Source organism: Streptomyces albiaxialis (assembly GCF_039530985.1).
Lineage (GTDB): Bacteria > Actinomycetota > Actinomycetes > Streptomycetales > Streptomycetaceae > Streptomyces > Streptomyces albiaxialis.
Map to the genome: position 1 here is coordinate 1,062,009 of NZ_BAAAPE010000001.1, position 43,362 is coordinate 1,105,370.

41 protein-coding genes (1 of these 41 cut by a window edge) are annotated in these 43,362 nt (G+C 72.1%); 18 read left to right on the forward strand and 23 right to left on the reverse strand.

Annotated features, from left to right (window positions below; genetic code table 11):
* The 6 genes from ABD343_RS04710 to hisC all read right to left on the reverse strand — a co-directional run.
* On the reverse strand, nt 1-579 hold the 5' portion of the coding sequence (locus tag ABD343_RS04710; RefSeq protein ID WP_344524218.1) for a class I SAM-dependent methyltransferase. 177 nt of this gene lie to the left of the window's left edge; the window shows 579 of its 756 coding nt (coding positions 1-579); the start codon lies at nt 577-579; its stop codon lies beyond the left edge, outside the window.
* A gap of 144 nt (nt 580-723) precedes the next feature.
* The gene (locus ABD343_RS04715; RefSeq protein WP_344524220.1) at nt 724-2,463 is read right to left on the reverse strand and encodes a GAF domain-containing sensor histidine kinase; all 1,740 of its coding nucleotides are present in this window, start codon (nt 2,461-2,463) and stop codon (nt 724-726) included.
* A gap of 79 nt (nt 2,464-2,542) precedes the next feature.
* Nucleotides 2,543-6,097: a thiol reductant ABC exporter subunit CydD gene (gene cydD / locus ABD343_RS04720; protein ID WP_344524222.1), complete on the reverse strand. Its 3,555-nt coding sequence runs from the start codon at nt 6,095-6,097 to the stop codon at nt 2,543-2,545.
* 10 nt (nt 6,098-6,107) lie between these two features.
* A complete protein-coding gene (gene cydB / locus ABD343_RS04725; protein WP_344524224.1) occupies nt 6,108-7,118 on the reverse strand; it encodes a cytochrome d ubiquinol oxidase subunit II in 1,011 nt (336 codons plus the stop codon).
* Between the two features lie 21 nt (nt 7,119-7,139).
* Nucleotides 7,140-8,660, reverse strand: coding sequence for a cytochrome ubiquinol oxidase subunit I (locus ABD343_RS04730; protein WP_344524226.1), 1,521 nt, complete (start codon nt 8,658-8,660; stop codon nt 7,140-7,142).
* A 213-nt stretch (nt 8,661-8,873) separates the two neighbouring features.
* A complete protein-coding gene (gene hisC / locus ABD343_RS04735) occupies nt 8,874-9,989 on the reverse strand; it encodes a histidinol-phosphate transaminase (RefSeq protein WP_344524228.1) in 1,116 nt (371 codons plus the stop codon).
* Nucleotides 9,990-10,327: 338 nt separating this feature from the next.
* Between hisC and ABD343_RS04740 the strand changes: the two genes are divergently transcribed.
* The 3 genes from ABD343_RS04740 (at nt 10,328) to ABD343_RS04750 (ending at nt 14,438) form a co-directional block, all read left to right on the forward strand.
* Nucleotides 10,328-11,458, forward strand: coding sequence for a LacI family DNA-binding transcriptional regulator (locus tag ABD343_RS04740; protein ID WP_344524230.1), 1,131 nt, complete (start codon nt 10,328-10,330; stop codon nt 11,456-11,458).
* A gap of 324 nt (nt 11,459-11,782) precedes the next feature.
* The gene (locus tag ABD343_RS04745; protein ID WP_344524232.1) at nt 11,783-13,270 is read left to right on the forward strand and encodes a metallophosphoesterase family protein; all 1,488 of its coding nucleotides are present in this window, start codon (nt 11,783-11,785) and stop codon (nt 13,268-13,270) included.
* A gap of 232 nt (nt 13,271-13,502) precedes the next feature.
* Nucleotides 13,503-14,438, forward strand: coding sequence for a serine/threonine-protein kinase (locus tag ABD343_RS04750; RefSeq protein ID WP_344524234.1), 936 nt, complete (start codon nt 13,503-13,505; stop codon nt 14,436-14,438).
* Between the two features lie 87 nt (nt 14,439-14,525).
* Here the strand turns inward: ABD343_RS04750 and ABD343_RS04755 are convergent, their stop codons facing one another.
* The 4 genes from ABD343_RS04755 to ABD343_RS04770 are packed head-to-tail and all read right to left on the reverse strand — an operon-like array spanning nt 14,526 to nt 17,496.
* Complete coding sequence (locus tag ABD343_RS04755) at nt 14,526-15,665, reverse strand: cystathionine gamma-lyase (protein WP_344524235.1); 1,140 nt, start codon at nt 15,663-15,665, stop codon at nt 14,526-14,528.
* A 29-nt stretch (nt 15,666-15,694) separates the two neighbouring features.
* Nucleotides 15,695-16,588, reverse strand: a complete 894-nt coding sequence (locus ABD343_RS04760) for a fructosamine kinase family protein (protein ID WP_344524236.1) — start codon at nt 16,586-16,588, stop codon at nt 15,695-15,697.
* Nucleotides 16,588-17,103, reverse strand: a complete 516-nt coding sequence (locus ABD343_RS04765) for a low molecular weight protein-tyrosine-phosphatase (protein WP_344524397.1) — start codon at nt 17,101-17,103, stop codon at nt 16,588-16,590. Before ABD343_RS04765 ends, ABD343_RS04760 begins: the two co-directional genes overlap by 1 nt.
* Before the next feature lie 15 nt (nt 17,104-17,118).
* Nucleotides 17,119-17,496 carry a phage holin family protein gene (locus ABD343_RS04770; RefSeq protein WP_344524238.1) on the reverse strand — a complete coding sequence of 126 codons (378 nt, stop codon included), beginning with the start codon at nt 17,494-17,496 and terminating at the stop codon, nt 17,119-17,121.
* A gap of 42 nt (nt 17,497-17,538) precedes the next feature.
* Between ABD343_RS04770 and ABD343_RS04775 the strand changes: the two genes are divergently transcribed.
* Together ABD343_RS04775 and ABD343_RS04780 are read left to right on the forward strand one after the other, a co-directional pair.
* Entirely contained in the window at nt 17,539-17,856 is a 318-nt protein-coding gene (locus ABD343_RS04775; protein ID WP_344524240.1) for a cupin domain-containing protein, read from the forward strand.
* Between the two features lie 153 nt (nt 17,857-18,009).
* Nucleotides 18,010-18,231 carry a DUF5326 family protein gene (locus tag ABD343_RS04780; RefSeq protein WP_344524242.1) on the forward strand — a complete coding sequence of 74 codons (222 nt, stop codon included), beginning with the start codon at nt 18,010-18,012 and terminating at the stop codon, nt 18,229-18,231.
* Here ABD343_RS04780 and ABD343_RS04785 read toward each other — a convergent pair.
* Nucleotides 18,194-19,690 carry a YibE/F family protein gene (locus ABD343_RS04785; protein ID WP_344524244.1) on the reverse strand — a complete coding sequence of 499 codons (1,497 nt, stop codon included), beginning with the start codon at nt 19,688-19,690 and terminating at the stop codon, nt 18,194-18,196. The two genes, ABD343_RS04780 and ABD343_RS04785, sit on opposite strands and share 38 nt — an antisense overlap.
* 199 nt (nt 19,691-19,889) lie before the next feature.
* Between ABD343_RS04785 and thiC the strand changes: the two genes are divergently transcribed.
* The 4 genes from thiC to ABD343_RS04805 all read left to right on the forward strand — a co-directional run bounded on the left by thiC (nt 19,890) and on the right by ABD343_RS04805 (nt 23,747).
* On the forward strand, nt 19,890-21,665 hold the full coding sequence (gene thiC / locus ABD343_RS04790) for a phosphomethylpyrimidine synthase ThiC (RefSeq protein ID WP_344524246.1): 1,776 nt from the start codon (nt 19,890-19,892) through the stop codon (nt 21,663-21,665).
* Between the two features lie 93 nt (nt 21,666-21,758).
* Nucleotides 21,759-22,022 carry a hypothetical protein gene (locus ABD343_RS04795; RefSeq protein ID WP_344524248.1) on the forward strand — a complete coding sequence of 88 codons (264 nt, stop codon included), beginning with the start codon at nt 21,759-21,761 and terminating at the stop codon, nt 22,020-22,022.
* 285 nt (nt 22,023-22,307) lie between these two features.
* Nucleotides 22,308-23,204, forward strand: coding sequence for a LysR family transcriptional regulator (locus tag ABD343_RS04800; RefSeq protein ID WP_344524250.1), 897 nt, complete (start codon nt 22,308-22,310; stop codon nt 23,202-23,204).
* A 57-nt stretch (nt 23,205-23,261) separates the two neighbouring features.
* A complete protein-coding gene (locus tag ABD343_RS04805) occupies nt 23,262-23,747 on the forward strand; it encodes an NUDIX domain-containing protein (protein WP_344524252.1) in 486 nt (161 codons plus the stop codon).
* Nucleotides 23,748-23,751: 4 nt separating this feature from the next.
* On the opposite strand, the gene ABD343_RS04810 is transcribed toward ABD343_RS04805, so the two are convergent.
* From ABD343_RS04810 to ABD343_RS04820, 3 genes are all read right to left on the reverse strand, one after another.
* Nucleotides 23,752-24,759 carry a pyridoxamine 5'-phosphate oxidase family protein gene (locus ABD343_RS04810; protein WP_344524254.1) on the reverse strand — a complete coding sequence of 336 codons (1,008 nt, stop codon included), beginning with the start codon at nt 24,757-24,759 and terminating at the stop codon, nt 23,752-23,754.
* Nucleotides 24,760-24,914: 155 nt separating this feature from the next.
* Nucleotides 24,915-26,039: a globin domain-containing protein gene (locus ABD343_RS04815; RefSeq protein ID WP_344524256.1), complete on the reverse strand. Its 1,125-nt coding sequence runs from the start codon at nt 26,037-26,039 to the stop codon at nt 24,915-24,917.
* A 162-nt stretch (nt 26,040-26,201) separates the two neighbouring features.
* On the reverse strand, nt 26,202-26,867 hold the full coding sequence (locus ABD343_RS04820; protein WP_344524258.1) for an HAD family hydrolase: 666 nt from the start codon (nt 26,865-26,867) through the stop codon (nt 26,202-26,204).
* Nucleotides 26,868-27,041: 174 nt separating this feature from the next.
* Here ABD343_RS04820 and ABD343_RS04825 point away from each other — a divergent pair, with 174 nt between their 5' ends.
* The 3 genes from ABD343_RS04825 to ABD343_RS04835 all read left to right on the forward strand — a co-directional run bounded on the left by ABD343_RS04825 (nt 27,042) and on the right by ABD343_RS04835 (nt 29,384).
* Nucleotides 27,042-27,608, forward strand: a complete 567-nt coding sequence (locus ABD343_RS04825; protein ID WP_344524260.1) for a DUF2269 domain-containing protein — start codon at nt 27,042-27,044, stop codon at nt 27,606-27,608.
* 77 nt (nt 27,609-27,685) lie between these two features.
* Nucleotides 27,686-28,138, forward strand: coding sequence for a GNAT family N-acetyltransferase (locus ABD343_RS04830; RefSeq protein WP_344524399.1), 453 nt, complete (start codon nt 27,686-27,688; stop codon nt 28,136-28,138).
* A gap of 193 nt (nt 28,139-28,331) precedes the next feature.
* A complete protein-coding gene (locus ABD343_RS04835; protein WP_344524262.1) occupies nt 28,332-29,384 on the forward strand; it encodes a restriction endonuclease in 1,053 nt (350 codons plus the stop codon).
* A gap of 15 nt (nt 29,385-29,399) precedes the next feature.
* Here ABD343_RS04835 and ABD343_RS04840 read toward each other — a convergent pair whose 3' ends face one another.
* The 3 genes from ABD343_RS04840 to ABD343_RS04850 all read right to left on the reverse strand — a co-directional run bounded on the left by ABD343_RS04840 (nt 29,400) and on the right by ABD343_RS04850 (nt 31,894).
* Nucleotides 29,400-30,203 carry a TetR/AcrR family transcriptional regulator gene (locus ABD343_RS04840; RefSeq protein WP_344524264.1) on the reverse strand — a complete coding sequence of 268 codons (804 nt, stop codon included), beginning with the start codon at nt 30,201-30,203 and terminating at the stop codon, nt 29,400-29,402.
* A gap of 333 nt (nt 30,204-30,536) precedes the next feature.
* Nucleotides 30,537-30,956 (reverse strand): YunG family protein, encoded by a 420-nt coding sequence (locus ABD343_RS04845; RefSeq protein WP_344524266.1) that lies wholly within the window; start codon nt 30,954-30,956, stop codon nt 30,537-30,539.
* A 44-nt stretch (nt 30,957-31,000) separates the two neighbouring features.
* A complete protein-coding gene (locus ABD343_RS04850) occupies nt 31,001-31,894 on the reverse strand; it encodes an NAD(P)H-binding protein (protein WP_344524267.1) in 894 nt (297 codons plus the stop codon).
* 87 nt (nt 31,895-31,981) lie between these two features.
* Here ABD343_RS04850 and ABD343_RS04855 point away from each other — a divergent pair, with 87 nt between their 5' ends.
* On the forward strand, nt 31,982-32,629 hold the full coding sequence (locus ABD343_RS04855) for a TetR/AcrR family transcriptional regulator (protein ID WP_344524269.1): 648 nt from the start codon (nt 31,982-31,984) through the stop codon (nt 32,627-32,629).
* 4 nt (nt 32,630-32,633) lie between these two features.
* On the opposite strand, the gene ABD343_RS04860 is transcribed toward ABD343_RS04855, so the two are convergent.
* Complete coding sequence (locus ABD343_RS04860; RefSeq protein ID WP_344524271.1) at nt 32,634-33,194, reverse strand: winged helix-turn-helix domain-containing protein; 561 nt, start codon at nt 33,192-33,194, stop codon at nt 32,634-32,636.
* 97 nt (nt 33,195-33,291) lie between these two features.
* On the opposite strand from ABD343_RS04860, the gene def reads away from it, so the two are divergent.
* The gene (def, locus tag ABD343_RS04865; RefSeq protein ID WP_344524273.1) at nt 33,292-33,930 is read left to right on the forward strand and encodes a peptide deformylase; all 639 of its coding nucleotides are present in this window, start codon (nt 33,292-33,294) and stop codon (nt 33,928-33,930) included.
* A gap of 12 nt (nt 33,931-33,942) precedes the next feature.
* Here def and dnaB read toward each other — a convergent pair whose 3' ends face one another.
* Nucleotides 33,943-36,669 carry a replicative DNA helicase gene (gene dnaB, locus ABD343_RS04870; RefSeq protein WP_344524275.1) on the reverse strand — a complete coding sequence of 909 codons (2,727 nt, stop codon included), beginning with the start codon at nt 36,667-36,669 and terminating at the stop codon, nt 33,943-33,945.
* Nucleotides 36,670-37,136: 467 nt separating this feature from the next.
* On the opposite strand from dnaB, the gene ABD343_RS04875 reads away from it, so the two are divergent.
* On the forward strand, nt 37,137-38,492 hold the full coding sequence (locus ABD343_RS04875) for an MATE family efflux transporter (RefSeq protein WP_344524277.1): 1,356 nt from the start codon (nt 37,137-37,139) through the stop codon (nt 38,490-38,492).
* A gap of 210 nt (nt 38,493-38,702) precedes the next feature.
* Here ABD343_RS04875 and rplI read toward each other — a convergent pair whose 3' ends face one another.
* From rplI to rpsF, 4 genes are all read right to left on the reverse strand, one after another.
* Complete coding sequence (rplI, locus tag ABD343_RS04880; RefSeq protein WP_344524279.1) at nt 38,703-39,149, reverse strand: 50S ribosomal protein L9; 447 nt, start codon at nt 39,147-39,149, stop codon at nt 38,703-38,705.
* An 18-nt stretch (nt 39,150-39,167) separates the two neighbouring features.
* Nucleotides 39,168-39,404: a 30S ribosomal protein S18 gene (gene rpsR / locus ABD343_RS04885; RefSeq protein WP_003978893.1), complete on the reverse strand. Its 237-nt coding sequence runs from the start codon at nt 39,402-39,404 to the stop codon at nt 39,168-39,170.
* Nucleotides 39,405-39,428: 24 nt separating this feature from the next.
* Nucleotides 39,429-40,016, reverse strand: coding sequence for a single-stranded DNA-binding protein (locus ABD343_RS04890; protein ID WP_344524281.1), 588 nt, complete (start codon nt 40,014-40,016; stop codon nt 39,429-39,431).
* A 101-nt stretch (nt 40,017-40,117) separates the two neighbouring features.
* Nucleotides 40,118-40,408, reverse strand: a complete 291-nt coding sequence (gene rpsF / locus ABD343_RS04895; RefSeq protein ID WP_185017594.1) for a 30S ribosomal protein S6 — start codon at nt 40,406-40,408, stop codon at nt 40,118-40,120.
* Nucleotides 40,409-40,645: 237 nt separating this feature from the next.
* On the opposite strand from rpsF, the gene ABD343_RS04900 reads away from it, so the two are divergent.
* The 3 genes from ABD343_RS04900 to ABD343_RS04910 all read left to right on the forward strand — a co-directional run bounded on the left by ABD343_RS04900 (nt 40,646) and on the right by ABD343_RS04910 (nt 43,251).
* Complete coding sequence (locus tag ABD343_RS04900) at nt 40,646-40,954, forward strand: hypothetical protein (RefSeq protein ID WP_344524284.1); 309 nt, start codon at nt 40,646-40,648, stop codon at nt 40,952-40,954.
* Between the two features lie 86 nt (nt 40,955-41,040).
* Nucleotides 41,041-42,171 (forward strand): lipid II:glycine glycyltransferase FemX, encoded by a 1,131-nt coding sequence (locus ABD343_RS04905; protein ID WP_344524286.1) that lies wholly within the window; start codon nt 41,041-41,043, stop codon nt 42,169-42,171.
* A 48-nt stretch (nt 42,172-42,219) separates the two neighbouring features.
* Nucleotides 42,220-43,251 carry an alanine racemase gene (locus ABD343_RS04910; protein WP_344524288.1) on the forward strand — a complete coding sequence of 344 codons (1,032 nt, stop codon included), beginning with the start codon at nt 42,220-42,222 and terminating at the stop codon, nt 43,249-43,251.
* The last annotated feature ends 111 nt before the right edge of the window (nt 43,252-43,362 follow it).

A 43,362-nucleotide genomic window follows, 5' to 3' on the forward strand; every position in this document is an offset into this window, starting at 1 on the left:
CTCCATCCGGAGCCGCTCGCTCCGTACGTCCACGACATCGAGCCCCGCCGCGCGGGCACCCGCGCTCTCCGCCTCGGGATCCCGGCCCTTACGCGCCTCCGGCTGGGGCCCGAGGAAGAACTCGACCAGCTCGAAGACGCTCGCGGGCCCGACGTGCTGCGCGAAATACGTCCCTCCGGGCGCCAGCACGCGGGCGATCTCCTCCCACCACACGGTCGCCGGCTGACGGCTGGTGACCAGGTCGAAGGCGCCGTCGGCGAACGGCAGCGGCGGCTCGTCGGGATCCGCCACGACCACCACGCCGCGCGGCCCCAGCAGCCGGGTCGCCCGCGCGATGTTCGGGGGCCAGGACTCGGTGGCCGCCATGGTGCGGGGGAGCTGCGCCGCGCCGTTCAGGACCTCGCCGCCACCCGTCTGGATGTCGAGCGCGGCCGACGCCTGAGCGAGGCGCTCGCTCATCCTCCGCTGATACCCCCAGGAGGGCCGCTCTTCCGTGGCCCGCCCCTCCAGCCAGGAGAAGTCCCATCCGTCGACGGACACGGCATCGGCTTCGCCGACCAGCTCTTCGAACGTACGCATCCCGTGATCGTCCCAGCGCCCTCGTCGCACCGCACGCCAATACTTTCCGGGTACGGGGTGCCCCGCCCTGTGCATTGCGGACTGCGCGACCGGCCACGACGCACCCGCGGTCCGCGACGCACAGCACGGGCACCCCGGACCCGGCTACAACGGTGCGGCCCAGTTGACGGTCGTACCGCCGCCCCCGGAAGCCAGGCCGGGGCCCCAGCCTGCCGTGCCGCCCAGGCTCTCCGCGCGCCGTCGCAGGTTGGCGAGGCCGCTGCGGCGGCCGTCCGCCGGGATGCCGACCCCGTCGTCGGCGACGGTGAGCCGGACCCCCGGCTCACCGTCCGGCAGGACGGCCGTCGCGTCGACCGTGATCTCGATACGGGACGCCTGGGCGTGCCGGAACGCGTTGGAGAGGGCCTCGCGCAACGCCGCGACCAGGTTCTTCGTCGTCCGCTCGGACACCCGCGCGTCGACGGCGCCGACGAAGTGGACCGAGGGCTGGAAGCCCAGCGGCACGGCGGCGAGCCCCGCCTCGCGCAGCACCCGCGTGCGCAGCCCCGCCTGGGCCTCGCCGGGATCCTGCTGGAGCGCGAAGATCGCGGTGCGGATCTCGGCGATCGTCGCGTCCAGCTCGTCGACGGCCTTGCTGATCCGCTGCCGCACCTCCGGCTTCTCCGCGGACCGCTGCGCGCCCTGCAGCGTCATGCCGGTGGCGAAGAGCCGCTGGATGACCAGGTCGTGCAGGTCGCGGGCGATGCGGTCCCGGTCCTCGTAGACCGCGAGACGCTCGCGGTCGTGCAGCGCGTCGGCCATCACCAGCGCCAGCGCGGCCTGCGCCGCGAACCGCGTGGCCAGGGACTTCTCGGCCTCCGTGAAGCGCGGCGCGCCCCGCCGGCGCGGCACGGCGAGCGTGCCCAGCACCCGGCCGCCGCTCTCCAGCGGCAGCATCATGCTCGGCCCGAAGCGCGCGGAGATCGGCGTGACCATGCGCGGGTCCTCCGCCGAGTCGTCGACGAAGACCGGGCTGCCGCCGAGGAGCTGGTCCAGGACGGGGCTCTCGGGCGGGATCACGGTGCCGACCAGGCCCCGGGTGTCGTCGGCCGCGGCGGCGACGATCTCCAGGCCGCGCCGTTCCCCGTGGTCGTCCGCCGGGTCGCCGGGGAGGGAGGTGGGGAGCAGGACGAGCCCGGCGGAGGCGCCCGCGAGCATCCGGGCCTGCTCGGCGACGACGGCGAGCGCGTCGTCCGTGTCACCGGCGAGCAGCGCGGTGGTGATCGCGGCGCTGCCGTCGATCCAGCGCTCCCGGATGCGCGCGGCCTCGCGCAGCCGCGCGTTGCCGATCGCGATGCCCGCCTCGGTGGCGAGGATCCGCAGGAGCTGCACGTCGTTCTCGGTGAAGCCGCCGGGGCCGCGCTTCTCGGTCAGATAGAGGTTCCCGAACAGCTCGTCGCCGACCTTGATCGGGATGCCCAGGAAGCTGTGCATCGGGGGGTGGTGGGCGGGGAAGCCCTCGAACCGGGGGTCGAGGGCGAGGTCCGGCAGCCGCAGCGGCTCGTCGGTGCGCAGCACGGCGGCGAGCAGCCCGTGCTTCCCGTCGGGCAGGTGCGGGATGCGGGCGATCTCCTCCTCGCTCATCCCGGAGGTGATGAAGTCCTTCAGCCCGGTGTCGTCCTCCTCGGCGAGGACGCCGATGGCCGCGTAGCGGCAGTCCACGACGCGCACCGCCGTCTCCACGATGTGGTCGAGCGTGCTGTGCAGGTCGGGCCCAGGGCCGGTGCCGATGGTGACCATGGCCTCCAGCAGCTTCGGCAGCCGCTCGGCCGAGTCCCGCGAGAGGGTCTCCAGGTCGGTGGTGGCCAGGCGGGCGGCCTCGGTGACGCGGAGCTTGGGGGGCATGGAGTGAGCGTAGAAGGTCCGGTTTCGTTCCGAAAGTCACCCCTCGTGCCCGGGCCTACGCCTACGCCTACGTCTACGCCTACGGGGCCACCAGCGCGGCCCCCCGCTCCCGGTCCAGCATCCGCTGGAACGGTCCTCCGGCGGCGGCCAGCTCGACGGCGGGCCCGCGTTCGACCGTACGGCCGCCGTCCAGCACGATCACCTCGTCCACGGCCTCCAGGCCCTGGAGCCGGTGCGTGATCAGCACGGTCGTACGGCCCTCGGTGACGTCGAGGAGGTCGGCGGTGAGCGCGTCGGCCGTCGGCAGGTCGAGGTGCTCGGCGGGCTCGTCCAGGACGAGCACGGGGAAGTCCGCGAGCAGCGCGCGGGCGAGCGCGAGCCGTTGCCGCTGCCCTCCGGACAGGCGCGCGCCGTGCTCGCCGACGAGCGTGTCCAGGCCCTCGGGGAGCGTGCGCACCCACTCCGCGAGCCGGGCCCTGTCCAGCGCGTCCCACAGCGCGTCCTCGCCCGCCTCGGGCCGGGCGAGCCGCAGGTTCTCGCGCAGCGAGCTGTCGAACAGGTGCGCGTCCTGGGCGCAGAGCCCGACGTGCCGCCGTACGTCGTCGCCGTCGGCCTCCGTCGCGGGCACCCCGCCCATCTCGTACGTACCGCCCGGCTGCGGGTCCAGGAACCGCAGCAGCGCGTGCGCGAGCGTCGTCTTGCCGGAGCCGGACACCCCGACGACCGCGACCCGCCGCCCCGGCGTCAGGTCGAGCCGGAACCGGTCCAGCGCGGGCGCCGCGTCCTCCGGCTGCTCGGGATAGCGCACGGTCAACTCCCGTACGGCCAGCGGGAACGCGCCCGGCACGGCGTGCGGACGCTCCGGCTCCCGCACCGGAACGGGCGCGTCCAGCACCTCGTGCACGCGCTCGGCCGAACGCCGGGCCCGCTGCCGGTGCTGCACCGCCTGCGGCAGCGGCGTCACCGCCTCGAACGCGGCGAGCGGCGTCAGGACGACCGTCGCCAGCCACAGCCCGTTCAGCGCGCCGCCCGTCGTGGCCACGGCCCCCGCCCACGCGGCGGCCGTCACCGTCAGCCCGGCCGCGAGGGTGCTCAGCCCGGCCGCGAGCCCGGTGCGCGCGGCGGAGCGCGCCGCGAGCCGCGTCAGCGTCCCGTCGGCCTCCGCGACCTCGCAGCGCCGCGCGTCCAGCGCCCCCGCCACGGCCAGCTCTCCGCTCGCGGCGCCGGTCAGCAGATCGACGGTACGGGTGGCGAGTTCGGCCCGCGCGGGCGCGAGCCGCCGCTCCGTACGCCGGGAGAGCGCGCCCGTCAGCGCGGGCACGCCGATCCCCGCCACCGCGAGCCCCGCCGCGAGCGCCGCGCCCGCGGCGGGCAGCAGCGCGCCGGTGAACGCGACGGCGACGACGCCGACCGTCGCGCCGACGGTCGCGGGCAGCAGCCAGCGCAGGAAGTAGTCCTGGAGCCCGTCGACATCGGCGACGAGCCTGGTGAGGAGATCGCCGCGCCGCGTACGCCGCAGCCCGGCGGGCGCGAGCCGCTCCAGCCGCCGGTAGACGCTGACGCGCAGACCGGCCAGGACGCGGAGGGCGGCGTCGTGCGACACGAGACGCTCCGCGTACCGGAAGACGGCCCTGCCGATCCCGAACGCCCGGGTCGCCGTCACGGCGACCATGAGATAGAGCACGGGCGGCTGTTGGGCCGCGCGGGAGATGAGCCAGCCGGACGTCGCCATCAGCCCCACCGCGCTGAGCAGCGCGAGCGCGCCGAGCACAAGAGCGAGCCCGAACCTTCCGCTCAGCCCCTTCGCGCTGGCGCGCAGCCGCGAGAGGTCCGACAAGGGGGTGCCCCGCTGATCCGGCGACGGAACGTGCCCCGAAGGGGCGCGGGGAACTGCGCGAGCAACCACAGCGGACTCGCTGACGGCAACGCTCGGGGGGCACGGGGGCGCTCCCCCGTTCTCGGGAAGGGGCGGGATTGGGGAATCGCTCGCCGCAGGCGCACCCGCACCCGCACCCGCACCCGGAGACGGCGCGAGCTCGACAACACGGTCAGCGGCATCGAGCAGCGCCGGCCGATGGGTCACCAGGACAACCGTGCGGCCCGCGCTCAGGCGGCGTACCGCCTCAAGAACCGCGCCCTCCGTCTCGCCGTCGAGCGCGGCGGTCGGCTCGTCCAGCAGAAGCAGGGGCCGGTCGGCGAGGAACGCGCGGGCCAGCGCGACGCGTTGCCGCTGCCCGGCGGAGAGCCCCGCGCCGCCCTCTCCGAGCGCGAGGGAGGGGGAGACGTCGCCCAGCGCGGCATCGCGCAACGCACGGCGCACCGCCTCCTCGTCCGCGTCGGGCCGCGCGAGGCGGACGTTCTCCGCGACCGTCCCGGCGAAGAGGTACGGGTGCTGCGGCACCCAGGCGATCTGCTCGTGCCAGGACGCGGGGGAGAGGGAGGCGAGCGGCGTGCCGCCGACCCGTATCCGGCCCTCGGCAGGCCGCGTGAAGCCGAGCAGCACCCGCAGCAGCGTCGTCTTTCCTGCCCCCGAGGGCCCCGTGAGGGCGACCGTCTCCCCGGGCCGGACCACGAGCGAGATGCGGGGCAGGGAGTCCGCGGAGCGCCCCTCGTGGCGGACGACGACCTCGTCCAGCTCGATCTCGGCGTCCCGCACGGCGGGGGCCGGGCGGTCGCCCGCCTCCGGCACCGGCGTCTCCAGGACGGCGAAGACCTCCTCGGCGGCCGAGAGCCCCTCGGCCGCCGCGTGGTACTGGGCGCCGACCTGCCGCAGCGGCAGATACGCCTCGGGCGCGAGGATCAGCACGAGCAGCCCGGTGTAGAGGTCCATGCCGCCGTGCACGAGCCGCATGCCGATGCTGACGGCGACGAGCGCGACGGAGATCGTCGCGAGCAGCTCCAGCGCGAAGGAGGAGAGGAAGGCGATGCGGAGCGTACGGAGCGTCGCGCGCCGGTAGTCGGCGGTGATGGCGCGGATGTTCTCGGCCTGGGCCTTGGCCCGGCCGAAGACCTTCAGCGTGGGGAGCCCGGCGACGACGTCGAGGAAGTGCCCGGAGAGGCGGGCCAGGAGCCGCCACTGACGGTCCATCTTCGACTTCGTGGCCCAGCCGATGAGGATCATGAAGAGCGGGATCAGCGGCAGCGTGCCGACGATGATCGCCGCCGAGACCCAGTCCTCGGTGACGATACGGGCCAGCACCGCCACCGGCACCACCGCCGCGAGCCCCAACTGGGGCAGGTAGCGGGCGAAGTAGTCGTCGAGCGCGTCCACGCCCCGGGTCGCGAGGGCCGTCAGCTCTCCGGTGCGCTGCGCGGAGAGGTAGCCGGGGCCGAGGGCCGTGGCGTGCCGGAGCAGACCGGTGCGCAGCTCGGACTTGACCGAGGCCCCGCACCGGTTCGCGGCGAGTTCGGTGAGCCAGGAGACGAGGGCGCGGGCCACCGACACGGCGGCGAGCAGCACCAGCGCCCGCCCCTCCAGCTCCTTGTCCCGGTAGGCGGAGACGACGATGTCGGCGATGAGCATCGCCTGCCCGATGACCAGCACCGCTCCGGCCAGTCCGAGGGCGACGGCGGCGGCGAGGAAGACGCGCACGGCACGGGCGTACCGGAGCAGGCGCGGGTCGACGGGCTTCATCAGCGACCTCCTAGTGGGCCGACGACGCGGACGCGATGTTCTTGGTGCCGATGCGCTTGCGGAACACCCAGTACGTCCAGCCCTGGTAGAGCAGGACGACGGGCGTGGCGATGCCCGCGCACCACGTCATGATCTTCAGCGTGTACGGGGTGGAGGACGCGCTGGTGACGGTCAGGCTCCAGTCCTCGTTCAGCGTCGAGGGCATGACGTCGGGGAAGAGGGCGAGGAAGAGCATCGCGACGGCGGCGACGATCGTCACGCCCGAGTACGCGAACGCCCATCCCTCGCGCCCCGCCAGGTTGAAGCCGAGCGCGGAGACGAGCGCGACCACGGCGACGACCAGCGCGACGAGGCTCTTGCCGTCACCGGTGTGGCTCTGCGTCCACAGCAGGAACACCAGCGCGAGCACGGCGGTCAGCACCCCGAGCCGGGTGGCCAGGTGGCGGGCCCGGGTGCGGATGTCGCCGAGGGTCTTGAGCGCGGTGAACACGGCGCCGTGGAAGGTGAAGAGCGAGAGGGTGACCAGCCCGCCGAGCAGGGCGTACGGGTTGAGCAGGTCGGGCACGTTCCCGACGTACTCCCCCGCCTTGTCGATCTTCACGCCGCGCACGATGTTGGCGAAGGCCACGCCCCACAGGAACGCGACGGTCAGCGAGGTGTAGAAGATCGCGTGCTCCCAGTTGGTCTGCCAGCGCTCGTCGTCGCGCTTGGCGCGGTACTCGAAGGCGACGCCGCGCACGATGAGGCAGACCAGGATGAGCAGCAGGGGCAGGTAGAAGCCCGAGAAGAGGGTGGCGTACCACTCGGGGAAGGCCGCGAAGGTCGCGCCGCCCGCGCTGAGCAGCCAGACCTCGTTGCCGTCCCAGACGGGCCCGATGGTGTTGATCAGGACGCGCTTCTCGGCGCGGTCGCGCGCGAGGAGCTTGGTGAGGACGCCGACCCCGAAGTCGAAGCCCTCCAGGAAGAAGTAGCCGATCCAGAGGACGGCGATGAGCACGAACCAGACGTCGTGAAGCTGCACGGTCTCTCTCCTCCCGACTTCTCAGTACGAGAAGGCCATGGGCCGGTCGGGATCGCGGTCGTTGCCGCCGATCTTGGTGGGCGGGTTGAGGTCGGACTCGGTCAGCTCCGGGGGCCCGGCCTTGACGTACTTCACGAGCAGCCGCACCTCGATGACGGCGAGGATCGCGTAGAGCGCCGTGAAGACGATCATCGAGGTGAGGACCTCGGCCTGGGAGACGCTGGGGGAGACGGCGGAGGCGGTGGGCAGCACACCGTAGACGACCCAGGGCTGACGGCCCGTCTCGGTGAAGATCCAGCCCCAGGAGTTCGCGATCAGCGGGAAGCCGAGGGTGAGCAGCGAGAGCCGCCAGTACCAGGTGGTGAGCGTGCCGCCCAGCTCCCGGCCCCGGGTGAGCGCGAGGCGGGGCACCTCGTCCTCGCGCGTCCGCAGGTGCTCGGCGAGCCAGAGCTTGCGGCGGGTGAGGTAGAGGCCGATGATCCCGAGCCCGAACGAGGCCATCCCGAAGCCGATCATCCAGCGGAACGACCAGTAGGCGAGCGGAATGTTGGGCCGGTAGTCGTCGAGCCCGACGGTGTCCTGGTACTTCTTCTTGAGCTGCTCGTTGGTGTCGTTGATGCCCGGGACTTCGTCGTGGAAGTTGTCGTGGGCGAGGAAGGACAGTATCCCGGGGATCTCGATGGCGACCTTGTTGTGGCCCTTGTCGACGTCGCCGTAGGCGAAGACGGAGAACGGGGCGGGGGCCTGCGTCTCCCAGAGCGCCTCGGCGGAGGCCATCTTCATGGGCTGCTGGTCGTACATGATCTTGCCGAGCCGGTCGCCGCTGAACGCGGTGAGGGCGCCGCCGATGACGAGCGTGACGAGCCCGACGCGCAGCGAGGTGCGCATCACGGCGACGTGCTTCTTGCGCAGCAGGTGGAACGCGGCGATGCCGACCATGAACGCGCCGCCGGTCAGGAACGCGGCGGTGATGGTGTGGGCGAACTGCGCGACCGCCGTGTTCTGGAACAGCACCCGCGCGAAATCGGTCAGCTCGGCGCGGCCCGACTCCTGGTTGATCTTGTACCCGACCGGGTGCTGCATCCAGGAGTTGGCCGCCAGGATGAAGTACGCGGACAGGACCGTCCCGATGGAGACCATCCAGATCGTGGCGAGGTGGAGCTTCTTCGGGAGCTTGTCCCAGCCGAAGATCCACAGCCCGATGAACGTGGACTCGAAGAAGAAGGCGATCAGCGCCTCGAACGCGAGCGGGGCACCGAAGACGTCGCCGACGAAGCGCGAGTAGTCGGACCAGTTCATACCGAACTGGAACTCCTGGACGATGCCGGTGACCACGCCCATCGCGATGTTGATCAGGAAGAGCTTGCCCCAGAACTTCGTCGCCTTGAGGTACTTCTCGTTGTTCGTCCTGACCCAGGCGGTCTGAAGCCCCGCGACCAGGGCGGAGAGGGAGATCGTCAGGGGGACGAAGAGGAAGTGGTAGACGGTCGTGATGCCGAATTGCCATCGCGCCAGGGTCTCCGGCGCCAGCGCAAGATCCACGTGGCTCTCTCCTTCGGTTCGCGCTGTCGAGCCTCTGTGCAGTCTGCCCGTTACCTGGCGTTATGACAGGGATCAACCAGACAAAACGAACGCGGTCGTGAATGCGTTCACATTCACAAGGATTATGGCGCACGGTCATTTCGGACATGCGAGCGGGGGTGCCCCTCGGGTGAGGGACACCCCCGTACGACGCCGGACCGGGCCCTACGAGCCCTACAGCTCCTTGCGGAACTCCGCCGCGACCCGCAGGAAGATGTCGTTCGCCTCGGTCTCGCCGATGGAGACCCGCGTCCCCTCACCGGCGAAGGGCCGGATCGTGACGCCCGCCTTCTCCGCCAGCTCCGCGAAGTCCGTGGTCCGCTCCCCGAGCCGCAGCCACACGAAGTTGGCCTGCGACTCCGGCACCGTCCAGCCCTGCGCCCGCAGCTCACGGGTGACCCGCGTCCGCTCCTCGACGAGCGCCGCGACCCGCTCCAGCAGCGCGTCCTCGCTGCGCAGCGAGGCCACCGCCGCGTCCTGCGCGATCTGGCTCACCCCGAACGGCACCGCCGTCTTCCGCAGGGCCGCCGCCACCGGCTCGTGCGCGACGGCGAAGCCGACCCGCAGCCCCGCGAGCCCGTACGCCTTGGAGAAGGTCCGCAGCACGCACACGTTGGGCCGGTCCCGGTACAGCTCCAGGCCGTCCACCACCCGCTCGTCCCGGACGAACTCCCGGTACGCCTCGTCCAGCACCACCAGCACGTCGCGCGGCACCCGGTCCAGGAAGCGCTCCAGGCCGTCGCGGGGGATGGCCACGCCCGTCGGGTTGTTCGGGTTGCAGACGAAGATGAGCCGGGTGCGGTCCGTCACCGCGTCGGCCATCGCGTCGAGGTCGTGCTCCTCGCCCTCCGTCAGCGGCACGCGCACGGAGGCGGCGCCGGAGATCTGGGTGACGATCGGGTACGCCTCGAAGGAGCGCCAGGCGTAGATCACCTCGTCCCCCGGGCCCGCCGTGGACTGCAGGAGCTGCTGCGCGATTCCGACCGACCCTGTGCCGGTGGCAAGATGCGACGCGGGCACGCCGAAGTGCTCGGACAGCTCGGCCAGGAGACCCGTGCAGGCCATGTCCGGGTAGCGGTTGAAGGACGCCGCCGCGTGGCTCGCGGACTCCAGGACGCCGGGCAGCGGCGGATACGGATTCTCGTTGGAGGACAGCTTGTAGGAGACGGGCCCGCCCGCCGCCGCCGGCCTGCCGGGCTTGTAGCTGGGGATGCCCTCCAGCGCCTGCCGCAGCCTGGGCGGGACGGGCGCCGCCCCGTCCGGGGTCTTCTGCTCGCTGTGCTCACTCACCGCTGGTCCTCCTCGCGCCGCTCGACGAATACTGCTCACCATAAGAGGATTCCCCCGCCCGGCGTACGGGGTCGTTCGCCGTCCATCGACGTACGCCCCCGCGCTGGTGGCGAGCGCGGTGGCGCGCATCGCTCGTGAAGGTGAGTTGAGACCTCTTCGCAACCTCGCGCATTCCCCGGGAGCAACCGCTCTCACGCGGGGCGCCCGCGCAGGTCAGGGGCGGGAAGACCGGTCATTCCATGGTCGCTTCGACCTGTCGTTCATGCAGAATCGTGCCTGCTCCGGGTTGTCAAGAGGCGCCCTCGCGGCGGCCCGCGCGGGCCTACGATCGGGTCGCCATGACAGCAGCAGAGAAGCATCAGGTGAGCCGGAAGTCCGCCCGCCCACCCCGTGGGGGCACCCGGCTGAACGGGCGGGCCGGGATCAGGGATGTCGCCGCCGCGGCCGGTGTCTCCATCACGACTGTCTCCGACGCGCTCAACGGCAAGGGAAGACTGCCGGACGCCACCCGGCGGCACGTCCGCGAGGTCGCCGAGCGGCTCGGATACCGCCCGTCGGCCGCCGCGCGCACGCTCCGCACGGGCAAGTCGGGGCTGATCGGCCTGACGGTCACGACGTACGGCGAAGAACCGTTCACCTTCACGGAGTTCGCCTATTTCGCGGAGATGGCCCGCGCCGCCACCTCCGCCGCCCTCGCGAGGGGGTACGCGCTGGTGATCCTCCCCGCCCCCGCCCGCCACAGCCCCTTCGACGTGTGGTCGAACGTCGCCCTGGACGGCACCGTCGTCATCGACCCCTCCGACCAGGACCCGGTCGTCAGCGAGCTGGTCCGCTCGGGCCTCCCCGTCGTCTCCGACGGCCGCCCCAGCGGCTCCCTCCCGGTCACGGCGTGGGTGGACAACGATCACGAGGAGGCCGTCCAGGGCCTCCTCGACCACCTCGCCGAGTCCGGCGCCCGCCGTATCGGCCTCCTCACCGGCACCTCCACGGACACCTACACCCGCCTGTCCACCACGGCCTATCTGGAGTGGTGCGAGCGCGTCGGCCAGGACCCGGTCTACGAGACGTATCCCGCGCACGACCCGTGCGCGGGCGCCGTCGCCGCCGACCGCCTGCTCGCCAGACCCGACCGCCCCGACGCGGTCTACGGCCTGTTCGACCCCAACGGCACCGATCTCCTCGCGGCGGCCCGGCGGTACGGACTGCGGGTGCCCGAGGACCTGCTCCTCGTGTGCTGCAGCGAGTCCACCGTCTACGCCACGACCGAACCCCCCATCACCACCCTCTCCCTCAAGCCCGGCCGGATCGGCAACACGGTCATCCAGCTCCTCATCGACGCCATCGAGGGCATCGGCCCCAGCCGCCCCGTGCAGCAGGTCATGCCGACCGACCTCATCGTCCGTACGTCCTCGCAGCGCCGCAGCGCCCGCACCACCGTGAGCGCGCCCCGCGCCCCCGCGTCCGACTGAGCGCGGGGGCGGCCGGGGCGCGGCCGAGGGAGGCGGCCGGGGCGTCCGCGGGGTACGAGCCCGGAGAATTCCGGAGGAATTCACACCCCGTTCGGCCACCTCGCCAAATGCGGGACCCCAGGTGCGTCACAAGCCGCGACCAGCGTTCCTATGATTGGGGGCACCCCCGGCCGAAGGCCGGGGGAGAACGACACCGGGACCGGCTCCCGACCTGGGGGCACCCAGGCCGTACGACCAGCGGCCGGGCGCTTCTCCCCCGGGCCCCGGCCCGACGCGAGGGGGAGGTCTGCGGTGGACGGCGGCGGCGCGATGGTGGAGGGGTCGATGACTCAGGGGGCCGGTCAGGGACCCGACGTATGGCACGGCGGGATGGCCGCACAGGCAGCGGGGGAGCCCACCCCGCAGACCCGGGCGAACGGCCCGGCCGAGCACGGGAGCCCGCACGAGCCGGGCGCCCGTGGCGGCGCGGGCGCGCCCGGCGACCACGGAGGCCCGGCGCGGCCCACGGCCCACCAGGGCCCGACCGGGCCGACCGGCCCGACCGGGCCGGATGAGCAGGGCGGACCGGGCAGGCCGGGCGACCACGCGCGCCCGCACGGGACGGCCGCCCACCCGGGCGCGCCCGCGCTCACCCCGCCCCCCGTCACGCCTCCGTCCGCCCCCGCGCCGCCGCCCGCCGCCGTCGCGCCCCCGCCCGCACCGGCTCCCTCCCCGGTCACGCCCCCGCCCGTACAGAGCCCGCAGCCCGTACGGGCACCCGCCCAGGCCCCTGCCCAGGCGCCCGTAAGCGCCCAGCAGCCCGCGCGGGGCCCGCAGTCCGGCGGGGACGAGCAGGGCGACGGCGAGCAGGCCGGTGGCGAGCCGGTGCCGTCGATGCCGGAGGAGTACACGCCGACGGAGCGCGATCTCCCTGTGGTCGGCAGCCGCACAGCCGAGCCGGGCGGGCCGACGCCCACCATGGTCGACGTCCCGGCGGCCACGAGCGGGAACGACGGCGAGGGCCCGCTGTACGTCGTCGGCGACGTGCACGGATACCTCGACGAACTGCGCGCCGCGCTCCGCCAGTTCGGGATCATCGACGCCGACGACCGCTGGATCGCGGGCAACGCGCGCCTGTGGTTCCTCGGCGACTTCACCGACCGGGGCCCCGACGGGATCGGCGTCATCGAGCTCGTCATGCAGCTCTCCGCCGAGGCAGCCGCCGCCGGGGGCTACTGCAAGGCCCTCATGGGCAACCACGAGCTGCTGCTCCTCGGCGCCAAGCGGTTCGGCGACACCCCCGTCAACTCCGGCGCGGGCACCGCCTCCTTCCAGGCCGCCTGGCTCCTCAACGGGGGCCAGCGCAGCGACATGGAGCGGCTGCGCGACCACCACATCCAGTGGATGTCCCGGCTCGACGCGATCACCCTCGCCGACAACCACCTGCTGGTGCACTCCGACGCCTCCTGCTATCTCGACTACGGCGAGACGATCGAGGACGTCAACGACGCGATCACCGAGGCGCTCCAGCGGCAGGACGCGGAGGAGACCTGGGAGCTGTTCCGGAAGTTCACCAAGCGGTTCGCCTTCCGCGAGGAGGGCGCGGGCCCGGCCGCCGTGCGCGAGCTGCTCGACACCTTCGGGGGCAAGCGCATCGTGCACGGGCACAGCCCCATCCCGTATCTGCTGGGCGAGGTGGGCAGCGAGGACGACGAGGCCGCGCCCGACGTCACGGGTCCGCACGTCTACGCGGACGGGCTCGCGGTCGCGATGGACGGCGGCGTGACCATGGCCGGAAAGCTGCTCATCGCCCAGCTTCCGCTGGTGGGTTGAGGCCCGCTCGTCCCCCGAAGCTCCGTTCCCGCTGATTCACGCGCGGAATCCAGGGCAGGTGTTTCCCCAGAAGTGATCGGCTGGGGGGCACCGCGAGAGCGGGTCAATTCTGGAAACTCTCTGTCACGTAGTGCCGGAGGCGCTCTACCATCGGTTTTGCCGACGAGTTCTCCGCCCTGCTGACCCGCCCCGCCCTCGACCGGCCACGAGAGGCCCTACGGAGCATCGGGGGATGCACATGAACAGCGCTCCGCATCTGCTACGCGAAGACCGGCCCGAGTTCGAGCGGGTCCTCGACGAAGCTCTGCGAACCGCTCACCGCCGCCCCGACCTTGCGGCGCTCGGCCAACGGCTGAACGCCGAGCAGTTGCGCACCATGGCGCTCAGCGCCGCCACCGCGATAGCCGCGTGCGCCGAGGCCGAGTACCAGCAGTTCGTGCGCCTGCGCGAGGAACTGCGCCAGCCTGCCAACGCCCCCTCGTCGATGGGCCCCCCGGAGCGGGAGCGCGGTCCCGACGGCGTCGAACCTCGCGGCGAGGGCGTGAGCCGGCTCGCCAGCGCGATGGGCGGCGAGGGGCTCGCCGAGGCCACCGGCGCCGGGCTCGTCGCCGTCGTCTCGGTGCTGGCCCCCGTCCTCGCGGGCACGGCCGCCGTGATCTTCCTGCTGCTGGGGTACGCGCTGCACCTGATGACCCCCGAGCCCTCCATCGCGCAGCCGATGCGCAGCGCGGGCTGGGTCTTCGCCGCGCTGGCCGCCGCCGGGATCGTCATCGCGATGGGCGGCCTGCTGCTGGCCGCGCTGCGGAACGGGGCGAGTTCGGTGCGCGCGCCCGGAGGCGGCAAGGGGGAGCGCGGGCGCGGCGCCGATCACGGCGCGGGCGGGCTCTCCGAAGAGGTCGCGCTGGCCCGCGCCGCCTGGCGGGAGGCGCTGCTGGAGCGGGGCATCGTCCCGTTCCTCCGCGAGGCCCTCGCCGATCCGCAGGGCGCCGAGCAGGCGCCCGCGACGTACGTCCAGCGCGAGCAGCGCACCACGTTCGGGTACACGCACCCCGACTTCTCCAGCCGTCCCGCCTCCGAGTCCCCCGACGAACCGGGGCCCCGCCTGCGGTTCACCAGCCCCGACTACTCCAGCCCCGACTACGGGGGCCCGGAGCACCCGAAGCCGTGACCCTGCGGGGCCCTGCCGGTGATTCGCGGGCCGCGGCTCTCGCCGTGGTCGCTCGCGCAGTTCCCCGCGCCCCTGGACGGGCCTTCTCTAGCGCGCCGCGGCGTCCAGGGCACAGCGGAGGTCGGCCACCAGGTCTCCCGCGTCCTCCAGGCCCACCGACAGCCGGACGAAGCCGTCCGGCACGGCGTCGCCGCCCCAGCGTCCCCGGCGCTCGGCGGTGGAGCGCACGCCCCCGAAGCTCGTCGCGTCCCCGACCAGCCGCAGCGCGTCCAGGAAGCGCTCGGCGTACTCCCTTCCGGGCAGCGTGAAGGAGACCACGCAGCCGTAGCGGCTCATCTGGCGCGCGGCCGCCGCGTGCGCCGGGTCGTCGGGCAGGCCCGGGTGCCGTACGTCCGTGGCCTCCGGACGGGCGCGCAGCGCCTCGGCGACGGCCAGCGCGTTGTCCGCCTGGCGCCGGGTCCGTACGTCCAGCGTCGCCAGCGAGCGGTGCGCGAGCCACGCCTCCATCGGCCCGGGGATCGCCCCGACCGTCTTGCGCCAGGCCCGCACCGAGGCCGCCAGGTCCGCGTCCCGGCAGGCCACGTAGCCCAGCAGCACGTCCCCGTGGCCGGTGAGCGCCTTGGTGCCGCTGGCCACCGACAGGTCGGCGCCCAGCGCGAGCGGGCGCTGCCCGAGCGGGGTGGCGAGGGTGTTGTCCACGGCGACGAGCGCGCCCCGCTCGTGCGCCGCGTCCGCCAGGGCGCGGATGTCGCACACGTCCAGGCCCGGGTTCGAGGGCGTCTCGATCCACAGCAGCCGGGCGCCCGCGAGCAGTTCGCGCTGTGCCTCGCCGGCCGTGGGCGCGGTGCGCACCTCGATGCCGAAGTCCTCCAGGCGCTGCCGGAGGGAGGCCAGCAGGTTGTAGCCGTCGGAGGGCAGCACGGCCGCGTCGCCGGGGCGGAGCTGGGAGAAGAGCACGGCGGAGATCGCGCCCATGCCGGAGGCGAAGGCGACGGTCTCCACGTCCGGGTCGCCCGGCGACTCCAGCTCGCCGATGGCGCTCTCCAGCCCCGTCCAGGTCGGGTTGGCGTCCCGCCCGTAGGCGTACGGCGCGTCCGCGACGTCGCCCGGCAGGTGGTAGTGCGCGGCGAACACGGGCCCCGGCAGCGGGGGCGCGTACGGCTCCTCGCCGGGCAGTCCGGCCCGTACGACGCGGGTGGCGTCCGTGTCGGCGTCGGCGTCGTTCATGGTCGCTCGCTCTCGTGAGGTCGGGCGGCTCAGCCCGCGTGCAGCGCGGCCCGTGCCACGGCCCCGCACCGCGCACCGTAGCCCCCGCCGAAGAGCACCGCGTGCACCAGGAGGTGCTGGAGCTGATGGAGCGGGACGCGCGCGGCGAGCCCGGGGACGGGGCGCACCTCCTCGTACGCCGCGAGGACGCGGGCCAGCCGCGGCGAGCCGAACAGGTCGAGCATCGCGAGGTCCGTCTCGGGGTGGCCGCCCTGCGCGGCGGGGTCGATGAGGCGGGGGCGCCCGTCGGCGGCCCAGTGGACGTTCCCCGACCACAGGTCGCCGTGGATGACGGCGGGCGGCTGCGGCGGCCCCCACACCGCCGGGTCGTCCGTACGCGCGCACACCGTCTCGACCTCGCGGGCGTCCTCGGGCGCGAGGTTCCCGGCGTCCACGGCGGCGCGCAGGAACGGCAGCAGCCGGTGCCCGGCGTGGAACGCGGGCCAGTCGGCGGGGTCGGTGACGGGCTCGGCGGGAGACGTCAGGGGCAGCGGGCCCAGGTAGCAGGGCTCGCCCGGGGTGCCGTAGGACGGCGCGGGCGTGGCGTGCAGCGCGGCCAGGTCGCGTCCGAGCCGCTCGGCCTGCGCGTCGTCGGCGGGGCCCGGCTCGACCCACTCCAGGACGAGCGCGCCCCGCTCGGCCCCGAGCACCTCGGGCACCGCGACGGCGCCGGTCGCCCGCAGCCGGGCGAGCCCGGCGGCCTCGGCGGCGAAGAAGTCGGCGGGCGCGGCGTGCAGGGTCTTCGCGAAGACCTCCGGGTGTCCGGCTCCGCCGTTCAGGGCCACGCGGTACGCGTCGCAGATCGAGCCGCCGCCGACCGGGGTCGCGGAGAGCGCTTCGGCGCCGACCGCGCGCGAGACGGCCTCCAGGACGGCGCCCGCCATCAGCCGCGCGCCCCGTCGAGGTCCGTGTCCAGGGCCGCCGTCACGGCGTCCAGCAGGCCCGGAACGGCCGCCTCGACCATCTCCAGGCAGACCTCGAAGCCGCGCGTGCCCCCGTAGTACGGGTCCGGCACCTCCATGCCGGCCGGGTCGTCGGGGTCGGCCGCCGGGTCGTACGAGCGCAGCAGCCGCACCTTCGCGGCCTCGCCGGAGTTGCGGGCCATGGCGCGCAACTCCGCCGCGTGCCCCTCGTCCAGCGCGACGACCAGGTCCTCGCGGGCGAACCAGTCGGGCGCGAACTGGCGGGCCCGGTGGGACAGCGGCCCGTACCCGGCGTCGGCCAGCGTCGCGGCCGTACGCGGGTCGGCGTCCTCGCCGAGGTGCCAGCTCCCGGTGCCCGCGCTGCTCACCTCCACGAGGCCGTCGAGGCCCGCCTCCGCGATCCGGTCACGGAAGACGGCCTCGGCCATGGGCGAGCGGCAGATGTTCCCGGTGCAGACGAAACAGACGCGGTACATGTCGGTCGTCCCCACTCAGTCCTTGTCCGGCAGGGCCATGTTCAGCGCCCAGGACACGATCGAGACGACCAGGCCGCCCAGCACGGCGGTCCAGAAGCCCTCGACGTGGAAGCTGAGGTCCAGCTTGTCCGCGAGCCAGGAGGTGAGCATCAGCATCAGGGCGTTGATCACCAGCGTGAAGAGCCCCAGGGTCAGGATCAGCAGCGGCACCGAGAACAGCTTGACGATCGGCTTGACCACGAAGTTCACGACGCCGAAGATCAGGGCGACGACGACCAGGGTGAGCGTCTTCTCGCCCCCGGAGCCGCCGGAGAGCGTGATGTCGCCGATCAGCCAGATCGCGACGGCCAGCGCCGCGGCGTTGGCCAGCGTCTTGATGAGGAAATTCGTCATGGTTCGATCGTTCCAGACGTCGAGGAAGTGGGTGCAGGGGGAGTGAAGGCGTTCCGCCTGGAGGAGCTGGAGGCCGAGAGGGCCGCCAACGAGGGCGCTTATCTGCAGTTCCTGCGCGAGCGGCACATGTCGGTCGGGCTCTACGCCCTCGACAAGGGTGCCCAGGATCCGCAGACCCCGCACAACCAGGACGAGGTGTACTTCGTCGTGAGCGGCCGGGCCTCCGTCACGGTCGGTGAGGAGACCACGCAGGTCGCCCGCGGCAGCGTGGTCTACGTGCCCGCGGGGGTGGTGCACAAGTTCCACCACATCTCCGAGGACCTGCGCGTGCTCGTGGTCTTCTCTCCCCCGGAGAGCTGAGACCGGAGGGCCGGGAACGTCAGGGTCGCGTAGGGGTCAGGTTCAGGGGAGGACCGGGGCCGAAGCGGCTCCCGGGACTTCACCCTCCCGCATACCATCGAAGGCGGAACAGCCCCTTTCTCTCAGCATCATTCTCAGAACGGAGCGACAGACATGGACGCGAAGGAGACCTTGTCGGGACTGCCGTGGTGGGTGAAGTGGATCGCCATCCCGGTCATAGCGCTCGTCGTCTTCGGCGGCCTCATCACCGCCGTCATCGGCTTCATCGTCGGACTGCTCTTCAAGGTCCTGGTCTTCGCCGCGCTCGTCGGCGGTGTGATCTTCCTGGTCCGGCGGTTCACTTCGGCTTCCTCCTCTTCCCGCGGCGACTGGTGACGGCGGGGGCCGCCGCGCCCGCTCCGACGGCCGTACGGGACGCGGGCCGCCCGGCCACGTCTCCCGTCTCCGGCGCCGCGCCGGTTCCGCTCCGGCCCGCGCGGCGCTGCCGGTCGGCGGACACCACGAGTGCCGCCAGCAGTGTCGTCACCGGCACCGAGGCCACCAGTCCGATCGAACCCACGAGCGTACGGACGATCTCCTCGGCGACGACCTCGCTCGTGGCCACCATCGACACGTCGCTGCGCGCGATCGAGAAGAGCAGCAGCAGCGGCAGCGCGGCTCCCGCGTAGGCGAGGACGAGGGTGTTGACGACCGACGCGATGTGGTCACGCCCGATGCGCATCGCCGAACGGTAGATTTTCCGCCAATTCGCTCCCGGGTCCGCCTCCTTCAGCTCCCATACGGCCGAGGTCTGCGTGACCGTCACATCGTCGAGCACGCCGAGCGAGCCGATCAGCACCCCGGCCAGCAGCAGGCCCTGGATCTCGATGTTCGGGTACAGCCCGTGCACCAGCCCCGTCTGGTCGTCGGTGTTCCCCGTCAGCCGGGCCCAGCCGATGAAGAGCGAGCCCAGTAGCCCGATCAGCAGCAGCGATATCAGCGTGCCGAGCACCGCGACCGACGTACGGGCCGACAGCCCGTGGCACAGGTACAGCGTCGCCAGCATGATCGCGCTGCCCCCGATCACGGCCACGACCAGGGGATTCGAGCCCTGGAGTATCGCGGGCAGGATGAAGAGCGTGAGCACCGCGAAGCTCACCGCCAGGCCGACCAGCGCCAGCACCCCGCGCAGCCGCCCCACCAGCACCACGAAGAGCGCGAAGAGCCCCGCGAGCAGCACCATCGGCACGTCGCGGTTGGTGTCCACGACGCTGTACTGGAGGTTGCGGGGCGCCTTCTCGGCGTACGCCACGACGACCTTCTGCCCCACGTCGAACTTCCGTGTGGCATCGGGCGTGACGACCTCCGTGTACCGGTGGCCCTTGTCCTTGCCCTCGGCGATCTCGACGGTGGCCTTCTGGCAGGAGCCCCGCGAGGCCTTGCCCGCACCGCCGCCCTGACCGCCCTGGCCCCCCTGCCCGCCCTGTCCGCCCTGCTGCGGGGGCGGCTGCTGCGCGTTGACGTCCTCGCAGTCGACCTCGGCCAGCTTGACGACCTTCGCCTGGAAGGTGGGCCGGTCGAAGCCGACGCCGGAGTGGTCGTGCTCGTGCCCGGGCGTGCCGCCCGGCCACAGGACGACCAGCCCGGTGAGCACCGCGACCGCGAAGGGGACGAGCACGGCGGCGATGACCTTGCGCAGATGGTGGGAGACGGGCGCGGGCGGGCCGTGGGCATGACTGTGCGCATGACTCTGCCCGTGGCCGTGCCCATGGCTGTGCGGCTGCTCGGGGAGATGCGGGGGCGGGCCCGGCTGCTGCGGCGGGCCCGGCGGCGGGGGCGGCGGGGAATGGCTCACCGACAGATCATCGCAAGAACGTCCGGGCGGGCTGTTCAGTATGCGCGGTGTGCCGCTAGCGTAGAGACGCCTTTGCACATCGCGGGAGCTCCGAGCACGGGGCTGAGAGGGCGCTGACCTCCGTAGCGGGACTACGGAAACGGCTGCGTCGACCGCCGAACCTGTTACCGGGTAATGCCGGCGTAGGGAGTGGGTCCACATGACCATGCAGGATGCACGCACGCCTGCCGAGAACGAGGACGCCCAGGGCACCGCCATCGGCTCGCACAAGGGATACGTCGAGGGGCCCCGCCCGGACATCCGGGTCGCCGTCCGGCGAGTGCACCTCACCAACGGCGCCGACGTGACGCTCTACGACACGTCGGGGCCGTACACCGACCCCAACATCACCACCGACGTGCGCCGCGGCCTCGCGCCGCTGCGCGAGAACTGGATCGTCCAGAGGGGGGACACCGAGGAGTACGCGGGACGCGAGCTGCGCCCCGAGGACGACGGCATCAAGCACACCTCGCCCCGCGGGGGCCTGAGGAACCTCGACGCGGTCTTCCCCGGCCGCCCCCGCCAGCCCCGCAGGGGCCGCGAGGGCGCCTCCGTCACCCAGCTCGCGTACGCGAAGCGGGGCGAGATCACGCCGGAGATGGAGTACGTCGCCGTCCGCGAGAACCTCTCCGCGGAGTTCGTGCGCGACGAGATCGCCGGGGGCCGTGCCGTCCTCCCGGCCAATGTGAACCACCCGGAGACCGAGCCGATGATCATCGGCAAGAACTTCCTGGTGAAGGTCAACGCCAACATCGGCAACTCCGCCGTCACCTCCTCCATCGAGGAGGAGGTCGAGAAGATGACGTGGGCGACCCGCTGGGGCGCCGACACCGTCATGGACCTCTCGACCGGCCGCAACATCCACACCACCCGCGAGTGGGTGCTGCGCAACTCCCCCGTCCCCATCGGCACCGTCCCCCTCTACCAGGCCCTGGAGAAGGTCGACGGCCGCGCGGAGGAGCTGTCCTGGGACGTCTACAGGGACACGGTCATCGAGCAGTGCGAACAGGGCGTCGACTACATGACGGTCCACGCCGGGGTCCTGCTCCGCTACGTCCCCCTGACGGCCCGCCGCAAGACCGGCATCGTCTCGCGCGGCGGCTCGATCATGGCCGCCTGGTGCCTGGCGCACCACCGGGAGAGCTTCCTCTACGAGCACTTCAGCGAGCTGTGCGAGATCCTGCGCACATACGACGTGACGTTCTCGCTCGGCGACGGCCTGCGCCCCGGCTCGATCGCGGACGCCAACGACGCGGCGCAGATGGCCGAGCTGGACACCCTCGGCGAACTCAACCGCATCGCCAAGGCGCATGACGTGCAGACCATGATCGAGGGCCCGGGCCATGTCCCGATGCACAAGATCAAGGAGAACGTCGACCGCCAGCAGGAGGTCTGCGAGGAGGCCCCGTTCTACACACTGGGCCCCCTGACGACGGACATCGCCCCGGCGTACGACCACATCACCAGCGGCATCGGCGCGGCGATGATCGGCTGGTGGGGCACGGCGATGCTCTGCTACGTCACGCCGAAGGAGCACCTCGGGCTCCCCGACAAGGACGACGTGAAGACGGGCGTCATCACGTACAAGATCGCCGCCCACGCCGCGGACCTGGCCAAGGGCCACCCCGGCGCCCAACTGTGGGACGACGCGCTCTCGGACGCCCGCTTCGAGTTCCGCTGGGAGGACCAGTTCAACCTGGCCCTCGACCCGGACACGGCCCGCGCCTTCCACGACGAGACGCTCCCGGCGGAGCCGGCCAAGACGGCCCACTTCTGCTCGATGTGCGGGCCGAAGTTCTGCTCGATGAAGATCTCCCACGAGATCCGCGAGCAGCACGGGGACCTGTCGGAAGCGGACATCGAGGCCGGGATGGAGGAGAAGTCGAAGGAGTTCGCGGCGGCGGGCAACAGGGTCTATCTGCCGCTGGCCGAATAGCCGCAGGCTCCTGCTCCGCCTCCCGTTGAACCGTTGGCGGCACGGGTCCGTTGTCGGCGGTGGAAACAGAGCCACCCCGCACATGGAGGATCGATGAAGTCCTGGCGCACCCGTGCCGCCGCCGCCCTCGCCGTCGGTGCCGCAGCCCTCGCCATCCCGCTGACCGCGACGCCCGCGCACGCCGACCCGCCGGGCAGCGGCTGGGTGATCGCCGGCGGCATGCCGTACGACTCGAAGTCGGAATGCGAGCTGGAGGAGTGGGACGGCCTCATTCAGAACTGGGACAAGTACGACAAGCTGTACTGCGAGGGCAATGGTGGCCACGACGTCTACACGGTCTGGTACCACCAGCGCTGAGCTGATCCTCCCCTGAGGCACAGCGCGCGGCGCCACGCGCCCGATCCGAGCCGCCCGTTCCCCGTGCGGGAGCGGGCGGCTCGTGCCTCCCCCCTCGTGGCACGAGCCACCCCACGCCGCCCCACCCGTAAGCGGAAAGCAGCGCTCAACCAAGGCTAGTTGACTGTGCGTCAGTGTCCAATCACAGTATCGACATAGACCTATCGAGATATTTATCGTTGCGGCACTCTCGGTGACGGTGTGGCGTTCCAGTGGGGCACAAGTGGAGGCGGAGGCGTAAGCGGCATGGATCTGGCTCTGCTGCGCACGTTCCTCGCGGTGCACCGGGCCGGGTCCTTCACGCGGGCGGCACCCTTGCTGGGGCTCTCGCAGCCCGCGGTGACGGGACAGATCCGTACGCTGGAGCGGCAGTTGGGCCGTCCCCTCTTCCTGCGGCAGGCGCGGGGCGTGACGCCGACGACCGTCGGTGAGGAGCTGGCCCACAAGGTCGCCCCGCACCTCGACGCGCTCATGGCGATCACCGAGGGCCGGCTCGACGAGGAGCCGACGGGGCGCACGCTGCACCTCGCCGGGCCACCGGAGTTCACGTCCGTGCGCGCGCTGCCCGCGCTCGCGCCCCTCGTCGAGCAGGGCGTCACGCTCCGCGTCGCCTTCGGCTCCGCCGAGGAGAGCCTCGAAGGGCTCGCCGCCGGACACCACGACCTCGCCCTCAGCACCGCACGCCCGCGCGGCGAGCTGCTCAACTCCGCCCCGCTCTGCGACGAGGAGCACGTCCTGGTCGCCGCGCCCCGCTGGGCCGCGCGCCTCGGCGGCGCCTCCGTCGTGCGCGCCAAGGGCCCGCAGTTCCTGCACGGCGTGCCCGTGATCGACGTCCACGAGAGCATGCCGCTCCTCACCCGCTACTGGGCCACCGTCTTCGACGCCGAGCCCGTCCACAGCAGCGCCCTCGTCGCGCCGGACCTGCGTGCCGTGCTGGAGTGCGTGGCCGCGGGCGCCGGGATGGCCGTGCTGCCGCGCTATCTGTGCGACGACGCCCTGGAGCCGGGCCGCGTCGTACCGCTGTTCGACCCGCCGATGCCGCCCCTGCGTACGTACTTCGTCTCCGTCCGCGCGGGCACCCTCGCGCTCCCGCACATCGCGCGCGCCCATGAGTGGCTGCTGCGCGCCGCCGTGCACTGGTGAGACGTACGCACGCACGTTTGGCGTTTCGCCCCTCGCCGCACGGGCCAGACCTCATCCATGACCGACGAACGTCCAGTCGTCAAGCGCACGGCCCGTGCCATCCTCCTCGACAACGACCAGAACCTGATCCTCATCAAGCGCACCAAGCCGGACGAGCCGCCGTACTGGATCACCCCCGGCGGCGGCGTCGAGCCCGGCGTGGACGGCACCGTCGTCGACGCGCTGCACCGCGAGGTGGACGAGGAGCTGGGGGCCAAGGTCGTCGACGTGGTCCCGGCCTTCGTCGACACCGTCGCCGACCCGGCCGAGACACCCGGCGGCGTGAAGGTCCAGCACTTCTTCGTCTGCCGCCTGGCCGCCATGGACCCCGGGCGGCGCCACGGCCCGGAGGTCGAGGAGCCCGTCGGCGAGTACGACATCGTGCGCGTGCCCTTCAGCCGCGAGGGCCTCGCCTCCGTCGAGGTCGTCCCGCCGAGCCTGCGCGCCTACCTCTCCGCGAACATCGAGGGCGTACGGGCACTTCTCGCGCCCGACCTCGGCTGAGGCCTCAGCCGAACCAGCCCTGGAAGGGCGCCCGTTCCCGCTGCTCCTCCCCACGTCGCCGCGCCTCCGCCAACGCCCGCTCGGCCTCCTTCTGCCACACGGAGACGGAGGCGACGGGGGCGGGGGCCACAGCCGGGGCCGGGGCAGCCGGATTCGGGGCCGGGTTCGGGGGCGAGGGCGGCAAAGGGGCGCGCGGCTGCAGCGGGATCTCCGGCTGCGCCTGCGGATGCGCCTGCGGATGCGCGTGCGGCTGTGGCGTCGGCGGCGCGGCATGCGACGGTGCCCGTCGCGGCTGCGGACTCGGCTGCGGACCCGGATCCGACTGCGGCTGCGGCTGCGGCTGCTGCGGATCCGGCTGCGGGATCGCCCGCTTCGCCTCCGCGCGCCGTTCCCGCGCCTCGCGCGCGGCTCCGAAGAAGTCCCCGCCCTTGCGCTTGTAGTCGTCGGTGCCCCAGTCGCGCGCGGCGCGCTTCGGCGCCTTCTGGAGGTGCGGTATGTGCTTGGCGCAGTGGATGTACGCCTCCTCCACCGTCACCCGCACCCACAGCGTCCCCCGCCGCCCCGGAACCGGATCCTCCGGCAGGTCGGAGACCTCCGCGCGCAGCTCCGCGTCCTCGACGACGACCGCGCCGCCGTTGATGTGCAGCCCTATCCGCGCCCGTACGAAGTCGATGAGGAGCAGCCCCACATGGGGGTTCTCCTGGATGTTGCCCAGGCTGGCGTGCACGCCGTTGCCCCGGTACTCGGGGTAGACCAGGGTGCGGTCGTCCAGCACTCGCAGGAAGCCGGGCGGGCCCGCGCGGAAGCTGCTGTCGCACTCGCCCCGGCGGTCGGAGGTCGAGAGGAAGAACATCTCCTGCTGGTGCACGAACTCCCGCATCCGGGGGTTCAGGTGGTCGAGCACCTGGTCGTCGTAGAAGCGGTCGGCCCGGTCGGCCGTGCCCAGGCTCCGCTGGAGCGCGTGCTCCCCGTCGCTGCCGGGCCGCGACGGAGCCCCGTCCACGGCGGACACGCCGGGTACACCAGGCACACCAGGCACACCGGGTACGCCAGGCGCACCGGGTACGCCAGGCACGCCGGGCCCACCACGCCTCCTGAGCCCGTTGAGCCCGTTGGGCGGCCCTCCCGCCTCCGCGTCCGTCACGCCTCTCACACCCTCCTCCGTCATCAGCTCACCAGTTCGTCGACCGAGTCGTGCCGTATGCGGTGGGCCGGTATGCCCATGCCCACCAGCGCCTCCCACCCGCTCCGGATCAGCCCGGGCGGGCCCGACAGATAGCCGTCGTACGCCGCCCACGGCCCGTAACGGCGCACCGCGTCCGGCAGTTGCCCCGCGAGCGACGGCACCGACGCCTGGCCGAAGGCCACCACCGGGCGCACCGAGAGCCAGTCGTACTGTCCGTCGAGGCGCAGCAGCGTGTCCAGGTCGTAGAGGTCGTGATCGGTGCGCGCGCCGTAGAACACCTCGACGGGGCGCGGCACGCCCCGGCCCGCCACGTCCTCCACCAGCGCCTTGATCGGCGCGATGCCGGTGCCGCCGCCCAGGCACAGCAGGCCGCTCCCCGCCGCGTGGTCGACGATCATCGAGCCGGCGGGCGGCCCGAGCCGCAGCACGTGGCCGGGGCGCGCCCGGTGCACCAGCGCGCTGGAGACCCAGCCCGCGGGCACGGACTTCACGTGGAAGGTGAGCAGCCCGTCGGGGCGCGGCGCGGAGGCGAAGGAGTAGTACCGCCATACGCGCGGCCACCATGGCGTCTCGATGCTCGTGTACTGCCCGGCGCGGAACGGGTACGGCTGGTCGGGGCGCACCGTGATCACCGCTATCTCCGGTGTGCGCTGCTCGTGCGCGACGATCTCCGCCTGCCACCAGGCGGGCGCCCGCCGTTCGTCCTCCGCCGCGGCGTCGATCATGATCTGGGAGATCGCCGTGTACGCCCGTACCCACGCGGCCTCGGTCTCCGGGCCCCAACTGGCCGGCGCGTACCGCGCGAGCGCCGCCATCAGGCACTCGCCGACCGCCGGGTAGTGCGCGGGCAGCGTCCCGTACTTCCGGTGCCCGCGCCCCAGCGCCGCGAAGTGCGCGGAGAGCGCCGCCCGGTCGTCGTACCGCCGCACGGCCTCCAGCAGCGAGCGGAAGAGCCGGTCGCGCTGCGTGTCCATGGAGGCGGGAAACAGCTCGCGCAACTGTGGATACTGCACGAAGAGAAGGGCGTAGAAATACGCGGTGGCGGCGTCAGCCGACCCTTCGATCTCCTCCATCGTGCGGCGGATGAGCACCGCGTCAGGGGTCATGGTGTGCCCTCGCTACGTCCGAACGAACCCGACCCCCGAGAACACCGAGTGAGGAAACCGTCACAAGTCCTGGCAGCACGATGCGGAGTCGACCATACCGATATGACTTCACCGCACAACCCCCGTCCGCGGTTCCACACCGCGTCCGATTCCCGGGGTTTGTCAGCGGATGCCGGGGCTGACGAGCGCGTACGCCTCCCGCAGATCCCGGCCGCTGTACTGGTGCGAGGCCAGCTCCCGGACGTGATGATCAGCATTGACGGCCACGGACACCGGCACCTCGGCGAAGAGCTCGGCGTCGGAGAGAGAATCGCCGTACGCCACGCACTCCGTCGCCGGAATCCCGAACTCCGCACAGAGTTCCCGCGCGATCTTCACCTTGGCGGCAGGTGTGAGGATCCCCGCCGGGTCCACCGGCTCGCGCGGATACGGCCCCGCTTCCGCCTCCGCGCCCGGCGCGAGCACCGGCCACCGCGAGGCGCGCGCCGCGTCGGCGCCCCAGCCCAGGAGCCTGCGCACGAAGAAGTCCGGCGAGAGCGAGATCACCGCGCACCGCTCGCCCCGCGACCGGATGTCCGCCCACACCTCGCGGATCCCCTCCAGCCACGGCGCCCCGGTGAACGCCCGCTCGACCACCTCGTCCGTCAGCTCCGACCACAGCGCGCACGCGCGCACGGCGAACTCCGAGGGCGCCAGCTCGCGGGCGGCGAACGCCCGCTCCAGCTCGCGGATCTCCCGCTCGACGCCGAGCTGCTGGGAGATCTCCACGGGCGCGGCCGAACCGTGGAGAAGGGTGCCGTCCAGGTCGAAGAGATGGAGTCGCGTCATATGCCGGATCGTACGGGTGTGCCCAGGCGCATGTGACCTCTGCGGCCCCTGCGCCCCCCCTGCGCCCCCCCTGCGACCTCGTACACGGCATACACGGCGTACTCGGCTTCGAGTAGCGAGGGATACTCCACGCGTCAGACGCCGTCGGGCCCCGCTCACGGGACCGTCGAAGGCATGCAGCGACTTTCCCGCCCCGTCCGCCGGGCCACCCTCTTCGTCCACGTCAGCGCCGCCGCGTCCTGGCTCGGCACCAGCCTGTGCCTGCTCGCCCTCGCCGTGACCGGCACGGCGGCGGGCGGGACGGCGGGCGGGGCAGCGGGCGGGGCGACGGCCACCGGGAGTTACCGCGCCATGAAGGTCTTCGGCGACTGGCTCCTCGCGCCGGTCTCCCTGCTCACCCTGACCACCGGGCTGATCCTCTCCCTCGGCACCCACTGGGGGCTGGCCCGCCACCGCTGGGTCTACACCAAGTTCTGGCTGACCCTGGTCACGACCGCGGCGAGCATCTTCGCCTTCCGCGCGACGATCGACTCCGCTGTCTCGGCGTCCGGAGCCGGACAGCACGTCGATCCCGTCGACCTGCTGATCCCGCCGTGCGTCTCGCTGAGCGCCTACCTGTTCATGACGGCGCTCTCGGTGCTCAAGCCGTGGGGCCTGACGCGCCGTGGCCGGAAGGCACGCCCTTCCCGCCCGTCCAGCCCTTCCCAGCCCTCCCGCCCGGCTCCCTCGGAAGCGCGCTGACTCGGGGGGCGAGCGAGGCGTACGCTCCGAGCGTGACCTCGCACTCCGCACCCGCCGACGCCTCGGCGTCCCCCGCCCTGCCCGAACTCACGATCCGGCGCGCCACCGCCGACGACATACCCGAGATCGTCGGGATGCTCGCCGACGACCCCCTCGGCGCCCAGCGCGAGACACCCGGCGACCTCACCCCGTACCGCACCGCCTTCGCACGCCTCGACGGCGATCCCCACCAGCACCTCGTCGTCGCCGTCCAGCAGGGCCGCACCGTCGGCACGCTGCATCTGACCGTCATCCCCGGCCTCTCCCGCCGCGGCGCGGCCCGCGCGCTCATCGAGGCCGTCCGCATCCACGCCGACGCGCGCGGCACGGGCCTGGGCACCCGCCTCATCGAGTGGGCCATCGCCGAATCCCGCCGCCAGGACTGCGTCCTGGTCCAGCTCACCTCCGACGCCACCCGCGTCGACGCCCACCGCTTCTACGAACGCCTCGGCTTCGAGGCCTCGCATCTGGGGTTCAAGATGGCGCTGTAGCCGCCCCTTTGGGGACGCGAATTGAAAGGGTTCGCACTATTCGCGAGTGTCTTCATACTGTCGGACTCGTTACCCCTCGGGGGGATGGCTCGCCCAGGACGCCGTCCCAACGTACGGGCCTGACCGGGCCGTTGGAGGGGTCGGAATGTTCGACGAGGGCATCCTTTTGGAATCCCAGTCCTTGCGCACCAGCATGACGGGTCACACGGAAGTGCTGGACCGGGTGAAGACCCTCACCCTGCTCCCCGACGATCTGCACATGACGACGCGCATGGTCGCCGCCTACTTCGGCGTCGGGATCAAAGCCATCCGCTCCCTCGTGGTCGACCACAGGCAGGAGCTGGAGGCGAACGGCTACCGGGTCCTGACCGGCGCGGAACTAAGCTCCTTCAAGGAGCTCAGTTCCCTCGACAAGCACACGGGGCGCCACTTGGCGCTCTTCACCCGCCGCACCGTCCTCAACGTCGCGATGCTGCTGCGCGACAGCGTCGTCGCACGTCAGGTGCGTACGTATCTGCTCGACGCCGAGTCGGGACAGCGTTCCGCACCCCCTGTGGACAACTCGGTTTTCCACAACCTGGAGAAGTGGCTCGACGCCCGCGTCCTGCACCACGTCGAGCAGCGGCTCGCGGAGTGGGGCCCGCCGGAGACGCGGAACGAGGCACGGATGCGGGTCCTCGCCGAGGAGGCGGTCCGCTCGGCGGTGGGACGGGCCGTCGTCCCGTTGCTGAACGAGCTGATCCGGTCCGACTCCGAGCTGCGCCACCGCCTCGCCGGGCACCAGGAGGAGATCGCGCGGCTCAACAAGGTGCTGTGGGAACGGGAGTCCGCGGGTTCGCTCGCGGCCCTGGACGAGATGGACCACCGCGCGTTCGCCCAGCACATCGCCTGGCTGTGCCGCCGCGACGGCTGTACGGGCGTGACGGCGACCGCCGCACCCGCGGGAGGCGGGGGACACGAGGGGCGCATCGACGTCCTGGGGCACACCGCGGACGGGCGGCGCCTCGTCGCGCGCTGCGAGCGCCGCGCCCCGGACGCGACGGTGACCAGCACGGACGTACAGGCGTTCGTCGGTACGGCCAAGCGCGAGCACCGCGCGGAGGCCGCGCTGCTGGTGTCCACGGCGCCGTTCACGCGCGACGCGCTGCTGCGGGCGTCCCGGCACGACGTCACCGCTGTGCACCGCGGCCTGCTGGAGTCGTGGAACAACGGCGCCCGGCTCCGCGTGCTGGAGTCCGTCGGCTGAACGGGCCCCGCCCCTTCACGTGGACGCGGAGGCCCTGCGGCGCCGGTCCCGGTGCGCCTTCTGGCGGCACGCGGACCCGCAGTAGCGAGCCGGACGTCCGGTGCGGGCCCCCGCGCGGGGCGCGGGCAGGGGAGCGCCGCACGTCTCACAGCACGAGGTTTCGTTACGGTTCACGGCCTCGCCCCGCGCTCTTCCGTTACGGAATTTCGTTACGGCGCCATCGGTGCGCAGGCCGTCGAAGACCACCGCGGTGAGCAGCCCCGGCGGCCGTCCGACGCCCTCTCCGCGCTGTTCCATCGCCGCGCAGCCGACCAGCAGCGTGCGGACGCGTGCCACGTCGACGTCCCCGCGTACGGCCCCCGCGCGCTGCGCCCGTACGAGCAGCTCGCCCAACGCGATCCCGAACTCCCCCTGTGCATCAGCCGTGAGGTCTGGCGACTGCCCCGCGGGCCCCGGCGACTCCGCGAGCGCGTCGCACAGAGCACGGTCGAACGCCGCGCGCTCCACCATCTGTTCGAGGAACCGGAAGAAGACCTCGCCGGGCGCGCTGGACCCCGCCAACTCACGGGCCTCCCGCACACACTCCTCGACGCTCTCCCCGATCACGGCCTCGAACAGGGCCTCCTTGGAAGGAAAGTGACGGTAGACCGTCCCGGCGCCGACGCCCGCGCGGCGCGCGATCTCGCCGAGCGGCACCATGCGCCCCTCCGCCGCGAAGACGGAGCGCGCGGCGTCGAGCACCCGCGCCCTGTTGCGCCTGGCATCCGCCCTGCTGGCCGGGATGCCCGCCGCATCCCGGTCCGCCGCGCCGTTCGCCATCCGCCGGCCCCTCTCCGTGCCTCCGCGCCCGTGGAACGCCCCTCGCCATGGGCAAGCGGGTCGAGCATTCCGCTACGTTAAACGGGTTATCCATTCCGATTCTAGCCCCGAAAAGGGCGTGGAGAGCGCGGAATCGCCCCTGCCGCGACACGACAGCGGTGGGCAGGGAAACACGCAGGGTCACGGAGAGAAGGGGGTGGGGAACACCCGTACGATTCTTGCCGTCGACGCGACAGGACAACAGGGCGGCGCGCCGTCGCCCATCGGCTCCTCACGGACGGATGACGTGCGCGCGGAGTCTCGCCGCGCGCGGCACGGAGAGCAGAGGAGCCCTCAGGCGCCCAGTCGGGCCTCCACGCGTTCGCGCAGGCGTGCGTACTCCGCGGCGCGATGCCGCGGCCGTCCCGGCGGGCGCCGCACCGCGCGCCCCTCGGTGACCGTCTGGCCCAGCCGGAACTGGTCGCGGGTCAGATCCGTCTCCTCGCCGCTCGCCAGCCTGTTCCACCAGTGGAAGCCCTGCTGCTCCCCGTCCAGGAACACCTCTCCGCACAGCAGCTCGCCGCCGAAGAAGTCGTGCACGACCAGCGCCGTCACGTCGCAGTGGCCCCACGCGGGGTTCTCCGCCGTCCACGGCGCGCGCGCCGCGTCGTCCGGCGCGCAGGTGTCGGCGGCCCAACTCGCCCGCACGGCACGCGCGATCTCGTCCAGGGTCCGGGAAACGGCCGTCGGTGCGCTCATGTCCCCGCCGCTCATGCCCCCACGATGCCGGCCACCACTGACAATCCCGGATCCCGGCCCTACGAGCGCGCCGTGCCCCCTCCGAAGGCCTCCGCGTGCGCCGCCGCCCACTCCGCGAAGGGGCGCGGCGGCGTGCCGGTGACCTGCTCCACGACCGGGGAGACCTCGACGGGGTGCGCCGCAGCCCGCGCGTAGTGTCCGGCCAGTCCGTCGGCCACCCACCGCGGGACGCCCGCCGCGACCAGGCCCGCGCACCACGCGTCGGGGTCCAGCTCCTCGAACCGTACGGGCCTGCCCAGCGCCTCGCCGAGGATCCGCACCTGGTCCTCGGTGCTGAGCTGCTCCGGCCCGCTCAGGACGGGCGTGCGCCCCACCAGCGCGCTCCCCTCACCGAGGCCGTCGAGCAGGGCGCGCGCCGCGACCGCCGCGATGTCGCGCTCGTCGACGGGAGTGACGCGGGCGGCGCCGTACGGTGCGCGCACCGTGCCGTCCGTACGGACGCTCTCTGCCCAGGCGAACGCGTTCGAGTGGAAGACGCCGGGGCGCAGCGCCGTCCAGCGCAGGCCGGACTCCCGCACCATGTGCTCCAGTTCGCGGTGGTGGGCGCCGACGGGGTTGGCCTCGTCCAGCGCGGCGGCGGTGGACAGCAGTACGACGTCGTGCACGCCATGGTCCACGGCCTGCCGCAGCAGGGGCGCCAGGCGATCACCGACGGCGGCGTGGTTCACGAACACCGCGCGCACCCCCTCCAGCGGAAAGACCCCGGGCCCCTCGGCCTCCTCGGGCGCGCCCGCCCCGCCCGCCGCGTCCCGTACGACCTCGACGGCCGGAGGAAGCGCGGCGGCGGCCTTCTCCGGGTCGCGGCTGAGGGCGCGCACGGGGGCGCCCGCGGCGGCGAGAAGTTCGACGAGGGGGCGTCCGACGTTGCCGGTCGAGCCGGTGACCAGGTGCATATGTCCTCCCCAGGAAAATTCGCAACTCCGCGTTGCGATAGCCTGAGCCTCGCACGCCACCGCCCCACAACGCAACTGGGAGTTGCGATGAATGCGCAGAACACGGACCGAACGGGCCGCAAGGACCGAACGGACCACCCCGAGCCGCCCCCGGCCCGCCAGGCACGCGGACCCAAGGTCCAGGCGGCCGTTCTCGCCGCCGCCCGCCAGGAACTGGCCGAGGCCGGATACGCCGCGCTGACCGTCGAGAACGTCGCGCGCCGCGCGGGCGTGCACAAGACGACCGTCTACCGCCGCTGGAAGGACCGCGAGACGCTCGTCACCGAGGCCCTCACCGAGCACCTCGCCGCCAGCATCCTCATCCCGGACACCGGCGCCTTCGAATCCGACCTGCGCGAACTCGCCCGGCGCATGGTCCGCAGCATCACCAGCGTCGACGAGCAGGGCGTCACGGCCGCGCTGTACTCCGACGCCGGCCGCCTCCCCGAGATCGCCGCCGTCCGCCAGGGCCTCTTCGCCGACCGCTTCCGGCGCGCCGCGCCGCTCGTCGAGCGCGCCGTCGACCGCGGCGAGCTGCCCGAGGGCACCGATCCGGCGCTCCTGCTCAAGTCCCTGATCGCGCCCGTCTATCTGCGGCTGCTCGTGCTCTCCGAGCCCCTCGACGACGCCGTCGCCGACCACGCCGCCGACATCACCCTCGCCGCGGCCCGCGCGGGGCTCTTCCGCCGCACGTGACCGTTCACCCGGCCCCGGGCAGCAGCGGGAACACACGGCTGACGACGGCCACCGGGCGCGCGCCGACGGGACGCGCGCCGCTGTCCGCCTCCCGCGACCTGTACGGCTCCAGCGCGCTCCGTACGGCCTCCGCGACGGCCGTCATCTCCTCCGGCGTCAGGTACACGACCTCGCTGAACGCCTCGTCGCGCCGCCACTCCTCCGGCGCCGCGTCCCGCGACGCCAGCCACCGCTGGTAGCTCTCGTCCTCCAGGCCCCGCGCCAGCTCCCCGAACCCCTCGGGCTCCTCGTGCTCCGCCGCCTCCGGCGCGGTCCTCAGCCGCCACGGGCGCGCGCCCCCGCGCCCGCCGCCCCCGCGCGGGGCCTCCTCGATGCGCCCGTACCGCGCGAGCTGGCGCAGATGGAACGAGCACAGCCCCGAGCTGTACCCGAGCCGGGCCGCGGCCTGCGTCGCCGTCACCGTCCCGGCCTCGTCGAGCAGGGCCAGCAGCGCGCTCCGCACCTCGTGCTCGGGCAGCGCATCGCGCGGGCCGTGAACCCGGGGCTGATCCTCTTCTTCAGTCACTTTGCAAAGTCTGATACTTTGCAAAACGCTTGGCAAGCGGCAAGCGGCAAGCGGCAAGCGGCAAGCCGCAACAGCGAGAAGAGAGGTCGAGGCCCCGGTGCCCACACGAGTCCAGGGACAGTCCGTCACGCACTACCCCGCGCTCCCGCCCGAGGCCCGGCGCGGTTCCGTACGCCGTATCACCGAGGTCGGCGAGGAGGTCCTGCACCGCCCCTGCGACCCCGTCACCGAGTTCGGCACCCCCGAACTCGGCACGCTCATCGACGACATGTTCCTCACCATGTACGTCGCCGACGGCGCCGGACTCGCCGCCAACCAGGTCGGCGTCGGTCTCCGCCTCTTCGTCTACGACTGCCCCGACGACGAGGGCGTCCGCCACGTCGGCCACCTGGTCAACCCGGTCCTCGACCCGCCCGACCCCGCCACCCGCCGCCTCCTGGAGGACGGCGAGGGCTGCCTGTCCGTGCCGGGCGCCGGCATGACGCTCCCCCGCGCCGACCGCACCGTCGTCCGCGGCCAGGACAAGGACGGCAACCCGCTGGTCATCGAGGGCACGGGCTACTTCGCGCGCTGCCTCCAGCACGAGACCGACCACCTGCACGGCCGGACCTACCTCGACCGCCTCTCGCAGCGCGACCGCAAGACCGCCCTGCGCCAGATGACCGACCGCCGCGACGAGGTCCACGCCCGCCGCACCGCCAACGCCGAACGCCTGGCCGCAGGAGAACGCGACTAGGTCTCCGCTCGCCTAGGTCTGCGCCATGTCCACGAAGCGCGAGTAGTGCCCCTGGAAGGCGACCGTGATCGTCGCCGTCGGGCCGTTACGGTGCTTGGCCACGATCAGGTCCGCCTCACCGGCCCTCGGGGACTCCTTCTCGTACGCGTCCTCGCGGTGCAGCAGGATCACCATGTCCGCGTCCTGCTCGATCGAGCCGGATTCACGCAGGTCGGACACCATCGGCTTCTTGTCCGTCCGCTGCTCGGGGCCACGGTTGAGCTGCGAGAGCGCGATCACCGGGACCTCCAGCTCCTTCGCGAGCAGCTTGAGGTTACGGGACATCTCCGAGACCTCCTGCTGACGGCTCTCGGGCCGCCGCGAGCCGCCCGACTGCATGAGCTGGAGATAGTCGATGACGATGAGCTGGAGGTCGTTGCGCTGCTTGAGGCGGCGGCACTTGGCGCGGATCTCCATCATCGACAGGTTCGGCGAGTCGTCGATGTACAGCGGGGCGTCCGTCACCCCCGGCATCTGCCGCGCCAGCCGCGTCCAGTCCTCGTCCGTCATCGACCCGGCCCGCATGTGATGCAGCGCCACCCGCGCCTCGGCGGACAGCAACCGCATCGCGATCTCGTTCCGCCCCATCTCCAGCGAGAAGATCACGCTCGGCATGTTGTGCTTGATCGAGCAGGCGCGGGCGAAATCCAAGGCCAGCGTGGAATTGTGCGTCGGGACCATCGAGCGGGTCGCCAGATACAGGTGGTCGGGGTTGTCCACCTGCACACAGCGCACCGGGACGCTCTCCACGGGCCGCACCTCGGTGATGAAGCGCGAGCCGATGCGCGGGTAGCTCTCCCGCGACCGCTCCTTGTGCGCCAGCCTCTTGCGCTCCAGACGGAAGACGTCGTCGGGGGTGGTGAACGTGATCTCGTACACCGTCGACGTCTCTTCGCTCCGGCCCTCGACGCGCCGGGTCGACCAGCCGCAGCGGTGGCCCAGGCCGACGATCAGCTCCCGGAAGTCCTCGGCCAGCCGTCGGCTCGTCACCGCGAAGCTCAGCGAGCCCGTCCTGTCGGCCGTCCCGTCGGTGTCCATCAGTCCCGCGAGCAGCGCCTGCCGCTGCTCGACGGAGGCCCGCAGATACGCCTGGGGGATGTGCTTGGCTCCCAGCACCCCGAGCGTCCGCAACCGGGCCTGCACGCTGCCGTTGCGTCGCGTACAGCCCTCGCAGCGCGGTGCCGTGAGCGACGAGGAGTGGCACCGCTCACCGCAGTCCACGCACACCGTGTGCGCGCCGGGATCGGAGACCGTGCGCGCACGTCCCCCGCACGATTGCCCGCACGTCCTCACGTGCGCGAGCTTCGGCACGAACGGCTCGCCGCACACGACACACACACGCTCCGCGGTCCGGTCGGCCTCGTCCGGGAGGCGGATGCCGTGGCTGTCCGTGCTTCCCACCCGCGTGGTCACGAGTCCCTCGGCCTCGATCGCCAGGAGGATCTCCGGGTCCACGGTGGTGATACGGGCGCAGCCCGAGGCCCCGTCGCCCAGCCACGCGCCAAGCACGTACGGCGGAACGGGAAGGTCGCGTTCCGGAAGGTCCAGGGGCGCGGCATTGCTCACCGAGTGGTTCAGGCGTGCGTCGGCCGTCTCGCAGCGCAGGGTCCGGGCGATCTCCCGCGTCGTCCGCACGGCGGCGCCCTGGCGGGCGGAGCGGCGCGAGGCACGGGTGTCCGTGAGCCACTGGTGCTCCGCGTCGGCGATCACGGTGGTGCCGTCGTCGAAGACCACCTCGAAGCAGGGGCGCTCCGTCATCACTTCGGTCGCGGCGACGATCCGCGTCGGCTTCCCCGAGGCGTCGAGCAGGAAGTCGCCCTCGCGCACCTCGCCCATCGTCGTCCAGCCGTCCGGCGTGGGCAGCGGAGTGTCCAGGGCGAGAGCCTTGCCCATAGCCGGACGGGCCGCGATGACGATCATCTGGCCCGGGTGGAGGCCGTTCGTCAGGGAGTCGAGGTCGGTGAAGCCCGTGGGGACGCCCGTCATCTGGCCGCTGCGGGAGCCGATGGCCTCGATCTCGTCGAGGGCGCCCTCCATGATGTCGCCCAGCGGCAGATAGTCCTCGCTGGTGCGCTGCTCGGTGACCGCGTAGATCTCGGCCTGGGCGGAGTTGACGATGTCGTCGACGTCGCCGTCCGCCGCGTATCCCATCTGGGTGATGCGGGTGCCCGCCTCGACGAGGCGGCGGAGGACGGCGCGCTCGTGGACGATCTCCGCGTAGTACTCCGCGTTGGCCGCGGTGGGGACCGCCTGGACGAGCGACTGCACGTATCCGGGGCCGCCGACGCGGGCGATCTCGCCGCGCTTGGTCAGCTCGGCGGTGATGGTGATGGGGTCGGCCGGCTCACCCTTCGCGTACAGGTCGAGGATCGCCTGGTAGACCGTCTCGTGCGCGGGGCGGTAGAAGTCCTGGCCCTTGAGGACCTCGACGACGTCGGCGATGGCGTCCTTGGACAGCAGCATGCCGCCGAGGACCGACTTCTCTGCCTCCAGGTCCTGCGGGGGGACGCGCTCGAAGCCGCCGGGGGGACCGCCGTGACCGTCGGACTCGGGGCCGCGGTCGTGTCTGTCGTGCCGCTCCGACTGGCCGTTTCCGCCGTTCCCCCGCGGCTGGCGGCGCTGGGAGGCGACCGGGAAGCCCTCGGTGGCGGCGAGTTCGGTGATCCAGGGGTCCTCGACGTGTTCGGGCTGCTGGGTCACCCCGTCACCTCCTCCCGGCCGGTGCCCCCTCTTCGCGCGGCACTGACGCACGGCACAGTCTTACGGCACAGCTCTGACAATTGGGACGCCCTGCTCCGGTTACGGCGCGTCGGTACCGCGGTGAAGTCGAGGGGAATCTGGGGCGGGCGCTGCACTACGGTAGGTGGGCCGCCGGGTTCAGCCAACCATCTAATCCACAGCAGGCTGTGGATGACGCCACGCATCCTGTGGACAACTGGGGAAAAGCTGTGCACGAGTCGGGGGACAGTGCTGTGGATTACTCGTCCACACGCTCCTCGCACCCCATCTGACCTGCACAAAGACCATCCACCCCCTGTGCGGGGAAAAAACTTCGGGACTTGTACCCGCAGAGGTTCATCTGCCCGGCGCAGAGCCTTTCCGTACACGGACAAGTAACAGGCGATGGTGCCTTGCGCTCATTACCTGTGGATGTTTGGATCGAACCCATGAGCCCCTCCTCCGCCACGCCGAAATCCTCGGCGCGAGCAGCCGTGCGACGGCACGACCGGGAGATCGTCGCGCTCGCCCTCCCCGCCTTCGGCGCGCTCGTCGCGGAGCCCCTCTTCGTCATGGCCGACAGCGCCATCGTCGGCCATCTGGGCACCCCGCAGCTCGCCGGACTCGGCGTCGCGGCGGCCCTCCTCCAGACCGGCGTCAACATCTTCGTCTTCCTCGCCTACGCCACCACGGCCGCCGTCGCCCGCCGCCTCGGCGCGGGCGATCTGCCCGCCGCGCTGCGCCAGGGCATCGACGGCATCTGGCTCGCGCTGCTCCTCGGCGCCGCCGTCGTGGCCGTCGTCATCCCCACCGCGCCCGCGCTCCTCGACCTCTTCGGCGCCTCGGAGACGGCCGCGCCGTACGGCGTGACGTATCTGCGGGTCAGCGCGCTCGGCATCCCCGCGATGCTGGTCGTGCTGGCCGCGACAGGCGTGCTGCGCGGCCTCCAGGACACCCGCACCCCGCTCTACGTCGCGATCGGCGGTTTCACGGCGAACGCGGCGCTCAATGTCCTCCTCGTCTACGGCTTCCACCTCGGCATCGCGGGCTCCGCCTGGGGCACGGTGATCGCCCAGTGCGCGATGGCGGCCGTCTATCTGACCGTCGTCGTCCGCGGGGCCCGCAAGCACGGCGCCCCGCTCCGCCCCGACCTCGCGGGCATACGGGCCAGCGCCCAGGCGGGCGCCCCGCTGCTGATCCGTACGCTCTCGCTGCGCGCGGTCATGATGATCGCGACCGTGGTGGCGGCCCGGATGGGGGACGCGGACATCGCGGCGCACCAGATCGCGCTGACCCTCTGGTCCCTGCTGGCCTTCGCGCTGGACGCCATCGCGATCGCCGGGCAGGCCATCATCGGGCGCTATCTCGGGGCCTCGGACGAGGAGGGCGCACGGGCCGCGTGCCGGCGGATGGTGCAGTGGGGGATCGCCTCGGGCGTGGTGCTGGGGGCGCTGGTCGCGCTCGTACGTCCGCTGTTCATGCCCCTGTTCACCTCGGACCAGTCGGTGATCGACCAGCTCACGCCGGTGCTGCTGGTGGTCGCGGTGACCCAGCCCATCGCGGGCGTGGTCTTCGTGCTGGACGGTGTGCTGATGGGCGCGGGCGACGGCCCGTATCTCGCGGGCGCGATGCTGGTGACGCTCGCACTGTTCGCCCCGATGGCGCTGCTGGTCCCGTCGATGGGCGGGGGCCTGACCGCCCTGTGGTGGATGGTCGCGGGACTGATGATGGGCACCCGCCTGGTCACCCTGTGGCTCCGCGCCCGCTCGGGACGGTGGATCGTCACAGGGGCCGTGCGGGCGTGACCGCGCGCCACCGTTTCACGTGAAACCGTGCGACGGGGTGCCCCCTGTTTCACGTGAAACAGGGGGCACCCCGTCAGGGGCGCGGGGACTGCGCGCCCAGCCACGACGCACGGGCACCCGCGAAAGCACCGAAGGCCCCGCCCCCTCCGGCGAAACCGGAGAAGGGCGGGGCCCTCGTGCATCGGCAGAGGCCGAGCGCAGCGATACGCGTTACGCCGCGGCGACCTCGACGTCGATCTTCGCGGCGACGTCGGCGTGGAGCCGGACCGAGACCTGGTGCGCGCCCAGGGACTTGATCGGGGCGCCCAGCTCGACGCGGCGCTTGTCGACGTCCGGGCCACCCGCCGCCTTGATGGCGTCGGCGATGTCGGCCGGGGTCACGGAGCCGAACAGACGGCCCTGGTCACCGGCGCGGACCGTCAGGCGCACCTTGACGCCCTCGAGCTGGCCCTTGACCTCGTTGGCCTGCTCGATCGTCGCGATCTCGCGGATCTTGCGGGCGCGGCGGATCTGCTCGACGTCCTTCTCGCCACCCTTGGTCCAGCGGATCGCGAAACCGCGCGGGACCAGGTAGTTACGGGCGTACCCGTCGCGGACCTCGACAACATCGCCCGCGGCACCGAGGCCGGAGACCTCGTTGGTCAGGATGATCTTCATGCTGTGGTCACCCTTTCCTTATCGCGCGGTCGAGGTGTAGGGCAGCAGCGCCATCTCACGGCTGTTCTTCACGGCCGTGGCGACGTCACGCTGGTGCTGGGTGCAGTTGCCGGTGACCCGGCGGGCACGGATCTTGCCGCGGTCGGAGATGAACTTCCGCAGCAGGTTCGTGTCCTTGTAGTCGACGTAGGAGATCTTCTCCTTGCAGAACACGCAAACCTTCTTCTTCGGCTTGCGAGCAGGCGGCTTCGCCATTGTCTCTTCTCCAGATAAGTTCGATCAGAAGGGCGGCTCGTCCGAGTAACCGCCACCGCCGCCGCCGGGGCCGCCGCCCCAGCCGCCGCCACCGCCGCCCTGCTGGCCGCCGCCGGCCGGGGCGCCCGTGGCCCACGGGTCGCCCGCGGGACCGCCGCCGCCCTGCTGGCCGCCGCCGGGGCCGCCGCCCCAGCCGCCGCCACCCTGGCCGCCGCCACCGCCGAAGCCGCCGCCCTGGCCACCCCGGCCGCTGGTCTTGGTGACCTTGGCCGTCGCGTTGCGGAGGCTGGCGCCGACCTCGTCGACGTCCAGCTCGTAGACCGTGCGCTTGATGCCCTCGCGGTCCTCGTACGAGCGCTGCTTGAGGCGGCCCTGCACGATGACGCGGGTCCCCTTGGTGAGGGACTCGGCGACGTTCTCCGCCGCCTGCCGCCAGACCGAGCAGGTCAGGAACAGGCTCTCGCCGTCCTTCCACTCATTGGTCTGCCGGTCGAAGGTGCGCGGAGTGGACGCGACGCGGAACTTCGCGACCGCCGCACCGGAGGGGGTGAAGCGCAGCTCGGGGTCGTCGACGAGATTGCCGACGACCGTGATGACGGTCTCGCCTGCCATGGGTGAACCTCTCGGCGGGTGCTGCTGGCTGCTGTGGAGCTCGGTGGTGCTGTGGTGCCGCGCTGAGCGCGGCCGGTGGTGCTACTCGGTGTCCCGGGACCTCAGTGGGTCGAGGGACGGAGGACCTTGGTCCGCAGAACGGACTCGTTGAGGTTCATCTGACGGTCGAGTTCCTTGACCACGGCAGGCTCGGCCTGGAGGTCGATGACCGAGTAGATGCCCTCGGGCTTCTTGTTGATCTCGTAGGAGAGACGACGACGGCCCCAGGTGTCGACCTTCTCGACCTTGCCGTCGCCCTCGCGGACGACGGAAAGGAAGCTCTCGATCAGGGGGGAGACAGCGCGCTCCTCCAGATCGGGGTCGAGGATCACCATCACCTCGTAGTGACGCATGTAGAACCCACCTCCTCTGGACTCAGCGGCCACGGTCGTTCCGTGGCAGGAGGGTCGTGATGCGTGTCCGCGCGCCGCGTACGGCCGCCGTGAGCGGGCATACGGGGACTGCGCAGACGGACCAGCCTACCTGTCCTCGGCCTTCCGGTTGAAATCCTGGGGGATCCCCCCGCAATCTGGACAGCACAGGTGTGAGCGGCGTTACATTCCGCGTCGCCTTCTGTCAGGAGGTGCCCCATGGCACAGGCCGTGCGTCGTAGTCACTTCAGCCCCGTCTCCCTCCTCAACTCGGACGGCAAGCCGCATCCCGTGGAGAACTCGTTCGCCGCGGTCACGATGCTCCTCGGGGCGGTGGCGATCATCACCTCGATCTGGCCCGGACTGCATCTGATCAGCTCGTGGACGGGTCTGGCCGGGGTGCTCACCGGGATGTGGGCGCAGTTCATCTCCGCGACGACCGGTGAGCGCTTCGTCGCGATCATCGGCCTCGGCGCCGCGGGCGTGGGCTTCTATCTGGGCGTCGCCCACGGCGGCCTCATCCCCTGACGCTCGGCTGACGGGCCCGAACGGGGCTTTGCGGGGCACAGTAGGCTTCCGGCGAGCATCACACGTTCGCCGGAGGAGCGTCCCGCATGAGTCTGACCCTGAGGACCATCAGCCGAGAGCAGCATCTGGCGTATATCCAGAGCCTGCCGTCCGCCAGCCATTGCCAGGTGCCCGCCTGGGCGGATGTGAAGAGCGAGTGGCGCGCGGAGAACCTGGGCTGGTTCGACGACAGGACCGGGGAGATGGTCGGGGCCGGGCTGGTGCTGTACCGCCAGCTCCCGAAGGTCAAGCGGTACCTGGCGTACCTGCCCGAGGGCCCGGTGATCAACTGGTACGCGCCGAACCTGGAGGAGTGGCTCAAGCCGATGCTGGCGCACCTGAAGCAGCAGGGCGCCTTCTCGGTGAAGATGGGGCCGCCCGTCGTGATCCGGCGCTGGGACGCCGCGGCGATCAAGAAGGGCATCCAGGACCAGGACGTCAAGCGGCTGCGGGACGTGGAGGCGACGCACATCGAGCCGCGCGCCTTCGAGGTCGCCGACCGGCTGCGGCGCATGGGCTGGCAGCAGGGCGAGGACGGCGGCGCGGGCTTCGGCGACGTGCAGCCGCGGTACGTGTACCAGGTGCCGCTGGAGGGCCGCTCCCTGGAGGACGTGCACAAGGGCTTCAACCAGCTCTGGCGGCGGAACATCAAGAAGGCCGACAAGGCCGGTGTCCAGGTCGTCCAGGGCAACATGGCGAATCCGTACGACCTGGACGAGTGGCAGCGGCTGTACGAGATCACGGCCGAGCGCGACCGGTTCCGCCCGCGCCCGAAGGCGTACTTCCAGCGCATGTGGAACGTGCTGAACGCCGAGGACCCCAACCGGATGCGGCTCTACTTCGCCGAGCACGAGGGCGAGCGGATCTCGGCGGCGACGATGCTGATCGTCGGCGGCCACGTCTGGTACTCGTACGGCGCCTCGGCGAACCACAAGCGCGAGGTCCGGCCGTCGAACGCGATGCAGTGGCGGATGCTGCAGGACGCGTACGCGCTGGGCGCGGGCGTGTACGACCTGCGGGGCATCAGCGACTCGCTGGACGAGAACGACCACCTCTTCGGACTGATCCAGTTCAAGGTGGGCACCGGGGGGCAGGCTGCCGAGTATCTCGGCGAGTGGGACTTCCCGCTCAATAAGCTGCTGCACAAGGCCCTGGACATCTACATGTCCAGGCGCTGACACTCACACAGCCCTCACACCCGGATCGAGAAAGGTGCCGTACCGGCCATGGCGCTCACCCTCTACGTCGACACCGAACGCTGGCGGGCGCACCAGCAGTCGGTGATACAGCAGTTCCCGGGGATCGTGCCGGTCTGCAAGGGCAACGGCTACGGCTTCGGACACGAGCGGCTGTCGGACGAGGCCACGCGCTTCGGCGCCGACATCCTGGCCGTCGGCACGACGTACGAAGCCGCGCGGATCAAGGACATGTTCGGCGGCGACCTGCTCGTGCTGACGCCGTTCCGCAAGGACGAGGAGCCGGTGCCGCTCCCGGACCGGGCGATCCGCTCGGTGTCCTCGGTGGAGGGCGTGGGCCTGATGCGCGGCGCGCGGGTCGTGGTCGAGGTCATGAGCAGCATGAAGCGGCACGGGATCACCGAGGAGGACCTGCCGAAGCTGCACGCGGCGATCGACGAGGTCCGTCTGGAGGGCTTCGCGCTGCACCTGCCGCTGGACCGCGCGGACGGTTCGGACGCGGTGGAGGAGGTCATCGCGTGGATGGACCGGCTGCGCGCGGCTCGGCTGCCGCTGGACACGATGTTCGTGAGCCATCTGAAGCCGCAGGAGTTCTCGGTCCTCCAGCAGCAGTTCCCGCAGACCCGGTTCCGGGCGCGGATCGGCACCCGGCTGTGGCTGGGCGACCATGACGCGACGGAGTACCGGGGCGCGATCCTGGACGTCACCCGCGTCGCGAAGGGCGACCGCTTCGGCTACCGGCAGACGAAGTCGGGCGGCGACGGCTGGCTGGTCGTGGTCGCGGGCGGTACGTCGCACGGGGTCGGCCTGGAGTCGCCGAAGGCCCTGCACGGCATGACGTCGCGCGCCAAGGGCGTCGCCCGCGCGGGCCTGGCGACGGTGAACCGGAACCTGTCCCCGTTCGTCTGGGCGGGCAAGCAGCGCTGGTTCGCGGAGCCGCCGCACATGCAGGTCTCGATCCTCTTCGTCCCCTCGGACGCCCCGGAGCCGAAGGTCGGCGAGGAGCTGACGGCGATCCTCCGCCACACGACGACCACGGTGGACCGCACGCTCGACCGCTAGCCCTGTTGCCGGCGGCTACGCATCTGCCGGGGACTGTGCATTCCCGACTGCACGTAGTGTCGTGGTTGCGCGCGCAGTTCCCCGCGCCCCTTGAGGGCAAAGGGGCGCGGG

Coding starts and splice junctions, on each gene's coding strand:
- ABD343_RS04715 (WP_344524220.1), bottom strand. CDS start 2,463: ATGCCCCCCAAGCTCCGCGTCACCGAGGCCGCCCGCCTGGCCACCACC.
- ABD343_RS04765 (WP_344524397.1), bottom strand. CDS start 17,103: ATGTACCGCGTCTGTTTCGTCTGCACCGGGAACATCTGCCGCTCGCCC.
- rpsF (WP_185017594.1), bottom strand. CDS start 40,408: ATGCGTCACTACGAGGTGATGGTGATCCTCGACCCCGATCTGGAGGAG.
- ABD343_RS04905 (WP_344524286.1), top strand. CDS start 41,041: ATGAGTCTGACCCTGAGGACCATCAGCCGAGAGCAGCATCTGGCGTAT.
- ABD343_RS04795 (WP_344524248.1), top strand. CDS start 21,759: ATGAAGTCCTGGCGCACCCGTGCCGCCGCCGCCCTCGCCGTCGGTGCC.
- ABD343_RS04750 (WP_344524234.1), top strand. CDS start 13,503: ATGCACATGAACAGCGCTCCGCATCTGCTACGCGAAGACCGGCCCGAG.
- ABD343_RS04800 (WP_344524250.1), top strand. CDS start 22,308: ATGGATCTGGCTCTGCTGCGCACGTTCCTCGCGGTGCACCGGGCCGGG.
- ABD343_RS04820 (WP_344524258.1), bottom strand. CDS start 26,867: ATGACGCGACTCCATCTCTTCGACCTGGACGGCACCCTTCTCCACGGT.
- rpsR (WP_003978893.1), bottom strand. CDS start 39,404: ATGGCGAAGCCGCCTGCTCGCAAGCCGAAGAAGAAGGTTTGCGTGTTC.
- rplI (WP_344524279.1), bottom strand. CDS start 39,149: ATGAAGATCATCCTGACCAACGAGGTCTCCGGCCTCGGTGCCGCGGGC.
- ABD343_RS04840 (WP_344524264.1), bottom strand. CDS start 30,203: ATGGCGAACGGCGCGGCGGACCGGGATGCGGCGGGCATCCCGGCCAGC.
- ABD343_RS04770 (WP_344524238.1), bottom strand. CDS start 17,496: ATGACGAATTTCCTCATCAAGACGCTGGCCAACGCCGCGGCGCTGGCC.
- ABD343_RS04745 (WP_344524232.1), top strand. CDS start 11,783: ATGACTCAGGGGGCCGGTCAGGGACCCGACGTATGGCACGGCGGGATG.
- ABD343_RS04825 (WP_344524260.1), top strand. CDS start 27,042: ATGCAGCGACTTTCCCGCCCCGTCCGCCGGGCCACCCTCTTCGTCCAC.
- ABD343_RS04815 (WP_344524256.1), bottom strand. CDS start 26,039: ATGACCCCTGACGCGGTGCTCATCCGCCGCACGATGGAGGAGATCGAA.
- ABD343_RS04890 (WP_344524281.1), bottom strand. CDS start 40,016: ATGGCAGGCGAGACCGTCATCACGGTCGTCGGCAATCTCGTCGACGAC.
- ABD343_RS04875 (WP_344524277.1), top strand. CDS start 37,137: ATGAGCCCCTCCTCCGCCACGCCGAAATCCTCGGCGCGAGCAGCCGTG.
- ABD343_RS04740 (WP_344524230.1), top strand. CDS start 10,328: ATGACAGCAGCAGAGAAGCATCAGGTGAGCCGGAAGTCCGCCCGCCCA.
- ABD343_RS04780 (WP_344524242.1), top strand. CDS start 18,010: ATGGACGCGAAGGAGACCTTGTCGGGACTGCCGTGGTGGGTGAAGTGG.
- ABD343_RS04855 (WP_344524269.1), top strand. CDS start 31,982: ATGAATGCGCAGAACACGGACCGAACGGGCCGCAAGGACCGAACGGAC.
- ABD343_RS04835 (WP_344524262.1), top strand. CDS start 28,332: ATGACGGGTCACACGGAAGTGCTGGACCGGGTGAAGACCCTCACCCTG.
- ABD343_RS04910 (WP_344524288.1), top strand. CDS start 42,220: ATGGCGCTCACCCTCTACGTCGACACCGAACGCTGGCGGGCGCACCAG.
- ABD343_RS04850 (WP_344524267.1), bottom strand. CDS start 31,894: ATGCACCTGGTCACCGGCTCGACCGGCAACGTCGGACGCCCCCTCGTC.
- ABD343_RS04755 (WP_344524235.1), bottom strand. CDS start 15,665: ATGAACGACGCCGACGCCGACACGGACGCCACCCGCGTCGTACGGGCC.
- ABD343_RS04900 (WP_344524284.1), top strand. CDS start 40,646: ATGGCACAGGCCGTGCGTCGTAGTCACTTCAGCCCCGTCTCCCTCCTC.
- ABD343_RS04845 (WP_344524266.1), bottom strand. CDS start 30,956: ATGAGCGGCGGGGACATGAGCGCACCGACGGCCGTTTCCCGGACCCTG.
- cydD (WP_344524222.1), bottom strand. CDS start 6,097: ATGAAGCCCGTCGACCCGCGCCTGCTCCGGTACGCCCGTGCCGTGCGC.
- thiC (WP_344524246.1), top strand. CDS start 19,890: ATGACCATGCAGGATGCACGCACGCCTGCCGAGAACGAGGACGCCCAG.
- ABD343_RS04805 (WP_344524252.1), top strand. CDS start 23,262: ATGACCGACGAACGTCCAGTCGTCAAGCGCACGGCCCGTGCCATCCTC.
- ABD343_RS04760 (WP_344524236.1), bottom strand. CDS start 16,588: ATGGCGGGCGCCGTCCTGGAGGCCGTCTCGCGCGCGGTCGGCGCCGAA.